This is a genomic window from Brevundimonas diminuta ATCC 11568 (assembly GCF_000204035.1).
In the GTDB taxonomy this organism is placed as follows: domain Bacteria; phylum Pseudomonadota; class Alphaproteobacteria; order Caulobacterales; family Caulobacteraceae; genus Brevundimonas; species Brevundimonas diminuta.
In genome coordinates this window covers 324,803-377,033 of sequence record NZ_GL883086.1, presented here as the reverse complement: position 1 = coordinate 377,033, position 52,231 = coordinate 324,803, and the positions used below count along the sequence as shown (strand labels likewise).

Sequence of the window (52,231 nt, the reverse complement as noted above, 5' to 3'; positions counted from 1 at the left end):
CCATTTGATGCTGACCAGCGCGGGCGGAACATAGCGGTCCAGCAGATCGGCCACCGCCAGGGCGGCGGCGAAGGTCAGTTGCGCCGCCTCGGCCGGAGTGCGGTTCAGCGTCAGCAGCAGGGTCGTGGCCAGATTGCCGTCCCTGCTGTCCCAGGCGCGGCCGCGACGGCCCCGTCCGGCGGTTTGACGCCGGGCCGCGATCCACAGCGGCCCGGCATCGCCCGCCTCGGCGCGACGACGCGCCTCGGCGTTGGTGGAGTCGGTCTCTTCGAGGATCAGGACCGGAGCCGCCAAGGCCCCTTATCCGATCCCGACGCCCGCGGCCGCCGCGCGCGTCAGCGGCTCCAGCCAGGTCAGGGCGATCAGCAGCACAGGGAAGCTGAAGGCCGCAGCCGCCCAGCCGATCCATTGCGCGCCGGCCGGCGCCTTGTCCGTCGTCACGTCGAACTCAGGCGTGTCGAACCAGATCACCTTGATGATGCGCAGATAGTAGAAGGCCGCGACGACCGAGGCCACCAGACCCGCAGCGCCCGCCATCCAGTAACCCGCGTCGGCGGCGGCGCCGAAGACGTAGAACTTGCCCCAGAAGCCCGACATCGGCGGAATGCCGACGGCCGACAGCGACAGGATCGTCAGGGCGACGGCCGTCACCGGACGGTCCTTCTTCAGACCGGCCAGATCGGCGATCTTGCGGATCGGACGGCCGTTGCGGCTCAGCGACAACAGGATGGCGAAGAAGCCGATCTGATCCACGACATACAGGGTCATGAACATCAGGGTCGCCTGGACGCCGACCTGGGTGCCGGCCGCCACGCCCAGCAGGGCGTAGCCGATGTTGATGATGGACGAATAGGCCAGCAGGCGCTGGATATCTTTCTGCATCAGGCCGCCGAAGGCGCCGACCGCGAAGCTGATCAGCGAGATCAGGATCAGCACTTGGGCCCACTGCGCATGGGCCAGACCGAAGCCTTCGACCAGCACGCGGATGATCAGCACCATGGCCGCCACCTTGGGCGCGGTCGAGAACAGGGCCACGACCGGGGTCGGGGCGCCTTCGTAGACGTCGGGCGTCCACATGTGGAACGGCGCGGCCGAAACCTTGAACGCCAGACCACAGATCAGGAAGACCAGGCCGAAGATCAGGCCCGGACCGGGGTTGGCGGTGGCGAAGGCGGCGATGTCCTCGAACCGCATCGAACCGGCGAAACCGTAGATCAGGCTGGCGCCGTACAGCAGCAGACCCGACGACAGGGCGCCCAGGACGAAATACTTCAGGCCCGCTTCCGAGGCCTTCAGGTCGTCCCGGCGATAGGCGGCCAGGACGTAGAGGGCCAGCGAGTGCATCTCGATGCCGATGTAGAGCGAGATCAGATCGCCCGACGACGCCATCATGCCCATGCCGACCGAGGCCAGCACGATCAGGACCGGATATTCGAACTTGGCGATGTTGTTGCGATGCATCCAGCCGTCGCCCAGCACCACGGCCACGGCGGCGGACAGGAAGATCACCGCCTTGCCGAAGACGGCCAGCGGATCAGCCACATAGGCCCCGTTGAAGGCGGACCCCAGCGGACCGACGACGGCCAGAGCCGTCGCCGCCAGCAGAAGCAACACCGACAGGCCCGAGACCAGGCGCGTGGACTTCTCGCCGGCGAAGGCGCCGAGCATGAGCAGCACCAGCCCGCCGACCGCAAGGGTCAGCTCCGGGGCGGCGAGTTGGAGAGCGGAGGACAGATCAGGCATTATGGTCTCACCCGCCGATCGCGGCGCGATAGGCGCTGGTCAGGGCTTCAACAGTTGGCCCGGTGTAGTCGAGAACGGCGTTGGGATAGAGGCCCAGCCAGATGGTGCCGACGATCAGGGGCACGAAGATCAGCAGTTCGCGCTTGTCGATGTCGGTGATGCTTTCCAGCGCCGGATTGGTGATCGGGCCGTACATGACGTTGCGGAACAGCGTCAGCGCATAGACCGCCGAGAAGATCACGCCCGAGGCCGCGATCAGGGCCGCCCAGGTCGAGACCTGATAGGCGCCCGTCATCGTCAGCACTTCGCCGATGAAGCCCGAGGTGCCCGGTAGGCCGACGTTGGCCATGGTGAACATCAGGAAGATGGCCGCATACCAGGGCATCCGCGCCGTCAGGCCGCCGTAGAAGGCGATCTCACGGGTGTGCATCCGGTCATAGACCACGCCGACGCACAGGAAGAGCGCGCCCGAGATCAGGCCGTGGCTCAGCATCTGGAAGACGGCGCCTTGAACGCCGGTGTCGTTGCCCGCGAAAATGCCCATGGTCACGAAGCCCATGTGGGCGACCGACGAATAGGCGATCAGCTTCTTGATGTCCGTCTGACGGAAGGCGACCAGCGAGGTGTAGACCACGGCGATGACCGACAGCGTCAGCACCAGCGGCGTGAACATCTGCGACGCCAGCGGGAACATCGGGATATTGAACAGGATGAAGCCGTAGCCGCCGAGCTTCAGCAGGATGCCGGCCAGGATGACCGAACCCGCCGTCGGCGCCTGAACGTGGGCGTCGGGCAGCCAGGTGTGCACCGGCCACATCGGCATCTTCACCGCGAAGGAGGCGAAGAAGGCCAGCCACAGCAGCGGCTGCACCGCCGGGTCGAAGGCGTACTGCTTCAGTTCCGGAATACTGGTGGTGCCGGTCGTGTGGGCCATCCACAGCATGGCCAGCAGCATCAGGACCGATCCCAGCAGGGTGTACAGGAAGAATTTGTACGCTGCGTAGATGCGGTTGGCGCCGCCCCAGATGCCGATGATCAGATACATCGGGACCAGGGTGCCTTCGAAGAAGATGTAGAAGAGGAACAGGTCCAGCGAGGTGAACACGCCGATGACCATGGTCTCCAGGATCAGGAAGGCGATCATGTATTCGACGACGCGCGTCTCGATCGACTTCCAGCTGGCCACAATGCAGATCGGCAGCAGGAAGGCCGTCAGCAGGACGAACAGGATGGAGATCCCGTCCACGCCCAGGTGATAGCCGGCGCCCGCGAACCAGGCGTAGTTCTCGACGAACTGATAGGCCGGGTTCGACGGATCGAACTGGGCGACCAGCAGGACGGACACGGCCAGCACCACCATGGTGGTGATCAGGGCGATCCAGCGGGCGGCCGGGGCCGCGGCGTCCTGACCGCCCTTGTTCAGCAGGCGCGCGACCAGGATCGCGGCCGCGCCGAGAAGCGGCAGGAAGGTGACGATGCTCAGAATGTGAGGCACGAGGCTCAGGCTCCCCACGTGAAGATGGCGAAGGCAAGGAACGCAGCCACGCCGATCAGCATCACGAATGCATAGAAGTAGACGAAACCGGACTGGAACCGGGACAACCAGCCGCCCGACTTCAGCGAAGCCCAGGCCGCGCCGTTCGGACCGAGGCCGTCGATGATCTTCACGTCGCCGATCTTCCAGAAGAAGTCGCCGATCGCCTTGGTCCCCTTCACGAAGACGGCGTCGTACAGCTCATCGAAGAACCACTTGTTGTAGAGGAAGGTCCACAGCGGGCCCTTGCGGTCGGCCATCTCCTTGGCCGCGCCTTCCTTCACGACATACAGCCAGTAGGCGATGGCCGTGCCCAGCAGCGTCACGATCAGCGGCGCCCACTTCACCCAGGTCGGGACGTTGTGGCTTTCGTGCAGGACGTGGTTCTCAGCCCCAACGAAGATGGCGCCGCGCCAGAACTCAGCCTCATGATGGCCGATGAAGTGCGGGGCGAAGATCATGCCGGCGAACACCGCGCCGATCGACAGCACCAGCAGCGGCACGACCATGACCAGCGGGCTCTCATGCGGCTTCAACGGACCATGATGATGGTCGTCGTGCGCATGATCGTCATGAGCGTGGGCGTCGGCATGGTGCGCGCCCTCCTCTTCCTTCCACACAGGCTTGTTGTGGAAGGTCATGAACACCAGACGCCACGAGTAGTAAGCCGTCAGCAGGGCCGCCGAGATGCCGATGACGAAGGCGAACATGCCCGCGGCCGAGTGGCCGGTCGTCGCCGCCGCATAGGCGCTCTCGAGGATGGAGTCCTTGGAGTAGAAGCCGGCGAAGCCGCCGACGCCGGGCATGCCCAGGCCGGTGATGGCGATGGTGCCGATCATCATGGTCGCATAGGTGACGGGCAGCAGCTTCCACAGGCCGCCCATCTTCCGCATGTCCTGCTCATGATGCATGCCGTGGATCACCGAACCGGCGCCCAGGAACAGCAGGGCCTTGAAGAAGGCGTGCGTGAACAGGTGGAACATGGCGGGCTGATAGGCGCCGACGCCCGCCGCAAAGAACATGTAGCCCAGCTGCGAACAGGTCGAATAGGCGATCATCCGCTTGATGTCGTTCTGCATCATGCCGACGGTCGCGGCGAAGATGGCCGTGACGCCGCCGATGATGGCGATGAACTGCGACGCGACGGGCGCGTGCTCATACAGGGGCGACAGCAGGCAGACCATGTAGACGCCGGCCGTAACCATGGTGGCCGCGTGGATCAGGGCCGACACGGGCGTCGGGCCTTCCATCGCGTCCGGCAGCCAGGTGTGCAGGAAGAACTGCGCCGACTTGCCCATGGCGCCGATGAACAGCAGCAGACCGGCCAGATCCAGCGCCGACCAGGTGTGGCCCAGGAATTCCCAGCCCGTCCCGGCCTTGCCGGCGATCAGCGGGAACAGCTTGGCGAACTCGATCGTGCCGAACATCCAGAACACGGTCATCATGCCGAGCAGGAAGCCGAAGTCGCCGACGCGGTTGACCACGAAGGCCTTGATGGAGGCAGCGGTGGCCGAGGGCTTCTTGTACCAGAAACCGATCAGCAGATAGGACGCCAGGCCCACGCCTTCCCAGCCGAAGAACATCTGCAGGAAGTCGGCCGCCGTCACCAGCGCCAGCATCATGAAGGTGAACAGCGACAGATAGGCGAAGAAGCGAGGACGGCTGTCGTCCTCCTTCATGTAGCCCCAGGAATAGAGGTGAACCAGCGAGGACACCGAGGTCACCACGATCAGCATGACCGCCGACATGGCGTCAACGCGGATCGACCAGTTCGACTGGAACTCGCCGACATGGATGAACGGCGCCAGGTGCACGGTGAAGGCTTCCAGCCCGCCCCAGGTCCACTGGCTGAACACGATCCAGGAGACCGCGCACGAGAAGAACAGCAGGCCCGTGGTGACGGCCTGCGAGGCGACGTCGCCGATCCGGCGACCGAAGAAGCCGGCGATCATGGCCCCCAGCAGGGGGGCGAAGACACCGAGAGTGACGAGAGTCTGGATAGTCACGGTTCCGATCAGCCCTTCATCACGGAGGCGTCGTCGACCGCGATGTCGCCGCGGTTACGGAAGAAGGTCACGAGAATGGCCAGGCCGACGGCGGCCTCGGCCGCGGCGACGGTCAGGACGAACATGGCCATCAGCTGACCCGACACGTCGTTCAGGTGGGTCGAGAAGGCCACGAAGTTGATGTTCACCGCGAGCAGGATCATCTCGACCGACATCAGGATGATGATGACGTTCTTGCGGTTCACGAAGATGCCGAAGACGCCGATGGTGAACAGCATGGCGGCGACCGCCAGATAATGCTGGAGCGAGATATCCATTACAGAAGCTCCTCGGGGGTGACGCCCTGGCCCGTGGTCACGGACTTGATCTCGACGGCCTTGGCGCGTTCGCGGTTGGCCTGGGCGGCCAGATCCTGGCGATGCACGCCCGGACGGTGGCGCAGGGTCAGGACGATGGCGCCGATCATGGCGATCAGCAGGACCACGCCCGCCGCCTGGAAGAAGTAGACGTAGTCCGTGTAGAGCACGCGGCCGATCGTCTCGATGTTGGTGACGTCAGGCCCGGCCGGAACCGGCGAGGTCGCGTCCCTGGCGGCGCCGCCCTGAACGACGGTGATCGACACCATGATCATCTCGGCCAGCAGAACGCCCGCCACGATGCCCGCCAGCGGCAGGTAGCGCGCGTATCCTTCGCGCAGCTTCACGAAGTCGACGTCCAGCATCATGACGACGAACAGGAACAGCACCGCCACGGCGCCGACGTAGACGACGACCAGCAGCATCGCCAGGAACTCGGCGCTCAGCAGAACGAACAGACCGGCTGCCGAGAAGAAGGTCAGGATCAGCCAGAGAACGGAGTGCACGGGATTGCGCGCGGTCACCACCAGAAGGGCGGAAACCACGGCGACCGTCGCCAGAAGATAGAAGGCCAGGCCTTGCAACATGTGCGGGACGACGCCCCTCTTCAAAACCAATGGCCCGAGGGGAAACCCCGGACCCTTCCAAAATCGGCCCCGGCCCGAAGGTCAGGGTCAGCGTGGCGGAATCGCCGCTCCGTTTAGCGATACGGAGCGTCGAGTTCCAGATTCTTCGCGATCAGACGCTCCCAGCGGTCGCCGTTATCCAGCAGGCGCGCCTTGTCATAAAGCAGTTCTTCGCGAGTCTCGGTGGCGAACTCGCTGTTCGGTCCCTCGACGATGGCGTCCACCGGGCAGGCCTCCTGGCACAGGCCGCAGTAGATGCATTTGACCATGTCGATGTCGTAGCGCGTCGTGCGGCGGCTGCCGTCGGCGCGCGGTTCGGCCTCGATGGTGATGGCCTGGGCGGGGCAGATGGCCTCGCACAGCTTGCAGGCGATGCAGCGCTCTTCGCCGTTCGGATAGCGGCGCAGCGCATGTTCGCCACGGAAGCGCGGCGACTGCGGGTTGCGCTCGAACGGATAGTTCACCGTCGCCTTCGGCTTCATCATGTACTTCATCGACAGGCCGACGGCGCCGAACACGTCGGTCAGCATCGCGCCCTTGGCCGCCTGAACGATACGGGTCAGCATTACGATTTCACTCCGGCGCACTCGCGTTCATAGCGGGCGCTTTCCTTGTCGAGGGTCTGGCAAAGGCGCTGGCGTTCCGCCTCACGCCGTTCGATTTCCTGCACCTTGCGCTCCCACTGATAGACCGACACCGGGTCGGCCTCATAGGGCGCGCAGGCCGACGCCAGCATGGGCGCGGCCAGGGCGAACATCAGGGCTGCGGCTTTCGTCTTCATCCGCCGATCCGGCGTTCGCAGCCGTCCCTGCTGAAGCGCGGATCGTCCCGCGACAGACGTTGGCAATAGGCGCGCTTGTCCGCCTCCTCTCCCCGCTCGCGGTCCAGCCGCTCGAGACGCGCGGACGCGGTCTCGGGCGCAGCCGGATCCATCGGCTTGAAGGTGCAGGCCGACAGGCCGGCGGCGAGCGCCAGCGCGATCAGAACTGTGGCGCGAGCGCCCATCACGCACCCACCGCGAAGACGCGCCACGCCGCCACGAAGACCACGGCCACCAACGAGGCCGGCAGGAAGATCTTCCAGCCAAGACGCATCAGCTGGTCATAGCGGTAGCGGGGCACGAAGGCCTTCACCAGGGCGATCATGAAGAACCAGAAGACCACCTTCACGGCGAAGACCGCCAGGTAGAACAGGTTGGCGACGAAGGCCGGGACGCTGTTCAGGAAGTCGGTCGGGAAGCCCGGATTCCACCCGCCGCAGAACAGCAGGGTGATCATGGCGCACATGAAGACGATGTTGGCGTATTCGCCGATCATGAACAGCAGGTAGGGGGTCGAGGAATATTCGACCTGATAACCGGCCACCAGTTCCGATTCCGCTTCGGGCAGGTCGAACGGCGGGCGGTTGGTCTCGGCCAGGGCCGAGATGAAGAAGACGATGGTCATCGGCAGCATGACGATGATCGTCGGCAGGGTCTCGAGGCCGCCGCCGAAGGCGTTCCAGTTCCAGATCCAACCCTGTTGCTGGGTCACGATCTCGGTCAGGTTCATCGTCCCCGCCAGCAGGATGACGTTGATGATGATGAGGCCCATCGAGACCTCATAGGACACCATCTGCGCCGCCGAACGCAGCGAGCCCAGGAACGGATACTTCGAGTTCGAAGCCCAGCCGCCCATGATGATGCCGTAGACGCCCAGCGAGCTGATCGCGAGGATGTACAGGATGCCGACGTTCAGGTCCGACACCACCCAGCCCGGCGCGAACGGGATCACCGCCCAGGCGATGAAAGCCAGGACGAAGCTGATCAGCGGGGCCAGGATGAAGACCACCTTGTCCGACCCGGCCGGGATGACGATCTCCTTCAGCACGAACTTGAAGAAGTCGGCGAAGGACTGCAGCAGGCCGAAGGGGCCGACCACGTTCGGACCCTTGCGCAGCTGAACGCCCGCCCAGATCTTGCGGTCGGCCAGCAGCAGGAAGGCCAGGGAGATCAGAATGCCGACCACGACCAGCAGGATTCCGCCCAGAGTGGCGAGGGTCCAGCCGACGGGGGTGGCCCAGAAGGAAGTCGCAGCGTCCATGTCTTACTCCGCCGCCAGGGCGACCGGCGCCGTCCGCTCAGCGGACAGTTGGGCCATGGTTTCACTGGCGCGCGCGATCGGGTTGGTCAGGTAGGGATCGGCGATGACGGAGACGAAGGCGACGTCGCCCAGGTCTCCCTTGGCGCCCAGCTTGGCGACGTCGAACGTCGCGGCGGGGGCCAGATAGTCGATGCGGCCGAAGGTCGGATGGTCGCCCATCAGCTTCGTACGCAGTTGCTCCAAGGTGTCGAACGGCAGCTTGCAGCCGACGCGCTCCGACAGGGCGCGGATGATGGCCCAGTCGTCCTTGGCCTCGCCCTTCGGGAAGACCACGCGCTCGGCCATCTGCACCCGGCCCTCGGTGTTGACGTACAGGCCCGACTTCTCGGTGTAGGCCGCGCCCGGCAGGATCACGTCCGCGCCGTGCGCGCCGCGGTCGCCGTGCGAACCCAGATAGACGCGGAAGGCGCCCGACGCATCGGCGTTCACCTCATCGGCGCCCAGCAGGAACAGAACGTCCAGCGCGCCCGGCTTCAGCATGCCGGCGACATCCAGACCGCCCTCGCCCGGCAAGAAGCCCATGTCCAGACCGCCGACGCGCGCGGCGGCGCTGTGCAGGACGTTGAAGCCGTTCCAGCCGTCCTTGACCACGCCGACCTTCTTGGCCAGCGCGCCCAAGGCGTTCAGCACGGCCGGACCGGTTTCGCCCGTCAGGGCGCCCGCGCCGACGATGATCGCCGGACGTTCAGCCTTGGTCAGGAAGTCGGTCGCAGCCTTGGGCAGCTTGCCCAGGGTCTTCGAACCGGCGCCCAGCCAGGCGTAGTCATAGGTCAGGTCAGCTTGCGGGCCGATGACGCCGACTTCGACGCCGCCCTTCAGCCAGGTCTTGCGGATGCGCGCGTTCAGCAGCGGCGCTTCCCTGCGCGGATTGGCGCCGACGATCAGAATGGCGTCAGCGTTTTCAATGCCTTGCAGGCCGGAGTTGAACAACCAGCCCTCGCGAGCCTCGCCGCCCAGCGCGGCGCCGTCCTGACGGCAGTCCGTGTTGGCGGAGCCCAGTGCGCGGAACAGGTCCAGCGTCGCCTTCATCGACTCGGCGTCCTGAAGGTCGCCTGCGATGGCGCCGATGCGGTCGGCCGGGGCCGCCTTCAGCTTGTCCGCCACGACCGACAGGGCCTCGTCCCAAGACGCCGGACGCAGCTTGCCGTTCTCACGCACCCACGGACGGTCCAGACGACGCGCCTGCAGGCCGTCGACGGCGTAGCGGCTCTTGTCCGACAGCCACTCCTCGTTGATGCCCTCGTTCACGCGCGGCAGGACGCGCATGACCTCGGCGCCGCGCGAGTCGGCGCGGATGTTCGAGCCGAGCGCGTCCATCACGTCGATGGTCTCGGTCTTCTTCAGCTCCCACGGGCGGTAGTGATACTGCCAAGGGCGGTGCGTCAGGGCGCCCACCGGGCACAGGTCGTTGACGTTGCCCGACAGTTCGCTGTCGATGTTCTTTTCCAGATAGGTCGTGATCTCGGCGCTTTCGCCGCGCGAGATCATGCCGATGTCCGGCACGCCCGCCACTTCGGTGATGAAGCGGACGCAACGCGTGCACTGGATGCAGCGCGTCATGAACGTCTTGACCGTCGGGCCCATGTTCTTTTCTTCGACCGCGCGCTTGTTCTCGCCGTAGCGCGAACCGTCGCGGCCGTAGCCGACCGCCTGATCCTGCAGGTCGCATTCGCCGCCCTGGTCGCAGATCGGGCAGTCCAGCGGGTGGTTGATGAGCAGGAACTCCATCACCCCTTCGCGGGCCTTCTTCACCATCGGCGTGTCGGTGAAGATTTCCTGGCCGTCGGCGGCCGGCAGCGCGCACGAAGCCTGCGGCTTCGGCGGTCCAGGCTTCACCTCGACCAGGCACATGCGGCAGTTGCCGGCGATGGACAGGCGCTCGTGGTAGCAGAACCGCGGGATTTCCTGCCCGGCGCGCTCGGCGACCTGCAGCACGGTCATGCCCGGTTCGAACTCGACTTCAACGCCGTTGACCTTGGCGATAGGCATTACGATTACTCCGCCGCGATCGCGTGGCCGGCGAAGTTCGCGCGGCGGCTGCGGTAGGTGTGGATGCGCTCTTCAATCTCGTGACGGAAGTGCCGGATCAGGCCCTGAACGGGCCAGGCGGCGGCGTCGCCGAGGGCGCAGATGGTGTGGCCTTCGACCTGACCGGCCACGTCGAGCAGCAGGTCGATCTCCGACGGGTCGGCGTCGCCGATCGCCATACGCTCCAGCACGCGCCACATCCAGCCGGTGCCTTCACGGCACGGCGTGCACTGGCCGCAGCTCTCGTGCTTGAAGAAGTAGCTGATGCGGGCGATCGCCTTCACGATGTCGGTAGACTGATCCATGACCGTGACGCCGGCGGTGCCCAGCGACGAGCGCATTTCGCGCATGGAGTCGAAGTCCATCAGCGCGACTTCAGCCTGTTCGCGCGTGATGACCGGACAGGACGCGCCGCCCGGAATGATGGCTTTCAGGTTTTCCCAGCCGCCGCGCACGCCGCCGCCGTGATCCTCGATCAACTGGCGCAGCGGGATCGACATGGCCTCTTCGACCACGCAGGGCGTGTTCACGTGGCCCGACAGCGACATCAGCTTGGTGCCGGTGTTGTTCGGGCGACCGAAGCCGGCGAACCAGTCCGCGCCGCGACGCAGGATGGTGCCGACCACGGCGATCGATTCCACGTTGTTCACGGTCGTCGGGCAGCCGTACAGACCTGCGCCCGCCGGGAACGGCGGCTTCAGACGCGGCTGGCCCTTCTTGCCTTCCAGGCTTTCCAGCAGGGCCGTCTCTTCGCCGCAGATATAGGCCCCGGCGCCGTGGTGGATATAGACGTGGAAGTCCCAGCCGTGGACGTTGTCGTCACCGATCAGCTTGGCCTCATAGGCCTGCTTGACGGCGGCTTCCATGCGCTCGCGCTCAAGGATGTATTCGCCGCGCAGGTAGATGTAGCAGGCGTGGGCCTGCATGGCGAAGGAGGCGATCAGGGCGCCTTCGATCAGCAGTTGCGGATCATGACGCATGATCTCGCGGTCTTTACACGTCGCGGGCTCGGACTCGTCGGCGTTGATGACCAGGTAGTGAGGGCGATCCTTCACTTCCTTGGGCATGAAGGACCACTTCAGGCCGGTCGAGAAACCGGCGCCGCCGCGTCCGCGCAGCCCCGAGTTCTTGACGTTGGCGATGATCCAATCGCGGCCAAGGTCCAGCATGTCCTTGGTGGCGTTCCACGCGCCGCGCTTCTTCGCACCCTCAAGGCCCCAGTCGTGGAAGCCATAGAGGTTGGTGAAGATCCGATCCTTGTCTTGGAGGATGCCGACCATGATCCCTTAAAGTCCTTCCGCCATGCGGCGTTTATGATGGCGGGTGCGCTGGAAGACGGCGTAGATCACCAGCACCCATCCGACGGCCAACAGGCCATAGGCCGCCATCACCGCGTTGTCTGTCAGGCCGAAACGGCCTTCACGTGCGAACAAAACCAATGCGGCCGCAACCACGATACAGGCCAGCCCCGCCCACCGCGGGCGCCAGCCGACGCGACGCAGCTCGGCCCGATAGGCCGCCCTGCCCGCTTCTGTCTCGAGATTCGGCCGCCCCATCAGACCGGCGCCTTTTCAGCGACGGGCTCCGAGTTCGGCAGCTTCTTGATCTTCTTGGCGGCCGAACCGTCGTACAATGCCGGGTCGGTCAGCGTCCGCGCGCCGCCCTGCGGCTCGGACGTGTGACGGCCGACATAGCTGCCCGGCTTGGGCGTCTTGCCCGCGGCGAAGTCGTCGATGATCTGAGCCATGTTTTCAGGCGTCAGGTCTTCGTAATAGAGGTCGTTGATCTGGGCCACCGGCGCGTTCGAGCAGGCGCCGATGCACTCGATCTCCTGCCAGGTGAAGCGGCCGTCGGCGGACAGCTCGTCCTTGGGGCCGATCTTCTCGCGACAGACGCGCATCAGATCGTTGGAGCCGCGCAGCATGCACTGCGTGGTGCCGCACACCTGGATCAGCGCGGCCGTGCCGACCGGCGTCAGCTGGAACATGGTGTAGAAGGTCGCGACCTCCAGCACCCGGATATAGGCCATGCCCAGCAGCTCGCCGACAGCGCGCAGCGACGGCTCGGACACCCAGCCTTCCTGCTTCTGGACCAGCCACAGGATCGGGATCACGGCCGACTGGCGACGCGATTCCGGGTATTTCTTGATCCACCACTGAGCCTTGTCCATCGTCTCCTTCGAAAACTCGAAAGAGGCTGGTTGCTCCTTGGCCAGACGACGAACGCTCATCGGTCCACTTCTCCGAACACCATGTCGAGCGAGCCGAGGATGGCGGACACGTCCGCCAGCATGTGGCCGCGGTTCATCCAGTCCATCGCCTGCAGGTGACGGAAGCCGGGGGCCGACAGCTTGACGCGGTAGGGTTTGTTGGTGCCGTCCGACACCAGATAGACGCCGAACTCGCCCTTGGGCGCTTCGACGGCCGCATAGACCTCGCCTTCCGGCGTCTTGAAGCCCTCGGTGTAGAGCTTGAAGTGGTGGATCAGCGCTTCCATCGAACGCTTCATCTCACCGCGACGCGGCGGCGTGACCTTGTGGTCTTCCGACAGGACCGGCTCGCCGGGGCAGTTGCGCAGCTTGTGGATGCACTGCTCCATGATGCGCACCGACTGGCGCATCTCTTCGACGCGGACAAGGTAGCGGTCCCAGCAGTCGCCGTTCTTGCCGACGGCGATGTCGAATTCCATGTCGGCGTAGCAGTCGTACGGCTGGGCCTTGCGCAGATCCCAGGCGATGTCCGAGCCGCGCAGCATGACGCCCGAGAAGCCCCACGCCAGGGCGTTCTCCTTGGACACCACGCCGATGTCGACGTTGCGCTGCTTGAAGATGCGGTTTTCGGTGACCAGGCTTTCGATGTCCGCCAGCTTGGCCGGGAACTCGGCGCACCAGCGGCCGATGTCGTCGATCAGCTCGGGCGTCAGATCCTGGTGGACGCCGCCCGGGCGGAAGTAGTTGGCGTGCAGACGCGCGCCGCAGGCCCGCTCGTAGAAGACCATCAGCTTCTCGCGCTCTTCGTGGCCCCACAGCGGCGGGGTCAGGGCGCCCACGTCCATGGCCTGCATGGTCGCGTTCAGAAGGTGGTTCAGGATGCGGCCCATCTCCGAGTACAGAACCCGGATCAGCTGGCCGCGATACGGCACGTCCAGACCCAGCAACCGCTCGATGGCCAGGCAGAAGGCGTGCTCCTGGTTCATCGGCGAGACGTAGTCCAGCCGGTCCAGGTAGGGGATGTTCTGGAGGTAGGTGCGCGCCTCCATCAGCTTCTCGGTGCCGCGGTGCAGCAGGCCGATGTGCGGATCGACGCGCGTGACCAGCTCGCCGTCCAGCTCCAGCACCAGGCGCAGCACGCCGTGCGCGGCCGGGTGCTGCGGGCCGAAGTTGATGGTGAACTTGCGGTCGTCCATCGCCCGCGCGTGCGGGGTCAGGCCGTCTTCATAGTCCTCGAACGGGTCGATGGCGGCGCCCAGCGGCGCGGGCATGTTCTTGACGTCGGCCATTACTGCGCTCCCGCCTTTTCATCGCCCGGCAGGACGGTCGGATAGTCGGCGCCTTCCCACGGAGACAGGAAGTCGAAGTTGCGGAATTCCTGCGTCAGCTTCACCGGCTCATAGACGATGCGCTTCTGCTCTTCGTCGTAGCGGACCTCGACATAGCCCGTCATCGGGAAGTCCTTGCGCAGCGGGTGCCCCTGGAAGCCGTAGTCGGTCAGGATGCGGCGCATGTCCGGGTGATCCGAGAAGATCATGCCGTACATGTCGAAGGCTTCACGCTCGAACCAGCCCGCCGACGGATAGACCGACGACACGCTGGGGACCGGCTTGACCTCATCGGTCGACACCTTGACGCGAACGCGCGCGGCGCGCGTCAGCGACAGCAGGTGATAGACGACCTCGAACCGCTCGGCGCGGTCGGGGTAGTCGGCGCCGCAGACATCCATGCACTGCTGGAAGCCGAACTGATCGCGCAGGGCCGTCATGACCTCGACGATCTTCTCGCGCTGGGCGATCAGGGTCAGTTCGCCATAGGCCACCACAGCCTCGACGCCGAGCGCCGCGACCATTTCCGTGCCCAGAGGCGTCAGGGCGGATTCGCGCTCCGCGACACGCACCAGTTCGCTCATCGTTCGATGGTCCCCGTGCGGCGGATCTTCTTCTGCAGTTGCAGGATGCCGTACAGCAGGGCCTCGGCGGTCGGCGGGCAGCCCGGAACGTAAACGTCCACCGGCACCACGCGATCGCAGCCGCGCACGACGCTGTAGCTGTAGTGATAGTAGCCGCCGCCGTTGGCGCAGCTGCCCATCGAGATGACGTAGCGCGGGTCCGGCATCTGGTCGTAGACCTTGCGCAGGGCCGGAGCCATCTTGTTGGTCAGCGTCCCGGCGACGATCATCAGGTCCGACTGGCGCGGCGAACCGCGCGGCGCGGTGCCGAAACGCTCCAGGTCGAAGCGCGGCATCGACAGGTGGATCATCTCGACGGCGCAGCAGGCCAGGCCGAACGACATCCACATCAGCGAGCCCGTGCGCGCCCAGGTGATGACATCGTCCAGCGAGGTCGTCAGGAAGCCGCGCTCGCCCAGCTCCGTATTGACGGACTCAAAGAACTTGTCGTGGATCTTGGGATCATAGCCCTCGACGGTCGAACGCGCAGCCGAGCCGGCGGGGACCAGAGGACTGGAGGGGGCGATCACTGCCATTCCAGGGCTCCCTTCTTCCATTCGTAGATGAAGCCGACAGTCAGGACGCCCAGGAAGACCATCATCGACCAGAAGGCGAAGACCATGCCGCCGTGCGACAGGTCGAACATCGACACAGCCCACGGGAACAGGAAGGCGATTTCCAAGTCGAAGATGATGAAGAGGATCGACACCAGATAGAAGCGCACGTCGAACTTCATGCGCGCGTCGTCAAAGGCGTTGAAGCCGCACTCATAAGCCGAGAGCTTCTCGGTATCGGGGTTCTTGGGAGCCAGCACCCAGGCCGCCAGCATGAAGCCGGCGCCGAGCACGATGGCGATGCCCAGGAAAACGACGATCGGAAGATATTCTAGAAGAAATTCGTTCATTCGAGCTGCCTCGCCCGCCGGGAGGTAGGGGGCGGATTCGGGGCTTCTTAGACCCAACCTCGCCAGGGTTCAAACCCATGTCGGCAAAGGTTTTTTGTTGCGAACGGTTCGCAGTTTTTTGGGCGATTTGCCGCAGGCCGCGTGATTGCCTCTTATGCCGTTGATCCGCGAAATGCGTCATCGCCTTCAACACAGCCGAGAGCTTGCGCATGAACCTGGCCGCCCGCCTGCTGAACTCCATCGAACGCATCGGCAATCGGCTGCCAGATCCTGTTTTCCTATTCCTATGGCTGATCCTGGGCTTGGTGGCCTTGAGCCTGATCGGCGCGGGCCTGGGCTGGTCCGCGGTCAATCCGGTGACGGGCGAGGTGCTTCAGGCGCAAAGCCTGCTGTCGCCCGCCAATCTGGAGCGGCTGTTCATCGGCATGCCGCGCACCCTAGCCGACTTTCCGCCGCTGGGGATCGTCATCACCATCATCTACGGCGCCTCGGTGGCCGAACGGACGGGCCTGTTCTCCACGGCGATCCGAGGCGCGCTGCTGAACGCGCCGCGCTTCATCCTGACGCCGATCGTGGTGATCACCGGCATGGTGTCGCACCACGCCTCGGACGCCTCCTATGTCGTGGTGATTCCGCTGGCCGCCGTCATCTTCGCCGCAGCGGGCCGTCACCCGCTGGCCGGTCTGGCCGCCGGCTTCGCCGCCGTCTCGGGCGGCTATGCAGGCAATCTGTTCCCCGGCGCCAGCGACGCCCTGATCCTGGGCATCACCGAGCCAGCCGCCCACCTGATCGATCCGTCCTACGCCGTCAGCATCGCCGGAAACTGGTTCTTCATCGTCGGGGTGGTGATCGTTTTCACCCCCATCGTCTGGTTCCTGACCGACCGGGTGATCGAGCCGCGCCTGGGCCCCTGGCTTCCGCATAGCGCCGCCCCGGTCGCCGCCGAGGAGAAGACGCCCCTCACCGCTGCCGAAAAACGCGGCCTGGCCTGGGCGGGCCTGACCATCCTGGCCATGATCGCCGTCTGGGCGACCGTGACCTTCCTGCCCGGCTCGCCCTTCGTCGACGCCGACGCCGAGCCGGAGCAGCGCTTCAATCCCCTGTACCGCTCTCTGGTCGCCTTCTTCGCCCTGACCTTCTTCATGGCGGGCGCGGCCTTCGGCGCAGGCTCAGGCTCGATCAAGACCCACCACGACCTGGTTCGCATGATGCGCGAGGGGATCAGCCAACTGGCCCCCTATATCGTCCTGGCCTTCTTCGCCGCTCACTTCGTCGCCATGTTCAACTGGTCGGGCCTGGGGCCGATCCTCGCGGTCAACGCGGCGGCCTCCCTGCGCGAACTGGCCCTGCCCACACCGCTGCTGCTGATCGTGGTGGTGCTGGTGTCCTGCATCTTCGACCTGTTCATCGGCTCGGCCTCGGCCAAGTGGTCGGCCCTGGCGCCCATCGTGGTGCCCATGTTCATGCTTTTGGGCATCAGCCCCGAGATGACGACCGCCGCCTATCGCATGGGTGATTCCGTCACCAATATCGCCACGCCGCTGATGAGCTACTTCCCGCTGATCCTGACCTTCGCCCAGCGCTGGGATCCGAAGTTCGGCCTGGGCTCGCTGATGGCGACCATGCTGCCCTACGCCGGCGCCTTCCTGATCGCAGGCCTGATCATGGTGGCGTCCTGGGTGGCGCTGGATCTGCCGCTGGGGCCGGGCGTGGGCGTGCACTATGAACCGCCGCCGCCCGCCACGGCCTCGCAACTGCCCGCAGACGGCGGAATCGCCGGTCCCGTAGCCCCGCCGCAGGCCGCCGCAGCCCCCTCGGCGAGATGATTTGATTTATCCACAGCCGCGTCGCTTGACGTGCGGCGCGGCCCCGCCTAAACGACGCCCCTCGCCGCGGCGCACAGCGCTTCGGATGGGAACGCGGGTGTAGCTCAGTTGGTTAGAGTGCCGGCCTGTCACGCCGGAGGTCGCGGGTTCGAGCCCCGTCACTCGCGCCACTCCTCTCAGGGATCTGAGGGAGTGGCGCACCGCCCTTCCCTCTCCCCTCTCAGAAAATCGAGATTGATCGCAGACGCAGCTTTCACGCGTCTGTTCCGCCATGTCCGGCCTCAAGCCCTCGGGACGAGCCCGAGGGCGACCACAGCAGACGGTTAGTTGATCGGCAGCGCCTCTTGCGGCGTGACGAACTCGGCCTTCCCGGTCAGTTCGCCGTAAAGCATGGTCAGATCCTCGAACACGCGGTTCCAGGCGAACTGCTCGACCGCCTTGACCCGCGCCGCCTGGCCCAGAGCCTCCACGTCGCGCGCGAACAAGGCTTCGATGGCCTCGGCGTAATCGACCGGATCAGCCGAGGCGGCCAGTTGTCCCACGCTCTCGTCCACCGTCTCGGCGACGCCGCCCGCATTGACGCCGACCACGGCCCGGCCGCAGGCCATGGCCTCCAGCACGATCAGGCCGAACGGCTCCTTGTCGTTGGCGTGCACGAAGGCGTCGCAGCTGGCGATGATGCGGGCCACGGCGCGCGGATCCTTCTCATACGGCAGGGAGATGACCCGATCCTCGGGCGGCATCCCCGCCCCCGCGCCGACCAGCACCAGATGATAGGGCGCGCCCAGCCGCTGCACCGCGTCGATCAGGACGCCGACGTTCTTTTCCTTGGCCGGACGCCCGGCGAAGCACAACAGGCGGGCGTCGGCGCCCAGTCCCAGCCGCTTCAACAGCCAGTCGCGATCCCGGCGATCCGGGTGGAAGGTGTCGACCTCGACGCCCAGCGGACGAATCGCAATGCCCCCCACGCCCGCCTCTTCCAGACGCTGAGCGATGAATCGGCTGGGCGAGACGACGCGATCGAATTGCGAGAACAGCTTGGCCCAGCGCTTCTCGACCGGCTTCTTGGCCCATTCGCCGAAATGCAGCGCCGCCAGCGCCGCCGGATCCGAGTGGCAGAAGCCGACGACCGGGCAGCCGACCCTCTGGCCCGCCTCCAGCGCGCCCTGGCCCGGCGTATAAGGGTCGCCCGCCTCGATCAGCGAGGGGTTGAGCGACGACACCCAGGCGCCCCAGCGGCGCACGGAACTGGGCCAACGATAGCCGTCGCCGAACGGCAGCTTGGGCGCATGAAGACGGACGACGCCGTCCGGCTCCGCCTTATACGCCGCGCACGGCACGACAAGATTGTGCGCCACGCCCGGCCGATTGGCCTCCAGCCAGGTCTTCTTCGACAGCAGATAGCGCTTCACCCCGCCCGAGCGGGGCGCAAACAGCATGGTGGTGTCGACCAGGCGCGGGCGGGAATCAGCGGCTGCCGCCTTCATCGCCCGCAAGGTGTCGGCCACCTCTTCGTCCAGGCCGGGAAACAGCCTCAGTTCGCTTTCCTGGACGTCGATATAGCTCGCGCTCATGCGGTGGACCTTCTGCCTGTCGTTCTTCACGCTAACGCTAAAGCTCCGGCTTTGGATGCGACGGGCCCGGTTAATCTGCACCGTGCTTTTCGGCCCCTACCGCTTGCAACCGTCACGCTCAAGAGGCCGCTGCTTTCCAGTCGCCCGCCGCCGCTTTTCATCTGCCGTTCAGGTTGATCTCCCTACGGCCGGTCTTGCATTCGCCTCAAATTCGAGAAACTTGGGGCGTGCGGGCGTGGACCCTGATAGGAGGGTCGCCTTCAATCCTTGCGCGTGCGACCACGAGGGGTTTCTTACGAATGCGTATCTTGCTCGCGAGCGCCGTTGCGATCGCTCCCCTGTTGGTCGCTTCCGGCGTTCAAGCTGAACAGGTCATTTCCAACGGGCGGACCACGCCCATCAGCACCGCGACCGCCAACAACGGCGCTCCCGATGACGTTCGGCTCGCCAACGGCGGTTCGATCACCGTGACCTCGGGCGCCGCCGTGACGCTGAATTCCAGCAATGACGTGAAGCTGGACGCCGGCTCCAAGATCGACATGCTCAAGTCCGCCGACGGCGCCACGGGCGTCCTGGTCAACGGCGGCAACACCGGCGACATCACCATCGGCGGCGCCATCAACATCACCGACTCCATCGAGGAGTATAAGGACGACGACAAGGACGGCGACCTGGACGGCCCGTTCGCCGACGGCACGAACCGTCACGGCGTCCGCGTCACGGGCTCGGCCCCGCTGGTCGGAAACATCCGCATCGAATCGTCCGGCTCAATCAAGGTCGAGGGCAACAATTCGTCGGGCCTGACCGTCGAGGCCCCGCTGACCGGCAACCTCTTCAGCCAGGGCCAGATCAGCGTCGTCGGCAATGACACCTACGGCATCCATACGACCGGCGACATCACGGGCGACGTCACCCTCCTGGGCAGCGTCGCCGCCGTCGGCGAAAACGCGGTCGGCGTCGCCATTGACGGAGCCGTCGACGGCGCGGTCAAGATTCAAGGGGCCGTCACCAGCACCGGCTATCGCTACACCACGGCGCCCCCATCTAAGCCGACCACGGGCCAACCCCGTGAAGGCGCGACCTATCTCGAGAACCTGGACGCCGACGACCTGCTGCAAGGCGGCCCGGCTGTCCGCATCGCGGGCGACGTCGCCAAGGGCGTTCTGTTCGACACTGCGCCGTCCTATGGGGCCGGCGGAATCGAGGGAGACGACGACGGCGACGGCGTCAAGAACGGCGACGAGGACGACGACGGCGACGGCAAGAAGAACCGCGAGGACGACGACCGCGACGGCGACGGCATTCCCGACGCTCAGGAAACGACGGCCTCCATCCGCTCCTTCGGCGGCGCGCCGGCGTTGCTGGTAGGCTCGACCGACAAGGCCATCACACTGGGCGCGGTCGGAACCGGCGACAACGCCTATGCGCTGATCAACCGCGGCGCCATCGAGGCCGCCGGCGTTTACAAGAACATCGACGCCGCCGCCGTCCAGATCGGCGGCACGGGCCAGACGGTCAGCCTGGCCGGCGGCCTGAAGAACCAGGGCACGATCACCGCCACGGCGAACACCGGCGACAGCACCGGCGTGCTGGTCGGCGCGGGCGCGACGGTCCCCAGCATCTTCAACTCCGGCACGATTCAGAGCGTCTCGGCGGGTTCCGAAGCCAATGTGGCCGCGGGCGTGCTGATCACTCAAGGCGCCAACGTCTCTTCGCTCAGCAACTCCGGCACCCTGTCGGCGGGCGTGAACGGCTCCAAGAGCGACGCCGTCGCCGTGCGCGATCAATCCGGCACGCTGACTTCGATCAACAACACCGGCAGGATCCTGGCGGTCGTCAGCCCTGAAAAGGACGTGGCCCAGACCGGGTCAGCCATCGCCGTGGACGTCAGCGCCAACAGCACGGGCGTCACCCTGGTGCAGGACGGCGTGGTCATTCCCGACCACAAGCTGCCGGACGCCGACAAGGACGGCGTGCCCGACGCCAATGAACCCGCCATCCGCGGCGACATCCGCCTGGGTTCGGGCGCTGATGTGCTGGACATCCGCAACGGCACGGTGACCGGCGACATCTCTTTCGGAACCGGCGCCGACCGCCTGTCCATCAGCGGCGGCGCCGTGGTGACCGGCAAGCTGTCCAACGGCGACGGCCAACTGGACATCGACGTCTCCAAGGGCACGCTGGATGCGCGTCATACGGGTCAGCTTCAGGTCAGCGACCTGAACGTCGGCGCCGACGGCAATCTGATCGTCACCCTGGACCCCGCCAACAACGCCAACGGCGGCTTCAAGGTCAGCGGCAGCGCCGACCTGGCCGACGGCGCGGGTCTGGGCGTTCGCTTCAACTCCCTGATCCAGGATCCGACGTCCTTCACCATCATCGAGGCGGGCGACCTGAACGTCGGCGCCATCGACCAGGACGCGCTTCAGTCCAACTCGCCCTACGCCTTCGTGGTCAAGGCCAACGTCGACGACGCCGCCGGCAAGCTGACGGTCGACGCCCGTCGCCGCACGGCGGAAGAAGCCGGCATGATCAAGGCCGAGGCCGCCGCCTATGACGTGCTCTACGCCGGCCTGGCCGACAATGAGCTGATCCGCGCGGCCATGCTGAACCAGACCGACCGCGACGGCTTCTTCAACATCTATCAGCAGCTGCTGCCTGACCACTCGGGCGGTCCGCTGCTGTCGCTGGCCAGCGGCGTCGACGCCGTGACCCGCGCCCTGACCGGCCGCAACGCCGCCGCGACGCCGGGCGAAACCAGCGCCTGGGTGCAGGAGATCAACTTCTACGCCGACAAGGACAAGACCGACACCTACGGCTTCCGTTCTGAAGGCTTCGGCCTGGCGGGCGGCGTCGAGCGCGGCACCAACATGGGCGCCTTCGGCCTGACGGCGGCCTTCACCTCGTCGGATCTGGAAGACCCCGAAGCGGCGGCTGAAGAAGTCCTGTCGGCCAACCTGCTCGAGCTGGGCCTCTACTGGCGCGCTCAGGGCCAGTACTGGACGACCTGGGCGCGCGCGGCCGGCGGCTACGCCTCCTTCAGCGCCACGCGCAAACTGGTCGCCGACGGCATCAATCTGAAGAACGAGTCCGACTGGCACGGCCTGACCCTGGCCGCCGCCGGGGGCGCGTCGTACGAGCGTCACTTCGGCCGCCTGAACATCCGTCCCGAAGCCTATGTCGAATACTTCTCGCTGAGCGAGGACGCTCGTACCGAAAAGGGCGGCGGCGACGGCTTCGATCTGAAGATCGACGAACGCGACGGTCACATCTTCTCGGGCGTGGCCGCGGTGAATATCGGCTACGGCTTCGGCAAGGACGGCTGGATCCGCCCCGAGGTCCGTCTGGGCTGGCGTCAGAACTTCTCGGTCGACGCCGGGACCACCATCGCCCGCCTGGCTTCGGGCGGCGACGCCTTCACCCTGACGCCCGCCAGCATCGAGGGGGGCGGTCCGATCCTGGGCTTCCGTTTGAACGTCGGCAACGATCTGGGCATGCTAGCCATCACCGGCGACGCCGAACTGCTGGAAGACTACGTCCGCTACACCCTGCTGCTGCGGGCCAGCTTCAAGTTCTGACTTTTCTTCGGAACGCGAATGAAAAAGGGCCGCCGGATTCGTTCCGGCGGCCCTTTCCCTATCTTGCCGCCCCCTCGCGCCTTTCTATGATCCCTCCAAACCAGAGGGGGTTTCATATGAACAAGTTCGCCTGGGCGGCCTGCGCCCTGATCCTCAGCGCCCACGCGCCCGCGATGGCGCAAACCGCCGTTCAGCCAGCCGCCGCGCCCAGCCTGCCGACCGCCGACCGCGGCCTGTTCACCGCGCAAGACCTGTTCGGCATGGAGGTCGCCTCCGACGCCCAGATCAGTCCAGACGGCGGGCAGATCGCCTATGTCCGCCAGACGGCCGACATCATGACCGACCGGATGCGCCCGACCATCTGGCTGATCGACGTGAAGACCGGCCGTCATTCGCCCCTGGTCGCCTCGGCCGGTTCACATCGCCAGCCGCGCTGGTCGCCGGATGGTACGCGCCTGTCCTACATCTCCAGCGCCGAGGGCGGCGCGCCCCAGTTGTTCGTGCGCTGGATGGCGTCGGGTGAATCGGTCCGCGTCACCAACCTGCCCAACACCCCGTCCAGCGTCAGTTGGTCGCCCAACGGCGAGCAGTTGGCCTATTCCGTCCTGGTCCCCGGCGAAAAGCCCAAGATCGGCTCGCCCCTGGCCAAGCCTGAGGGCGCCCAGTGGGCGCCGCCCCTGGAGATCATCGACAGCGTCTCCTACCGCTCCGACGGCCAGGGCTATCTGAAGCCGGGATTCCGCCACGTCTTCGTCGTCGGATCTCAGGGCGGCGGAGCGCGCCAGTTGACGCACGGCGACTTCCACCACGGCGGCGGCCTGTCCTGGTCGGCCGATTCCCGCACCCTCTACCTCAGCGCCAACCGTCGCCCCGACTGGCAGCGTGAAGCCGCCGACAGCGAAGTCTTCGCCCTGGATGTTCAGACCGGCGGCCTGACCGCCCTGACCAGCCGCGCGGGGCCGGACAACGCCCCCGTCGCCTCGCCCGACGGCCGCCGCATCGCCTACCTGGGTTATGACGACAAGCGGATGGGCTATCACAACACCCGCCTCTATGTGATGGACGCCGACGGCTCGAACAGCCGCGCCCTGACCGAGAGCCTCGATCGCTCGGTCCAGTCCCCGGTGTGGAGCCGCGACGGCCGCTCGGTCTATGTCGCCTACGACGACCAGGGCCGCACCAAGGTCGCCCGCGTGTCCATGGACGGCGCCGTCACCACCCTGATCGAGGATCTGACCGGCGACGACATCGGCCGCCCCTACACCGGCGGCGGCTTCACCGTGGCCGACGACGGCGCCATCGCCTATACGCGCGGAACGCCGACGCGTCCGGCCGACGTCCACGTCCTGAAGGGCGGCCGCAGCACCCAGCTGACCCGCCTGAACGCCGACTTCCTCGGCGCCCGTCGCCTGGGCGAGGTGCGCCGCGTCCAGGTCGCCTCCTCCCACGACCAGCGCGCGGTCGAAAGCTGGCTGACGCTGCCGGCCGACTATGTCGAGGGCCAGCGCTATCCGCTGGTGCTGGAGATCCACGGCGGCCCGTTCGCCGCCTACGGCCCGCACTTCGCCACCGACAACCAGCTGTTCGCCGCTGCGGGCTATGCGGTGCTGTCGGTCAATCCGCGCGGCTCGACCTCCTATGGGGACGAGTTCGCCAACCTGATCCACCACAACTATCCGTCGAACGACTATGACGACCTGATCAGCAGCGTCGACGCCATTATCGCTCAGGGGATCGCTGACCCGAACAAGCTGTTCGTCACCGGCGGCTCGGGCGGCGGCGTGCTGACCAGCTGGATCGTGGGCAAGACCGACCGCTTCAAGGCGGCCGTCGTCCAGAAGCCGGTCATCGACTGGGCCAGCTTCGTGCTGACGGCCGACAACCCGGCCTTCTTCGCCCGCTACTGGTTCGGCGAATATCCGTGGGAGAATCCGGAAGCCTACTGGCGCCGGTCGCCGCTGTCGCTGGTCGGCAACGTCAAGACCCCGACCATGGTCGTCGTCGGCGACGAGGACTATCGCACACCCGTCAGCGAGTCGGAGCAGTACTACACCGCCCTGCAACTGCGCGGCGTGCCAACGGCCCTGGTGAAGATCCCCGGCGTCGGCCACAGCCTGGCCGTCCGCCCGTCCCAGAACGCCGCCCGCATGAACGCCATGATCGAATGGTTCGCGCGCTACAAGGACGGCGCACCGGCCGCTCCGGCGCAATAAGGCCCTGTCCCCGCGCCCGTCATGCGGCGGGCGCCGGGGTTCAGCGTGGCGTTAGTTGACTTTTAACCAGAACACTTACAGAACATCATCAACGGTTCACGCCTTGTTCTGGATTCTGCGCCATGCTCACGAAGAAACAGCACGAACTCCTGATGTTCATTCATGAGCGCATCCGGGAGACGGGCGTTTCGCCGTCCTTCGACGAGATGAAGGAGGCGCTGGACCTGGCGTCCAAGTCCGGCATCCACCGCCTGATCACGGCGCTGGAGGAACGCGGCTTCATCCGCCGCCTGGCCCACCGCGCCCGCGCGCTGGAGGTGGTGAAGCTGCCGGAGCAGGCCACGACCGCCGCCCCGGCCAAGGGCCGCGCGCCCTTCAAGCCCGACGTGATCCAGGGCGGCGGCCTGAACCCTCGCCCCGCCGTCGCCGAGGCCGCCAATGATGTGCGCGACCTGCCCCTGCTGGGCAAGATCGCCGCCGGCACCCCCATCGCCGCCATCCAGCACGAACGCGAGCGCCTGCCCGTCCCCGAAGCCATGCTGGGCGCGGGCGAGCACTACCTGCTCGAGATCGAAGGCGACTCCATGATCGAGGCCGGCATTCTCGACGGCGACACCGTCATCATCAAGCGGGTGGAGAACGCCTCCTCGGGCGAGATCGTCGTCGCCTTGGTCGAAGGCGAGGAAGCCACGCTGAAGCGCCTACGCAAGAAGGGCCAGTCCATCGCACTCGAGCCCGCCAACAGCGCCTATGAGACCCGCATCTTCGGCCCCGATCAGGTCGAGGTTCAAGGCAAGCTGGTCGGCCTGCTGCGCCGCTATCACTGAGGCCCCCATCCCCGCTCGTCCCGGCGGACGCCGGGATCCAGTGCTTTGGCTTCAAGCAGGTCGTCTGGAAGTTTGCCTGTAATCTAGCCTCCTCTGGCCAACGACAGCGCGTGTATCTCTTACTGGATCCCGGCGTCCGTCGGGATGAGCGGTTAGGAGTGAGCCCCGTTCCACGGGCGCCGTCCCCGCACCTCCGCCGCCCACAGGGCACGCCAGCCGCCCGCCTCATCCCGCCACAGCTCCACCGACCCGCCGCGCGCATGATCCGCGCCGTCCAGCACCAGTCGCCCCTCGCATGACGACGGCAGGACCGCGACCTCGGCCCTTACGCTGACCACCTCGGCGCTGCGGCACATCTGATCCATCTGCTCGGCGCCCGGCGCCGCCTTGCCCCACCACAGCGCGAGCGCGCCTTCCTCGCCCTCCGGCGCGCAGAAGGACCGCTTGCAGGTCCAGCCTTCGCCCAGCCGCCCGACCGCCTCCAGCCCTCGCCGCCGGGACCACAGGTCGCTGGCGAACTGACGCACGGCAGGCCGCATGACAACCGCCTGCTCCCCCTGCCGATACGCCGCATTCGCCCCGCCATCGCCGATCCAGACGTCCGGCGGAGCCGGGCGCGGCCAGATCAGCACCGCCGCCGCTAAGGGCAGGCCCAGCCAGCGCCATCCGCCGCGCCACAGACACATGAACAATATGCCCAGGAAGGCGACCGGAAGAGCCGCCGCCGGGGCGCTGGGGATCGCCTGAACCGCGCCGGGCAGACCCGCCGCCCAATGGCCAACCGCCAGCATGACATCCACCGACTTGCCCGCCAGCCACAGGAAGGGCGCGCCCAGGCCCAGCGGCTCCAGCGCCGCGCCCAGCGCCAGGGCGGGCATCATGATGAAGTCCGCCAGCGGCGCCGTCGCCAGATTGGCGATCAGTCCATAGACGGCCGTGCGGTTGAAATGCTGCATGGCGAACGGCCCCGTCGCCATTCCCGCGACCAGGCTGGCGGCGCAGGCGGCCAGCAGCCAACTGCCTAACCTCTGCACGGCGACGATGGGCCAGGGCGCGGCGAACTCTCGGATGCGGCGCGGCCAGACCTCGACCAGGGCGACCAGAGCCGCCGTCGCTGCGAAGGACATCTGGAACCCCGACGTCACCACGGCCTCGGGCCGCAGCAACAGAACGACGAAGGCCGCCGCCGCCAACGCCCGCATCGTCACCGCCTGCCGGTCCGTCAGTACGGCCAGAAAGGCGATGGAGGCCGTGACCGCCGCCCGCTCGGCCGGGGGCGGCGCGCCTGAGATCACCAGATACGTCCCGACGGCGATCAGGCCCGCGATCGCCGCGACCTTCTTGCCTGAAACACGCAACGCCAGCCACGGCCAGGCCGCGACCAGCAGGCGCGCCGCGAAGAAGACGAAGCCCCCCACGACCGCCATGTGCAGGCCCGAGATCGACAGGATATGCGCCAGTCCCGAATCCCGCATGGCGTCCAGGTCCGGGCTCTGGATCCAGGTCTCGTGCCCCGTGGTCATGGCCGCCGCCACCCCGCCGGTCCGCTCGCCCAGCCGCGCCACGATCCGCTCGGCCAGGGCGTAGCGCACGGCGTTGATCTTCATCGCCATCCGCACCCGCCAGGGCGGCGGCGCCAGATCGGCGGTGCGCGTCGGTCCCAGGGCGAACAGCGTCCCGCCCATGCCCTGAAAATAGGCGTTGCGGCCGAAGTCATAGGCGCCGGGGCTAGCGGGGGGCGGCGGCGGATTCAGGATGCCGAAGACGCGGATCGCCGCGCCGGGCGGCGGCGGCGTCCCCTTCACCGTGACCCGCAATCGCTCGGGCGTCGCCTCGGGCGCCAGACCGCGCACCGTCACCGGCGCCACGACGACGCGGGCGCCGTTCTGGCCCGGCGAGTCCACATCCATGACCCAGCCTTCAAGCTGCGTAGGCTTCATGTCCGCAGGCGCGATCGGCGCCGCCACGGCCACAGCCCTCAGCTTGGCGACCGCCAACCCGCCGCCAAAGCAGGCCAGCATCAACAGAAGCAAAGTCCCCCAACGCGGCAAGCCCCGCGCCCGCCCGACGATCCATATGCAGAGCAGCACGAAGGCCGCCGCCGCCGGCGGCCACGTCGCCGGCTCATCCTTCAGCACGAAATAGGCGGCGCACCCTGCGCCGAAACAGACGGACGACCACAAGGGCCAGCGATCCGCCTGCGCCCGCACGTCATCGCGAAGACTGTCAATTAACCGGGCCGCAAGGGTTCGCTTCCCCACGGGCGGGCGTATAAGACCCTGCCCTATGGACCCTGCCTCTATGACCTCCCCTTCCTCGACCGTCGTCACCCGCTTCGCTCCCTCGCCCACAGGCTACCTGCATATCGGCGGGGCGAGAACTGCGTTATTCAACTGGCTGTACGCCAAGGGGCGCGGCGGCAAATTCCTAATCCGCATCGAGGACACCGACCGCGAACGTTCGACCGACGAGGCGGTGAAGGCCATCTTCGACGGCCTGTCCTGGCTCGAACTGTTCGGCGACGAAGAGCCGGTCTTCCAGTTCGCCCGCGCCGACCGCCACCGCGACGTGGTCAATGAACTGCTGGCGACCGGCCACGCCTATCGCGACTTCCTGACCGCCGACGAGACCACGGCCCTGCGCGACCAGGCCAAGGCTGAAGGCCGTGACTTCGTCTCCCCCTGGCGTGATCGCGAACCGAGCGTCGACGATCTGACCAGGCCGCACACGGTGCGCTTCCGCCGCCCGCTGGATCAGGCCGTCGCGGTCGATGACGCCGTCCAGGGAACCGTGCGATGGGAATCGGCGTCGCTGGACGACCTGGTGATCCTGCGCTCTGACGGGGCGCCGACCTACAATCTGGCCGTGGTGGTGGACGACCACGACATGGGCGTGACCCACGTCATCCGCGGCGACGATCACCTGAACAACGCCGCCCGCCAGAGCCTGATCTACGACGCCCTGGGCTGGACGCGGCCGACCTTCGCCCACATCCCCCTGATCCACGGCCCGGACGGCGCCAAGCTGTCCAAGCGCCACGGCGCCCAGGCGGTGCACGAATACGCAGACATGGGCTATCTGCCCGAGGCCATGCGCAACTATCTGGCCCGCCTGGGCTGGGCGCACGGCGATGACGAACTGTTCAGCGACGAGCAGGCCCTGGCCTGGTTCGACCTGACCGGCGTCAACAAGGCCCCCGCCCGCCTGGACTTCGACAAGCTGGCCCACGTCAACGCCCACTGGCTGCGCCTGGCTGACGACGATCGCCTGGCCAAACTGACCCTGGACGCCCATCTGGGGCGCGGCCGCGCGTTGCAGCCGGACGACGAGGAACGGCTTCTGCGGGCCATGCCTTTCGTCAAGGATCGCGCCAAGACCATCCCCGAACTGGCCGATCAAACGGCATTCGTGTTGCAGGCGCGTCCGCTCGCGTTGAACGAGAAATCGGCCGGTTTGCTGCAGGGCGAAAGCGGTCAGCGAATTTCACGACTGCGTGAACGGCTAGGTCTTTTCCAGAGCTGGGACGTCTTCGCCCTGGAAGCCGAACTTAAGGCCTTTGCCGAAGAAGAAGGCGTAGGCTTCGGAAAAATCGGGCCTTCCATGCGCGCCGCCTTGACGGGCGGCTCGGCGTCGCCAGATATCGCACGCACTCTTTGCGCGCTCGGGCGCGACGAAAGTCTCGGACGCTTGGATGATGCGCTGCAACAGACTAAGTGATCACCCATAACCAACTCAGGCCGTCCGCCTCCCCGCGCGCCGGTCGAAAGAAGAACAAGGGGCCTAGATGACTGAACAAGCGAAACCCGCCGGCTCGGCGACCCTGTCCTACCAGGACAAGTCCATTGAGCTTCCCGTCCTCTCCGGCTCGACCGGCCCGGACGTCATCGACATCCGCAAGCTGTACGGCGGCACCGGCGCCTTCACCTTCGATCCCGGCTTCACCTCCACGGCGGCCTGCGAATCGGGCCTGACCTATATCGACGGCGATGAAGGCGTCCTGCTGCACCGCGGCTACCCCATCGACCAGCTGGCCTCCAAGTCCAACTTCCTGGAAGTCTGCCACCTGCTGCTGCACGGCGAACTGCCGAACGCCGCCGAGTTCGAAGAGTTCGAGCAGAGCGTCACGCGCCACACCATGCTGCACGCCCAGTTCGACCGCTTCTTCGAGGGCTTCCGCCGCGACGCCCACCCGATGGCGATCATGGTCGGCACCGTCGGCGCCCTGTCGGCCTTCTATCACGACAGCCTGGACATTCATGACCCGGTCCAGCGCAACATCTCGGCCATCCGCCTGATCGCCAAGATGCCGACGATCGCGGCCCGTGCATACAAGTACCACATCGGCCAGCCCTTCATCTCGCCGCGCAACGACCTGTCGTACGCCGAGAACTTCCTGCGCATGTGCTTCGCCGTGCCGGCCGAGGACTATCACGTCGACCCGGCCCTGGTGCGCGCCATGGACCGCATCTTCATCCTGCACGCCGACCACGAGCAGAACGCCTCGACCTCGACCGTCCGCCTGGCCGGTTCGTCGGGCGCCAACCCCTTCGCCTGTATCGCCGCGGGCATCGCCTGCCTGTGGGGCCCGTCGCACGGCGGCGCCAACGAAGAGGCGCTGAACATGCTGAAGGAAATCGGCACCCCGGACCGCATCCCCGAATTCATTCAGGGCGTGAAGGACCGTAAGTACAAGCTGATGGGCTTCGGCCACCGCGTGTACAAGAACTACGATCCGCGCGCGAAGGTCATGCAGCAGTCGGCCTATGAAGTGCTGGCCGCCACGGGCCGTGAAAACGACCCGCTGTTCCAGGTCGCCAAGGAACTGGAACGCGTCGCCCTGCAGGACGAGTACTTCACCTCGCGCAAGCTGTTCCCGAACGTCGACTTCTATTCGGGCATCACCCTGTCGGCCATGGGCTTCCCGACCACCATGTTCACCGTGCTGTTCGCCCTGGCGCGCACCGTGGGCTGGATCGCCCAGTGGCAGGAAATGATGGCCGATCCGTCGCAGAAGATCGGTCGCCCGCGTCAGCTGTACACCGGCCCGACCGAGCGCGATTACGTGCCGCTGGCCCAGCGCGGCTAAGACGTCGCCCAGCGCAGAATGCAGAAACGCCGGGGCGAAAGCTCCGGCGTTTTTCTTGGCTCTTGCGCAAGATCAACGCGCGGCAGCCATGAACCCTGGCTAAGGTATCCCCCTGCCCATCATCGACAAGGAAGGCGACATGCAAGGCTATCTGGACGACATCGAACGCGCGACGCTCGACAATGAGGACTATCGCCGGGTGCTCTACACCGGCCGTCACCTGCAACTGGTGTTGATGACGCTCCAGCCCGGCGAGGAGATCGGCGAAGAGGTCCACGAGGGCCACGACCAGTTCTTCCGCATCGAACAGGGCCAGGGCCAGATCGTGATCGACGGCCTGTCACGCCCGGCAGAAGCCGAGTCCGGCATCATCGTGCCGGCCGGCGCCCGTCACAACCTGATCAACACGGGGACCGAGCCGCTGAAGCTCTACACCCTGTACGGCCCGCCCGAGCATCGCCACGACGTGATCCACCCGACCAAGGCCGACGAAGCCGAAGAGCATTTCGACGGCACGACGTCGGAATAGGATTTCAAGATAAAGGGAGTGGTAGGCGGCGACGGGTTCGAACCGCCGACCCTCTCGGTGTAAACGAGATGCTCTGACCAGCTGAGCTAGCCGCCCACATCATCCGACTCATCATCGGGACAGGCTTCATGCCCTGTGACGGTCAGCCGTTCAAGGCGCTTTTCAAGCCTTCGCCGGGACGAAAGCGCGCGGTGCGCGAGGCCGGACGAGCGATCTCTTCGCCGGTCTGAGGATTGCGGGCCACCCCCGCCTTGCGGTCCACGGCGACGAAGCTGCCGAAGCCGACCAGGCGCACGTCGCGTCCCTGAACCAGCGAGCCTGTCACCTGATCGGTGAAGGCTTCCAGCGCCAGCTTGGCCTGGTCGCGGCTGATGCCCGCCGCCTCGGCCATGCGGCCGATCAGTTCCGTCTTGGTCATGTCTGCGGCTCCCCTCGCGAAACGAAGCGCGCACTTAAGCCTCTGTCGGCGGGCGGGTCAAAAAGAAGGCGGTCCGGGTCGCCCCGAACCGCCTTCCTTCATCAGATCAGAGACCCGGCGTCAGTGGCTGACGCTGGCCCCCTCGCCCGCCGTCGGGGCGGGCGGCGTCGGCGTCATCGGCTCGGCCGCCTCGTCCCACTCGACAGGGGTCGGCGTGCCCGTCAGGGCCCACTTCAGCGCCTCATCGGCGGTGGAGATCGGCACGATCTCCAGGGCGGCCTTCACGTTTTCGGGCACGTCCTCCAGGTCTTTCTCGTTCTCCTGGGGGATCAGCACGGTCTTCACGCCCGAGCGCAGGGCCGCCAGCAGCTTCTCCTTCAGGCCGCCGATGGCCGTGACCCGGCCGCGCAGGGTGATCTCGCCGGTCATGGCGATGTCCTTGCGGATCGGGATGCCGGTCAGGACCGACACCATGGCCACCGTCATGGCCACGCCGGCCGAGGGGCCGTCCTTGGGCGTGGCGCCGTCGGGAACGTGGACGTGGATGTCGGTCTTCTCGAACACCGGCGGCTTGACGCCGATGCTGAGCGCGCGGCTGCGGACATAGGACGCCGCCGCCGAGATCGACTCCTTCATGACCTCCTTCAGGTTGCCAGTCACGGTCATGCGGCCGCGGCCCGGCATCTTCAGGGCTTCGATGGTCAGGATGTCGCCGCCGAACTCGGTCCAGGCCAGGCCCGTGACGATGCCGACCTGATCTTCCGCGTCCGTCTCGCCATAGCGGAACTTCTTCACGCCCGCGTATTCGGCCAGCTTGGCCGCATCCACGGTGATCGAGGCCGCCTTGGTCTTGGCCATCTCGCGCACCGCCTTACGTGCCAGACCGCCCAGGGCGCGCTCCAGCGAACGCACGCCCGCTTCACGCGTGTAGTAGCGGATCAGGTCGCGGATCGTCTCATCGGGGACGATCAGCTCATCTTCCTTCAGGCCGTGGTCCTTGAGCTGCTTGGGCAGGACGTGGCGCTTGGCGATCTCGACCTTCTCGTCCTCGGTGTAGCCCGAGACGCGGATGACCTCCATGCGGTCCAGCAGGGGCTGGGGCATGTTCAGGCTGTTGGCCGTGGTGACGAACATTACCGGCGACAGGTCGTAGTCGACCTCCAGATAGTGGTCGCCGAAGGTCGAGTTCTGGGCCGGGTCCAGCACTTCCAGCAGGGCCGAGGACGGGTCGCCGCGCCAGTCGGCGCCCAACTTGTCGATCTCGTCCAGCAGGACGAAGGCGTTGGTCGTCTTCGCCTTCTTCATCGACTGGATAATCTTGCCGGGCATGGAGCCGATATAGGTCCGGCGGTGGCCGCGGATCTCAGCCTCATCGCGCACGCCGCCCAGCGACATGCGGACGTATTCACGCCCCGTAGCCTTGGCGATGGACTGAGCCAGCGAGGTCTTGCCAACGCCGGGAGGGCCAACCAGGCACAGGATCGGGCCTTTCAAGCTGCCGGTCCGCGCCTGAACGGCCAGATACTCGATGATCCGTTCCTTGACCTTCTCCAGGCCGTAGTGATCCTCTTCGAGGATGTCCTCGGCCTTCTGCAGGTCGATGGCCTTGGGCTTGGTCTTCGACCACGGGATCGACAGCAGCCAGTCGAGGTAGTTGCGCACCACGGTTGATTCCGCCGACATCGGCGACATGTTGCGCAGCTTCTTCAGCTCCGCCTCGGCCTTGATGCGGGCCTCCTTGGACAGGCGCGTCTTCTTGATGCGCTTTTCCAGCTCCAGCAGTTCGTCGCGCGCGTCGTCGGTCTCGCCCAGCTCGCGCTGGATCGCCTTCATCTGCTCGTTCAGATAGTACTCGCGCTGGGTCTTCTCCATCTGCCGCTTCACGCGGCTGCGGATCTTCTTCTCGACCTGCAGGACGCTGATCTCGCCTTCCATCAGGCCATAGACCTTCTCCAGCCGGGTCGGGATGACCACGGTTTCGAGCAGGGCCTGCTTGTCGGCGATCTTGACCGACAGATGGGCGGCGACCGAGTCCGCCAGCTTGGACGGATCGGTGATCTGGGGGATGGCGCTGAGGGCCTCGGGCGGAACCTTCTTGTTCAGCTTCACATAGTTTTCGAACTGCTCGATCACGGCGCGCAGCAGGGCTTCGCTCTGCGACGGATCGCCTGCCTCATCGTCGATCTCGACGGCTTCGGCTTCGTAATAGTCCTCACGGTCAGTGAAGCGGGTCAGGCGCGCGCGCGACTTGCCTTCGACCAGCACCTTCACGGTGCCGTCCGGCAGCTTCAGCAGTTGCAGCACCGTCGCCAGCACGCCCGTCGAATAGATGGCGTCCGTCGCCGGATCGTCATCGACAGAGTTCTTCTGGGTGGCGAGCAGGATCTGCTTCTCGCCCTTCATGATCTCGTCGAGGGCGCGCACGGACTTCTCGCGCCCGACGAACAGGGGCACGACCATGTGCGGAAAGACGACGATGTCTCTCAGCGGCAGGACAGGGAGGATTTTGCTCTCGGTCATGATGCGTACTTTCCGGGGCCTTCGTGAATCTCAGACCCGCCGAACCGATCCGACTTGGCGTGACTGCCGCCTCGTCTCGACTCGACCCGCTATTTTTGAGCGGCTTTCGTGTGAGTATGTGGTTCTGTCTGGACGCGGTTCAAGCGTAACGGGGCGGCGGCCCACAGAAGCGTGAAAAAGCGTGTGATTTCAGCCGACGCCTAGGGCGTCCCTGAAACGATGAAGGGGCGGCCCGTGGCGAGCCGCCCCTTTTCGTTTGGATCGGACCTCAGCGTCAGGCGGCGCCGTCGGCCGTCTTCTTCTTGGTTTCCGAATAGATCAGCAGCGGCTGGGCCTTGCCGTCGATCACCTCAGCGTTGACCACGACTTCCTCGACGCCCTCATAGGTGGGCAGTTCGAACATGGTCTCCAGCAGCACGCCTTCCAGAATGGAGCGCAGGCCGCGGGCGCCGGTCTTGCGGGTGATCGCCTTCTTGGCCACCGCCGACAGGGCGTCGTCGGTGAAGGTCAGCGTCACGTTCTCCATCTCGAACAGGCGCTTGTACTGCTTGACCAGGGCGTTCTTCGGCTCGGTCAGGATCTTGATCAGAGCGACCTCGTCCAGATCCTCCAGCGTCGCCAGGACCGGCAGACGACCGATGAACTCGGGGATCAGGCCGAAGCGCATCAGATCGTCAGGCTCGACCTGCTTGAGGATTTCGCCGGTGCGACGCTCGTCGATCTCCTTGACCTTGGCGCCGAAACCGATTGAGGCCCCCTCCCCGCGCGCCGAGATCACCTTCTCCAGGCCGGCGAAGGCGCCGCCGACGATGAACAGGATGTTGGCGGTGTCGACTTGGAGGAACTCCTGCTGCGGATGCTTGCGGCCGCCTTGCGGCGGCACGGAGGCGACGGTGCCTTCCATGATCTTCAGCAGGGCCTGCTGCACGCCTTCGCCCGACACGTCGCGGGTGATCGACGGGTTGTCCGACTTGCGCGAGATCTTGTCGATTTCGTCGATGTAGACAATGCCGCGCTGGGCCCGCTCGACGTTGTAGTCCGACGCCTGAAGCAGCTTCAGGATGATGTTCTCGACATCCTCGCCCACATAACCGGCTTCGGTCAGGGTCGTGGCGTCGGCCATGGTGAACGGCACGTCGATGATGCGCGCCAGCGTCTGGGCCAGCAGCGTCTTGCCCGAGCCGGTCGGCCCGATCAGCATGATGTTCGACTTGGCCAGCTCGACGTCGTTGTTCTTCGTCGCGTGGTTCAGGCGCTTGTAGTGGTTGTGGACGGCGACGCTCAGCACCTTCTTGGCGTGGCTCTGGCCGATCACATAATCGTCGAGGACGTCGCGGATCTCCTTGGGCGTGGGCACGCCGTCCTTGGAGGTCTTGAAGGCGATCTTGTGCTCTTCGCGGATGATGTCCATGCACAGTTCGACGCATTCATCGCAGATGAAGACGGTCGGTCCGGCGATCAGTTTGCGGACTTCGTGCTGGCTCTTGCCGCAGAACGAGCAGTAGAGCGTGCTTTTGGCGTCTGTGCCGGCGGCTTTGGTCATAGACCCTTCTCACTATCCGCAATCCGCCCCGACATTGGGACGAAAAGCGCTTCCTTCACGATCGATCCAGGGAATCTATCATCGAAGGTCTTCAAAAAATGACAATCACCCATCACACGTTCCGCCACAACCCCGTTGCGGCGCCGCAGCGCGCTTCGGAGAACGGACAGGACAGATAATATGGGGATCACGGCTAATGTCTGACATGGGAAGCGAAAAAGCCTTTCACCAGTCCCCTGCCCCCGGCCAGGCCATCGTCGCCTTCGACTTCGACGGCACCCTGACGATTCGCGACAGCTTCACCAGCTTCCTGAAATGGCGCGCCGGGCCCCTGCGCTGGATCCAGGGCCTGACGCGCCTGATCCCCGCCGTCTTCGCCTATCTGGGCGACCGCGACCGGGGCCGCATCAAGGTCGCCTCGGTGCGCGAGTTCCTGATGGACGCAGACCGCAAGGCCCTGGAGGCCGAGGCCGAACGCTTCGCCGCCGAGATCTGGCCGCGCTTCATGCGCCCCGACGCCCTGGCGACATGGGAAGACTGGGGCCGTCGCGGCGCCCACCGCGTCATCGTCACCGCCTCGCCCGAAACCACCGTCGCTCCCTTCGCCCGCAGGCTGGGCGCCGAGAACCTGATCGGCACCCGCCTGGCCTTTGACGAGCAGAATCGCGTGCTGGGAACCTTCGTCGGCGGCAATTGCCGGGGCGAAGAGAAGATGCACCGCCTGCGCGCCGTCTACGGGTCGGACATGGAGCTGGCCGCCGCCTATGGCGACACCTCGGGCGACGCCCAGATGATCGCGGCAGCCGAGGAGAAGGGCTACCGCGTCTTCACCGCCCGCCCCTGACCACAGCTTAACGAAGCTAGCGCGCGCGCAGCGCCCAACCTCGGCCCCAGCCCGACCCTCAGAATGCTCGGCGCGCCGGGGGCCGGGCCAAGCAGCGCCAAAAATATTTGCGTATATTGTATCTGATTTTTAGCCGTGTTTTTCTTCGGTTCAGACCGTCCGGCAAGGACGGCGAGACCTCGGGGGAGGGAAAACATGATCGTAGCCGTTCTGCTGACGGCGCTGGCGCTGCTGGCCGCCTATTACGCCGTTCAACTGGTCCGCACGGCTAGGGCGCGCGGCGAGCTCAGGCCCAAGGCCGAAGGCGTGGCCATCGGCGCCGTCGCCAACTTCTTCGACGCCCTGGGCATCGGCTCTTTCGCGCCGACGACGGCCTGGCTGCGGTTCCGCAAGCTGGTGCCTGACAGCTTCCTGCCCGCCGTGCTGAACGCGGGCCACTGCCTGCCCACGGTGATGCAGGGTCTGGTCTTCATGAAGCTGATCCAGGTCGATCCGGTGCTGCTTATCGCCTGTATCGGCGCCTCGATCCTGGGCGCCGTGATCGGCGCGCCCATCGTGCTGCGTCTGCCGGTGCGCGCGGTGCAGATGGTGGTCGGCGCGGCCCTGCTGATCGCCGCCGTCCTCTACGCGATGACCAATCTGAACCTGATGCCGGCGGGCGGCGAGGCGGTGTCGCTGGAGGGAAACCTGTTCATCGTCGCCATCCTCGCCCACCTGGTCATGGGGGCGCTGATGAGCTTCGGCATCGGCCTCTATGCGCCGTCCCTGATCATGCTCAGCCTGATGGGGATGAACCCGACGGCGGCCTTCCCGATCATGATGGGCGCCTGCGCCTTCCTGATGCCGGTGTCGAGCCTGCGCTTCATCAGAAGCGAGCGCATCGACCTGCGCCTGGTGCTGGGCATGGCGATCGGCGGGATACCGGCCGTGCTGCTGGCCGCCTTCGTCATCACCTCCCTGCCGCTGACGGTGCTGCGCTGGGGCGTGGTGGTGGTGGTCCTCTACGCCGCCGCCAGCCTGCTGACGACCGCCCTGAAATCAGCGCGTCCCGCCGCCGCCCCCGCAGATATCAAGGAGAGCTGAGCCCCCTCGGTCAGGAAGCCTTGCGTTCGACGGCTTCGGCCGCGTCCAGCTCGAACTCCTCGCGCAGGTCACGCAAGGTGTGCGCAAGGTGCGCGTTCGCCAGGCGACGCACGGCGTCGGCGTCCCGATCCAACCACGCCTGCAGAATCTCGCGGTGTTCGACCTCGGCCGTCAGGTGGCGGCCCTTGTGCTCCAGGTGCTTGCGGACGTAGCGGTCCGCCATGACATGCAGTCGGGCGGTGATCTCGGCGGTCAACACTCGCTGGCCCGGCTGCACCAGCGCCATGTGGAAGGCGCGGTTCAACGGCCCGACGCTAGGCAGATGAGCGGCCGCCGCCGCATCCAGTTCGACCAGCACGCGCTGGGCCGTCGCGCGCTGGGCGTCGTCGGCGATGAGGCAGGCCTGGGCCGCCGCTTCCGGCTCCAGTTGTAGGCGCAGTTCATAGATTTCCTCGGCCTCAGCCGCGCTCATGCCGCGCACAAAGAAGCCCCGGTTGGCGTGCGACACCACCAGACCGTCCTGCTCCAGCCGCACCAGGGCTTCGCGCAGGGGAATCTTGGATACGTTCAGTTCAGCCGCCAGCGAATCCTGTCGGATCGGCACCTCCGGCGCGATCGCGCCGGACAGGATCATGTCGCGCACCACCTCCGTCAGGCGGTCGGACAGGGTGCGGACTTCAAGCGGAGCTGCGGCCATGCGGTTCATCAAATGGAAAAGGCTGGGCCGGTCGCCCAGCCCAGCCATAACCCGCAAAGTCCGCAATTACGATGTGGAATACGTCACACCACCTGGAAGCCGGCCCAGAAGGGATCGCGGCGATCCACCCAGATGGTGTTGAAGCCTGTGGCGATCGCCGATCCCTCGATGGAAGGCACGATCGCCTTGTGCTCGCCCACCGTCGTCTCCGCCTCGACCCGGCCGATGAAGCGGCTGCCGATATAGCTTTCATGGACGAAGGCGTCGCCGACCTTCAACCGCCCCTTGGCGTGCAGATGGGCCAGCCGCGCCGAGGTGCCGGTCCCGCACGGGCTGCGGTCGATGGCCTTGTCGCCATAGAAGACGGCGTTGCGGCCGTCGGCGCCCTGCCCTTTCGGCCTGTCGGCCCACAGGACGTGGCTGACGCCGTTGATCGACGGCTCGTCCGGGTGGACCGGATGGAAGGCCGCCCGCACCCGTTCGCGCACCAGGCCGCTCAGTTCGATGATGCGGCTGGCGCCCAGATCATCCAGCCCGGCGTAAGCGCCCTGCGGCTCGACGATGGCGTAGTAGTTGCCGCCGTAGGAGACATCGACGCTCAGCGGACCAAGGCCCGGAACCTCGATCTCGATTCCTTCCGCCGCCAGATAGGCCGGGACATTGCGGATGCGCACCGAGGTCACGCGGTCGCCCTCGGTCTCATAGGCGATGTCCAGAACGCCCGCCGGAACCTCGACCTTCAGCCGCCCCGGCGTGCGCGGCCGGATCAGGCCGTGCTCGATGCCGAAGGTGATCATGCCGATGGTCCCGTGGCCGCACATGGGCAGGCAGCCGCTGGTCTCGATGAAGAGAATGCCCGCGTCCGCATCCGGCAGGGTCGGCGGATACAGGAAGCCGCCGCTCATCATGTCGTGGCCACGCGGCTCGAAGCACAGCGAGGTGCGGATCCAGTCGTAGCGGCTGAGAAAATCCAGCCGCCGCTCAGCCATGCTGGCCCCTGACAACAGGGGCGCGCCGCCGGCGACCAGGCGAACCGGGTTGCCGGCGGTATGACCGTCAATGCAGAAGAAGACGTCGCGCATTCAGTGTCCCGATCAGACGATCTTCACGGCCTTGCCCGAGCCGATCGGGCGCGTTTCCGCCGCCTTCTCGACCATGGCGATGACCTCGGCCCGGCGCGCGCCCGCCAGCGGCATGCGCGGCATGCGGACCCGCTCGGTTCCCCGGCCCATGATCGTCTCGGACAGCTTGATCGACTGAACCAGATCCGAAACCGAATCCAGGTGCAGCAGCGGCATGAACCAGCGATAGATCTCCAGCGCGCGGGCGATGTCGCCATCCTTGACCGCCCTGACCAGAGCCACGGACTCTTCGGGGAAGGCGTTGGTCAGGCCCGACACCCAGCCCTTGGCGCCCAGGATCATGCCTTCCAGCGCCACATCGTCCAGACCGACCATGACCGCGTAACGGTCGCCCACTTCGTTGAAGATGTCGGTGATGCGTCGCGAGTCCGGGGCGCTTTCCTTCAGGGCCACGATGTTCGGCACGTCCGACAGACGACGCAGGTCGTCGTTGTTCAGCGTCTGACGATACATCAGCGGGTTGTTGTAGAGCATGTTGGGCAGGCCGCTGGCCGCCGCCACGGCGCGGAAGTGGGCCTCAAGCTCCGCCTGCGTCGGCACATAGACCATGGCGGGCAGCACCATCAGGGCGTCCACGCCGATGTCCTCGGCGTCCTTGGCGTAGCGTTCGGCCCGCGCCGTGGTCAGTTCGCTGACCCCGGTGATGATCGGCACGCGACCGTCGGCGACCTCGACCGCCGCCTTCAGCACGGCGCGCTTTTCCTCGGGCTCAAGCGAGTTGTTCTCGCCGACCGTGCCCATGACGATGATGGCGTCGACGCCGTCCTTGATCAGGCCGTCCAGCACCGTCTGGGTGGCGTCCAGATCGACCGCCAGCCCCTCATCGAATTGCGTGGTCGCCGCCGGGATCACCCCGGTCCAGTCCAACTTCGCCCCAGCCATAAGATACGCCTCCTCAAACAGATTTAGTTTCGTATACGATATCTGATCTGGAACGAAGTCAAGCGAAGTTCGCCTATCCGGCGCTGTAACTGGTCTTGGTCAGGGTGAAGAAATCGGCCGCCGCAAAGCCCTGCTCGCGCGGGCCGTAGGACGAGGCCTTCGTGCCGCCGAACGGCACGTGATAGTCGACGCCCGCCGTGGCCAGATTGACCATGGTCATGCCTGCCTTGGCGCGGCGCTGGAAATCGCGCGCGTGCTTCAGCGACTGGGTGACGATACCCGCCGACAGGCCGAACTCGACGCCGTTGGCGACGGCCAGCGCCTCTTCATAGTCCTTGACGCGGATGGTCGAGGCGACCGGGCCGAACACCTCTTCATTGTTGATGCGCATGGCAGGGTCGGTGTCGGCGATCAGGGTCGGTTCGACGTACCAGCCGGGCGCCTGGCGGTTCAGGCGACCGCCGCCCGCGACGACGCGCCCGCCCTCCGACGCGGCGATGTCGATATAGCGATAGGAGGTCTCGCGCTGCGCCTCGCTGACCGCCGGACCGACCTGGGTGTCGGGATCAAGGGCGTTACCGACGCGCAGGGCGGCGACCTTCTCAGCCAGCGCCGCCACGAAGCGGTCGTGGATTCCATCCTGCACGATCAGGCGGCTGGAGGCCGTGCAGCGCTGCCCCGTCGCAAAGAAGCTGCCATCCAGAGCAATGTTCACCGCCCGGTCCAGGTCGGCGTCGTCCAGCACGATCAGCGGGTTCTTGCCGCCCATCTCCAGTTGCACCCGCGCCTGACGCGCGGCGGCCCCGGCGGCGACGCCCGCGCCGACCCCTTGCGAGCCGGTGAAGCTGACGCCTGCCACATCCTTGTGGTCGACGATGGCCTGCCCCACCCGGCCGCCGCCGATGACCAGGTTCAGCACGCCCTTGGGCAGACCCGCCTCATGCAGGATGGCGACCAGGGCTTCAGCCGTCGCGGGGGTATGGCTGGCGGGCTTGATCACCACCGTATTGCCGAAGGCCAGCGCGGGCGCCGCCTTCCACGCCGGAATGGCGATAGGGAAGTTCCACGGCGTGATCAGGCCGAACACCCCGACCGGCTGGCGATAGGTCTGCACCTCCACCCCCGGCCGGGTCGAGGACAGGTTCTGACCATGCAGGCGCAGGGCCTCTCCGGCGAAATATTTCAGGATGCGAGCGGCGCGCGCCGTCTCGCCGATGCCCTCGGCCAGGGTCTTGCCCTCTTCACGCGACAGCAGACGGCCAACCGCCTCGCGCCGCTCCATCAGCAGCGTCCCGGCCCGGTCCAGCACGTCCGACCGCACCTCGGGCGAAGCGCCCGCCCAGCCGTCGAACGCCGCCGAGGCCGCCGCCACCGCCTCATCGACCTCGGCCGCCCCGCCTTCGGGCGCCAGGGCCACGACCTCACGCGTGTCGGACGGGTTCAGGCTCTCGACCGTTCCGGCCCCCCGGCGCTCGCCGTTGATCCAGTGGCTCAGTTCGATGGTCGCAGTCATGGCGTGTCTTTCGTCCGTGCGTCGGTGTCGTCAGAAGATAGGAAAGAAGTCAGAAGCCCAGGGCCTGAATCTGATCATAAAGCACCTTGGGCGTGCGCACCCCATGCTTCAGACTGCGCGCCCGCGCTTCATAGCGGCGCTGCGACGGCAGCCGCGCGCCCTGATCCGCGAAGGCGGCGAACAGGGCCTCGGCCCGTGCAGCGTTCGCCTCGGCGTCGCCGCCCCCCATGATGGCCGGATCAAAGGCCAGGATCAGCTCGCCATGCATGGGCGCCGCCTTGGCGCCGTCGTCAAAGGCCATCGACTCGCGGCTGGTCAGATCGCCGATCAACGGCCCCGCCATCAGCTCGATCATCGTCGACAGGGCCGAGCCCTTATGTCCGCCGAAGGTCAGCATGGCCCCGTCCAGCGCCGCGCGCGCATTCGTCGTCGGCCGCCCTTCGGCGTCCACGCCCCAGCCCTCGGGGATCGGCTTTCCGGCGATGTCGTGCAGCGCCATGTCTCCGCGCGCGATGGCGCTTGTGGCGAAGTCGAAGACGTAGGGATACGGCCCCGGCCGCGGCCAGCCGAAGGCGATCGGATTGGTGCCCAGCAGCCCTTTCCTGCCGCCCGCCGGCGCCACCCACGAATGGCTGGGCGTCATGGCCAGCGCCGCCACGCCCATTTCCGTCAGTTGCTCGATCTCGGGCCACAGGGCGGAAAAATGGAAGCAGTTGTTGATGACCAGCGCCGCCACCCCGATCGCCTTGGCCTTCTGCGCCAACAATGGTGCCGCCCGCTCGAACGCCAGCAGGGAATAGCCATGACGCGCATCGACCCGCACCAGAGCTGGCGACGCATCCTCGATCACCGGCTCCGCATCCAGCGACAGCTTGCCCGAGCGGATCGTCATGACGCACCCCGGCAGCCGGTAAAGCCCGTGCGAGGCGCACTCGTCCCGCTCGCCCGCCGTGATGGCGCGGGCCACCGCCTCGGCGTGCGGTTCCGACAGCCCTGCCCCCATCAGCACCCGCCGCGACAGGGCGAACACCTCGTCAATCGACAGGGCGACCGTCTCCTGGGCCTCAAACACGCTCACATCACTCTCCCGACCTTGAATCGTATACGAAACTGCCGGTGCGCATGGAAAACATCAAGCCCAATCGCAATACAACCGGCGCTTGACGTCGGCGCCGTTCAGCTTCACCACTTCATTATCAGATACTGTATCCGATTTTGAGGGGGAGAAACCTATGAAGCGCCTATCCGCCCTGGCCGTGCTGCTGATGACCAGCGCTGCGCCGCTGGCCCTGACGCCCGCCTTCGCTGAAACCGCACCAGCGGGGCCTGCCGCTGCCGCCCGAACTTCAGCGACAGCCATGTCCGCCGAGGTCTACCGCAGAGCCGAGGCGGTCCTGCCGCAGCATGTCGATGAACTCATCTTCGGGCTCAGCGTCCGGCCGCAATGGATCGGCGAAGGCTCGGAGTTCTGGTTCGAGCGGCGAACGCCCGGCGGACGCGACTATGTGCAAGTCGATCCTCTTTCGGGTCAGACCCGCCCCCTGTTCGATCATGATTTTCTGACTGCCCGACTGGCGGCCGCCACAGGCAAGCCGTTGTTGCGTCAAAACCTGGAGCTCAAACGCCTCAAGGTCGATACTGAGACCCGCCGTCTGGAGTTCGCCCATGACGGCCGTAGCTGGCGCTTCGATCCCGCCACCGGGGTCGTCGAGGCGATCGACGAAGCGCTGGACAAAGACAAGGGCGTCGAATCTCCCGACGGCCGGTGGCGCGCCGTGGTGCGCGGCGGCGATCTGATCCTGATTTCAACAGCGGACAACGCCGAGCAACGACTGACCCAGGACGGCGCCGCCTCGCCCTACGCCACCCCGCTGATCAACCTCAACGACATGGTGGCCCAGGGCACGTCAGCCCCCGTGGTGCGCCCAGCGATCCGATGGTCGCCCGACTCACGCTATCTCGCCACCTACCGCATCAACCGCGAAGAAGCGCGACGTCTGTCGTTGGTGCAGTCCACGCCCAAGGACGGCGGACCGCCGCGCGTTCTGGACTACCTCTACCCCTTGACCGGCGACACTGAGACGGCGTCGGCGCAGGGCTTCATCTTCGAAGTCGCCACCGGCCGCAGCATTCCCATGCAGACCCCGGCCCGGCCTATCCTATACTATGGCGGCCCCTATTATGAATGGAGCGCCGACAGCCGCGCTGTCTTCGAGCGCTTCGCCGTGCGGGGCTACGGAGCTCTGCAACTTCATCGCATCGAAGCCGAGACCGGCGAGACGCGTCTGCTGACTGAGGATCGTTCTGACACCTATGTCGACTTCTACGGCCACCACTGGTCCTATGATGACAAGTCGGACACCCACTATTGGACGGCGGATCCAGACGGCTTCGCCCATATCTACGCCGTCGATGCTAGGACGGGCGAACGGCGACAGATCACGTCCGGCGACTGGCGCGCCCGATCCGTGGCGGGCGCCGATCATAAGGCCAAACGCCTGTTGATCATCGGCTCGGGCCGCGAGACCGGGCGCGATCCCTATCTGCGACATCTCTATTCCGTTCCCACGACGGGCGGACAGCCGCGTCTGCTGACGCCCGAGGCGATGGACCACGATGTCTCGGTCTCGCCTGATGGCCGCTTCTTCGTGGACAACATGTCGACGATCGACCAGCCGACCCTTTCGGTGCTGCGCCGATCCAGCGACGGGCGCATAGTCATGGAGTTGGGTCGCGCCGACATCAGCGCCTATGTGGCCGCCGGCTATCGGCTGCCCGAACCGTTCCAGACATTGGCGGCCGACGGCGTGACGCCGATCTACGGCGCCCTGTTCAAACCCGCAGACTTCGACCCGACCAAACGCTATCCGGTCATCGAGGACATCTACACCGGGCCCCACCATGTGATGACGCCCAAGTCCTTCGAGGCCGCAATGACCTCGCGCAACGCCAACTCCATCGCCCAGTTGGGCGTCATCTCCGTGACCATCGACGGCCGCGGCACCTGGGGCCGTTCGCGCGCTTTCCAGCAGGTCGCCTACAAAAATCTGCATGGCGTTGGGCTGGAGGACCACATCGCCGGAATCCGCGATATCGCCTCCCGCAACCCCTGGATGGACGTCGAGCGCGTCGGCATCTACGGCTTTTCGGCCGGGGGCTATGACGTGGTGCGCGCCATGACCCGTCATCCCGAGTTCTACAAGGTCGGCGTCACCGCCTCTGGCAACCACGACAATCGCCTGGACAAGGCGGTTTGGAACGAACAGTGGATGGGGACGGAGCTTGGCTCCCTGTACGATCAGAACTCCAACATCACCTGGGCGCCCAGGTTGGAAGGTCAGTTGCTGATCGCCCACGGCGAACTGGACGAGAACGTGCCGCCCTTGGCTTCGCTGCGGCTGGTCGACGCCCTCATCAAGGCGAACAAGGACTTCGATTTCCTGATGGTGCCAAACGCAGACCACTATCTGGACGCCGTGCCCTACTACCAGCGCCGACGCTGGGACTTCTTCGTGCAGGAGCTGCTGCACCAGACCCCTCCCCCGGCCTACAAGATGCGCGCCTTCGACTGAGGAGGCACACAACCGAATAGAAAAGGCGGGTCCATCAACCCGCCTTTTTCATGTCTGGATGCATCGAAAAACAGAAAAAGGGGCGGTCGGCGCCCGCCCCTTTCCCGGCGTCAAGACTGGGGAACTTGCGCCTACTGTCCGCCGAAGCGCCACTTGGCGCCCAGGAAGAAGAAGCGACCGATCAGGTCGTCCATCCCCAGGTTGCCGCGCGCAGTCGAGGGGTGATCACGCGGCCCTTCGTTGAACAGATTGCGGATGCCGGCCGTGAACCGGACGTCCATCGGCGTGTCCACCGCGACCGACAGGTCGTGATACCAGACCGATGGAATGTTGTAGTAGCCGCCGATGTCTTCGGCCGGGTTCGGCAGCCGGTTGTTCGTCACCGTCTCATCAACGAAACGGCTGGACCAGTTCACCTGGATCGGTCCGCGATAATAGGTGGCGTTCAACATGCCGCGCCACTTAGGATTAGCCGCCTCGCCGGCATAGTCGAAGGCGGTCTCCTCGCCCGTAGCCACATCCCGATCAATGAAGATGTTGTGCTTCAGGTAAGAGGCGACGCCCTGCAGGCTGATGCGCCCCAGGTCGCCGTCGCGCCGCAGAAGATCGGCCAGCTCAGCGTGATAGGTGGCCTCGAAATCGACGCCCTCCACCTCGAACGAGGCGACGTTGATATAGCTGTCGAGCACCTCATACAGATTGCCGTCCGGCCTGCGGGTCAGCATGCCGCAGAACTGGTTATCCAGCGACGGCAGGTCGACGCAGTTGTCGACCGTCTGCTGGGCGCCGATGCGGGAGATGCCGCCGTCCAGCTTGATCTTGTAGTAATCGGTCGAGAAGGCGAATCCCGGCAAGAAGCGCGGACGCACCACCGCTCCAACCGTCATGGTGTCGGCTTCCTCGACATCCAGATCAGGATTGCCGGTGCTGAACACCAAGGTGGTCATGCGACGCGTGTTCGGATCCCAGGTGACGGGATCGAAGCCCAGGGCCAGACAGTTCTTGCGCCGGTTTTCCGTACCGCTGTCCAGCAGATTGGGGTCGCAGGGGTCGCTCAGCCCCGCGGCGCCACGGCTGCCCGGATTGAACATCTCGCCCAGCGAGGGCGCGCGCACGGCGGTCGCCTTGGTCAGGCGGAAACGGATATCCGGAATCGGCGCCCAAGAGCCGGCCAGCTTCCAGGAATCGACGCTGCCCGCACGCTCATAGTCCGACAGACGATAGGCCCCTTCGATCTCCAGCGAGTGGACGAAGGGCTTGTCGCGCACCAGGGGGACCAGAACCTCGGCAAAGGCCTCACGGACGTCGTTGCTTTTCTGAATCGGCGAAAACTGGCTGGCGAAAAAGCCGAGCGCATTCTCCCAGACGTAGGACGGACGGAAATCGATCTCGTCCTTGCGGTATTCAGCGCCCGCCGACACCTTCACCGCCCCGGCGGGCAGTTGGAACAGATCGCCCGCGATCAGCCCCTGGATCAGGGTCTGGCTGGTGTCCGTGGTCGAGGTGTGATCGGCGCGGATGTAATCGATGGCTTCAGCAGAAATCGTGTCTTGGCCGAAGATGTTCACAGGGACGCAGCCCCGCGCCCGCGCCTCGACGCTACGACAGACGATGTCGCCGCTGGATGGGTCGCGAATGGCGTCCAAGGCTTCAAACCAGCGCCCGTCGATACGGTCGTTCAGATTGCGATTGGTCGTCTGCGACTTGCCGTATTCGAAGACCGTAGACCATTTCCAGGTCTCGCCGAACTCACCTTCCAGCCCGGCGGCGATGCTGTAATATTTGCGGTTCATGTCGGTGCCGCGCATGCCGAACTCGTCGTGCGATCGGGCGTACTGCATAGAATCCTCGCCCGCAGCGACCAAGCCGTTCCGCACCGCCGTAGGCATGAAGGGGTTGTCGATGGAAACCGCCCCGCTCCAAGAATCGAACACCGCGCTGATGCGGTCGCGGGCGGTGATGTCGGAGAAGACCGCTTCGGTGAAGACCTTCAGCTTGTCCGTCAGACGATAGTCGGCCTTGGCGTAGACATTCGTCCGCTCCAGCGGCGCGACCAGGGTGTCGGCGTTCTGGTTTCCGCCCTCTTCCGTGGAATAGGAGCCGTCGATCACCCCCCGCTCACCGGCCTTCAGCGGACGGAAGGTCTGGGTGGCGGAATCAAAGATGACATCCGTCCAGGCGCCGTTCTCACCGAACGGCAGATAGCTCGTCGGCGTGCCCAGCGCGAAATAGGCGTAACGCAGGTCGCGCATGGGAATCCGCGCAGGGATGCCGTCGGCAGGCCCCGTATTGGCGGGGTTCGACACGAAGCGATAGGCTGTACCCAAACCCCGGTCGCCGCGCGTCAGTCCCCCGCTCTCGGTGCGGCTGACGTGCAGAACGGCGTTGCCACGCTCATAGTTGACTCCGGCTGTCAGGCCATAGGTCAGGGTGTCGTAGTCGCCGCCCTCGTCCGAACCGTACTGAACGTTGGCTTCGAAGCCGTCGAAATCATCCTTGAGGATCAGGTTGACCACGCCCGCCACGGCGTCTGCGCCGTAAACGGCCGAGGTGCCGCCCGTCTGAACCTCGACCCGCTTCACCAAGGCGGCGGGAATATTGCCCAGGTCAAAGGCCAGGAAGTTGGAGTCGTCCGGCGTGCCGGCCCTGCGGCGGCCGTCCACCATCGTCAGGGTGCGGCGGACGCCCAGGTTGCGCAGATTAACCTGGTTCAGACCGATGTTGCCGAAGCTGTAGCTGGTGTTGGCGTTCGATAGGCCCGTCGCCACCTGAGGCATCTCGTTCAGAATCTCGGCGATGTTGGTGATGCCCTTCGCCTCAATCGTCTCGGCCGTCATGGCCATGGTAGGCGTCGGCGCGTCCAGCCCGCTGCGTTGCAGGCGCGACCCCGTGACCACGATCTCATCGACCTGCGCCGGCTCATCGCCGACAGGCGCGGCGCTCTGCGCCAAGGCGGCCATCGGCGCGCCGATGGCGCCCAGGCTCACGCCCGCCGCTAAAACTCGTCTCCTCCAGCGCCCCGTGATGGCGCATGGCGTCTTACTCGCATTCATAATTGTCCCTCCCCTGAGAGCTTCTTAAGAGAGCGAATAAGGTATACGATATACTGATGTTGTCTAGCGCGCCTGACGCCCGCCTCTTCGGCGCTGTTCGCGCACCCGCAAAACGGCATGGCGGCGACAACCGTCGTCCGCCAACGTCCCACAAGAGCTCGCTTTATTTTCGGCCGCGCCGCCGCCCCATGACCCAAAGCGCCAAGGCGCTCAGGCCTGCCCCCGCCAGACCCGCCACGCCAAAAAACAGTACGCCCGGCACAGGCGTCGCTGGCGGTTCAGTTGAAGGTTTGGCCTTCGGGCTCTCGCCCTGCCCCTTTCAAGAGGCAGACACCAGGCCCGCGTCGGTCAACTGCAATCGACGCAGATCAACACCCATCTCGTTACGGAACCGCGCAACAGCCGCATCGCCCAGACGCCGCATCATCGCCTGATCGCCCCGCTGCATCGCATCCACATAAGTCGCTTGCTGCACCAGGAAGTTCAGCATCAGCACCTCGGCCATCTCCTGACGCCCCGCATCGCCCAGTCGCGCCACGGCGGGCGACCCGCCGATAACCCCGCGCACCTGATCGCGAACGGCCAGCGCCTGGGTCCGGTTGTTGTAGCCCTGATTGGCCATGATCCAATTGAGAATCCAATAGGTCGCCATGGCGTCGGCCAGATCACCAGTACGCAGGCCATCCTCACGCACGATGCCCGCCCAACTGGCGATCGGGTCGCCGCTCTGAAAAGCTGAACGCGTCCGCTCAGCGGCTTCGCGCCCTGCCGTGCGCTCGATGAAGTCAGCAAACTGAGACTGAACGCGCGTCGATACAGCCGGCGTCGAGCGATAGGTCGTAGCCGCTGCGACACGGCTGCGCTCAGGCGGTCGCGGCTCAGAAGGCGGCTCCGTCATATTGTCACGCATGGCGGCGTGCATCTGGTTCATTGCGTCCGCGGTCGCAAAGCCCTGAAAGGCGTAGTCCTGGGCGCGAGCCATCGGCGCGCTTGCCACCGCGCAAGCCATGACCGCCATGACCGCCAAATACTTCATAGCAAGCATCCTAACTCTGGCGTCGCCGACGCATTACGGCCCAGACCGCCGCAACCAACAAGGCTCCGGTCGCCAATCCGGCCGCCCCATAGGCAAGAAGGCCCGAAAACGACGGATAATGCGAAACTTCAGACGCGGGATTGGCCTTCGGGCTGTCGCCCTGCCCCTTTCAAGAGGCGGCCGTGAACCCGCTCCCGCCCAAACGCAATTGGCGAAGATCCACGTTCATCTCATTACGGAACCGCGTCCTCGCCGCATTCTGCAAACGACGCTGCATCGTCGCGTCATTGGCCCGCATGGCGTCTTCATAGGCGACGCTCTGGGCGATGAAATTCAGGATCAACGCCTCGGCCATCTCTTGCTTTTGCGCATTGTTCAGAGCGCCAAACTGAGCGTTACTCGTCATGTTCTGCCGCACCTGCGCCTTTACGGCTTGAACCTGCGAGCGATCCACCGAACGAACGTCGTTGGCGATCTGCCAGTTCAACACCCAATAGGCCGTCATGGCGTCCGCCACATCGCCCCGGCGCAGACCATACTGGGACACGTGCCCGCCCCAGCGAGCGAAGAAGTCCTGATCGTTCATCGCAGCAGCGATCCCGGCCCCGTCCCCGCCCGTCGAACGCACGAAATCCGCGAACTGGCGTTTGACGCGCTCCGTAACGGCAGCCGAAGCCTGATAGGTGGTTGCATAGGCGCCCGCCCGAGACGCGCGGGCGCGCATAGCGGGATCACTCGGCGCAGCCCTTTCGCCGCGCTCCCGGTTGATGCCCATCTGCGCTTCCATCAGAGTATTATTCAGGATGGTGTTGGCGATATCGGCCGACAGATTACCGCTGCTGAAAGACGGCATATAGTCCTGCGCTTGCGCCATCGACGCACCCGCCAACACACAGGCTACGACTGCAGCTCTCCACATCTGCTTCATCGCGCTTCTCCTAACTTCGGCGCCGCCGATGCATCAGCGCCCAGACCGCCGCCACGAAGAAAGCTCCTGTCGCCAATCCAGCGGCCCCATAGGCAAGAAGGCCCAAAGACGACGGATAATGCGAAACTTCAGACGCGGGATTGGCCTTCGGGCTGTCGCCCTGCCCCTTTCAAGAGGAAAAGCCCGTCTCGGTCAGTCGGATACGTCGCAAATCGACCCCCGTCTCATTTCTGAATCGCGCGACGGCAGCGCTTTGAAGTCGACCCTTTATCGCCGCGTCATTCGCCTTCATAGCGTCTTCATAGGCAACGCTCTGAATGATGAAATTGAGGATCAGAGCCTCTGCCATTTCCTGCTTTTCAGCATCGTTCAAACGGCTGAATCCAGCGTCCGCCCCCATGCCTGCAAGAACCTGACGCTTGACCGCCAGCACCTGACTGCGGCTCACATCGGTCACATCATTGGCTATCTGCCAGTTGATCATCCAGTAAGCGGTCATGGCGTCGGCGGCATCCCCGCGACGTAAGCCATATGACGATACGTGACGCCCCCAACGTGCAAAAAAGTCCTCACGCTCCATGGCCACCGCCAGTCCGGCCGCGTCCCCGCCATTGCGTCCAACGAATTCAGTAAACTGGCGTTTCACTCGCTGAGTAACTGCGGACTGAGCACGATACGTCGTCTGCACGACAGGCTCAGCGCGGCGCGGCGCGGCAGCAGCGCCAGTTGCGCCCGAACGAGCCCCGGAGGTGTTCAGCGGAAGAGGCGTTATAGCGACCGGATAGGCGACCGCTTCAAAGCTGCCCATCGGCATATAGGATTGAGCGATCACAGGATAAGTCAGCCCCAAACTCATGACACCGATCATCGGAATCAATGACTTACAGAAACGTTCAAAATTCATCCTACACAGCCTCTGCTCTAAATCGCCAACGCAGCCACTCCTGAGAGTGGCTGCGAATTTAGCCGACAATCTGTCCCAATCAGCGCGATCGGTCTTAACCGTTCTTGCTAGCCAGGGTTTTATTTCCTTCACCAATCGCCTTCTGCGTATTGTTCAGGGCGTTGGAAACCAAGCCATACTCTTGACCAATACCTTGCATTTCACCCGTCAACCCAGCCAGCTTGGATTGATTGTTCTGATCAATCTTACCGAGCCCGGCGATTTCGCGCGAGATCGCCATCATCCGATCCATCTTCTGATCAAGCACCGAACCTAGAGCGATGCCGAGGCGGACCAGGAATGACTGGCCGTTGGCGTTGCCTACACCGCCTGCCGAAGCCGCCTTTTCATTCTCATTCTTCATGCCGTCGATGATCATGTTCGACATCTTCTGGACGAAGTCTTCGCTCGCACGATGGAATTCGCCAGCCTGATACGGTGTGGCGCCAAACAGATCAGATACGCCCTGAGTCGCTTCCTGAAGATTTGAAGCAACGCCAGCTGGATTACCCGTAGCGCCCGCGAAAGCAGCCTGAGCAAGATCAATAACCGACTGCGGCAACCCCAGTTGCTGGCCGACCTGCTGCAGGATCTGGCTGCCCACCGTTTGCATAACAGTCGAAAGAGCCGCCTGAAGCGCGACAGAAGTGCCGCCCGTGGCGACCGCCAAGGCCGCCGTGCTGACCAGGCTGCCGATGTTGAAGCCGCCGCCGCCGATGCCGAACATGATCTTTCTCCGAATAAGTGTGCGTTTCCGGTTCGCCGGCCAGGCGCCTCGCCCGGAAACCCGACGACCTCACGAAACCACTCGTCCCCTATCCTCGGTAGTCAGGCCGTTCCCCAGCTAGGGACTTCCCTAGCCAGCGGCGCAAGCGCGGCGGAACGCGGGCGGCGACGGCCGCCGTCTGGGCCCGCGCAGCCTCAGC

Annotated in this window: 42 protein-coding genes, 2 tRNA genes and 1 pseudogene; 11 read left to right on the top strand and 34 right to left on the bottom strand. The window is 65.6% G+C overall.

The window, feature by feature from the left end; genetic code table 11:
- The 18 genes and pseudogenes from BDIM_RS18405 to BDIM_RS05540 all read right to left on the bottom strand — a co-directional run.
- A pseudogene (locus BDIM_RS18405) lies at positions 1-294 on the bottom strand (biotin--[acetyl-CoA-carboxylase] ligase); the annotation flags it as partial.
- Between the two features lie 6 nt (positions 295-300).
- Entirely contained in the window at positions 301-1,743 is a 1,443-nt protein-coding gene (gene nuoN / locus BDIM_RS05620; RefSeq protein ID WP_003164599.1) for an NADH-quinone oxidoreductase subunit NuoN, read from the bottom strand.
- Between the two features lie 7 nt (positions 1,744-1,750).
- Positions 1,751-3,238 carry an NADH-quinone oxidoreductase subunit M gene (locus BDIM_RS05615; protein ID WP_040345168.1) on the bottom strand — a complete coding sequence of 496 codons (1,488 nt, stop codon included), beginning with the start codon at positions 3,236-3,238 and terminating at the stop codon, positions 1,751-1,753.
- Positions 3,239-3,243: 5 nt separating this feature from the next.
- Positions 3,244-5,277, bottom strand: a complete 2,034-nt coding sequence (nuoL, locus tag BDIM_RS05610) for an NADH-quinone oxidoreductase subunit L (protein WP_040346607.1) — start codon at positions 5,275-5,277, stop codon at positions 3,244-3,246.
- A 14-nt stretch (positions 5,278-5,291) separates the two neighbouring features.
- The gene (nuoK, locus tag BDIM_RS05605; protein WP_003164596.1) at positions 5,292-5,600 is read right to left on the bottom strand and encodes an NADH-quinone oxidoreductase subunit NuoK; all 309 of its coding nucleotides are present in this window, start codon (positions 5,598-5,600) and stop codon (positions 5,292-5,294) included.
- Entirely contained in the window at positions 5,600-6,226 is a 627-nt protein-coding gene (locus BDIM_RS05600; RefSeq protein WP_040345165.1) for an NADH-quinone oxidoreductase subunit J, read from the bottom strand. The genes nuoK and BDIM_RS05600 overlap by 1 nt, the downstream gene beginning before the upstream one ends.
- A 113-nt stretch (positions 6,227-6,339) precedes the next feature.
- Positions 6,340-6,831, bottom strand: a complete 492-nt coding sequence (nuoI, locus tag BDIM_RS05595) for an NADH-quinone oxidoreductase subunit NuoI (protein WP_040345161.1) — start codon at positions 6,829-6,831, stop codon at positions 6,340-6,342.
- Complete coding sequence (locus BDIM_RS05590; RefSeq protein WP_040345160.1) at positions 6,831-7,046, bottom strand: hypothetical protein; 216 nt, start codon at positions 7,044-7,046, stop codon at positions 6,831-6,833. The genes nuoI and BDIM_RS05590 overlap by 1 nt, the downstream gene beginning before the upstream one ends.
- Positions 7,043-7,270, bottom strand: coding sequence for a hypothetical protein (locus BDIM_RS05585; RefSeq protein WP_040345156.1), 228 nt, complete (start codon positions 7,268-7,270; stop codon positions 7,043-7,045). The genes BDIM_RS05590 and BDIM_RS05585 overlap by 4 nt, the downstream gene beginning before the upstream one ends.
- Positions 7,270-8,346, bottom strand: a complete 1,077-nt coding sequence (nuoH, locus tag BDIM_RS05580; protein ID WP_003164593.1) for an NADH-quinone oxidoreductase subunit NuoH — start codon at positions 8,344-8,346, stop codon at positions 7,270-7,272. Before nuoH ends, BDIM_RS05585 begins: the two co-directional genes overlap by 1 nt.
- 3 nt (positions 8,347-8,349) lie before the next feature.
- On the bottom strand, positions 8,350-10,395 hold the full coding sequence (gene nuoG / locus BDIM_RS05575) for an NADH-quinone oxidoreductase subunit NuoG (protein ID WP_003164592.1): 2,046 nt from the start codon (positions 10,393-10,395) through the stop codon (positions 8,350-8,352).
- Positions 10,396-10,400: 5 nt separating this feature from the next.
- Positions 10,401-11,714 (bottom strand): NADH-quinone oxidoreductase subunit NuoF, encoded by a 1,314-nt coding sequence (gene nuoF / locus BDIM_RS05570; RefSeq protein WP_003164591.1) that lies wholly within the window; start codon positions 11,712-11,714, stop codon positions 10,401-10,403.
- 6 nt (positions 11,715-11,720) lie between these two features.
- Positions 11,721-11,990, bottom strand: coding sequence for a hypothetical protein (locus BDIM_RS05565; RefSeq protein ID WP_040345153.1), 270 nt, complete (start codon positions 11,988-11,990; stop codon positions 11,721-11,723).
- Positions 11,990-12,664, bottom strand: a complete 675-nt coding sequence (gene nuoE / locus BDIM_RS05560) for an NADH-quinone oxidoreductase subunit NuoE (protein WP_040345150.1) — start codon at positions 12,662-12,664, stop codon at positions 11,990-11,992. The genes BDIM_RS05565 and nuoE overlap by 1 nt, the downstream gene beginning before the upstream one ends.
- Positions 12,661-13,914: an NADH-quinone oxidoreductase subunit D gene (locus BDIM_RS05555; protein WP_040346605.1), complete on the bottom strand. Its 1,254-nt coding sequence runs from the start codon at positions 13,912-13,914 to the stop codon at positions 12,661-12,663. Before BDIM_RS05555 ends, nuoE begins: the two co-directional genes overlap by 4 nt.
- Before the next feature lie 17 nt (positions 13,915-13,931).
- Positions 13,932-14,555 (bottom strand): NADH-quinone oxidoreductase subunit C, encoded by a 624-nt coding sequence (locus BDIM_RS05550; protein ID WP_040345147.1) that lies wholly within the window; start codon positions 14,553-14,555, stop codon positions 13,932-13,934.
- The gene (locus BDIM_RS05545) at positions 14,552-15,151 is read right to left on the bottom strand and encodes a NuoB/complex I 20 kDa subunit family protein (protein WP_087141646.1); all 600 of its coding nucleotides are present in this window, start codon (positions 15,149-15,151) and stop codon (positions 14,552-14,554) included. Before BDIM_RS05545 ends, BDIM_RS05550 begins: the two co-directional genes overlap by 4 nt.
- Positions 15,121-15,498, bottom strand: coding sequence for an NADH-quinone oxidoreductase subunit A (locus BDIM_RS05540; RefSeq protein ID WP_003164585.1), 378 nt, complete (start codon positions 15,496-15,498; stop codon positions 15,121-15,123). The genes BDIM_RS05545 and BDIM_RS05540 overlap by 31 nt, the downstream gene beginning before the upstream one ends.
- Before the next feature lie 209 nt (positions 15,499-15,707).
- On the opposite strand from BDIM_RS05540, the gene BDIM_RS05535 reads away from it, so the two are divergent.
- A complete protein-coding gene (locus tag BDIM_RS05535) occupies positions 15,708-17,324 on the top strand; it encodes an AbgT family transporter (RefSeq protein ID WP_003164584.1) in 1,617 nt (538 codons plus the stop codon).
- A gap of 93 nt (positions 17,325-17,417) precedes the next feature.
- Positions 17,418-17,494: transfer RNA gene (locus BDIM_RS05530), tRNA-Asp, on the top strand.
- 153 nt (positions 17,495-17,647) lie between these two features.
- Here the strand turns inward: BDIM_RS05530 and BDIM_RS05525 are convergent.
- Positions 17,648-18,898, bottom strand: a complete 1,251-nt coding sequence (locus BDIM_RS05525) for a glycosyltransferase (protein WP_040345144.1) — start codon at positions 18,896-18,898, stop codon at positions 17,648-17,650.
- 299 nt (positions 18,899-19,197) lie between these two features.
- Here BDIM_RS05525 and BDIM_RS05520 point away from each other — a divergent pair, with 299 nt between their 5' ends.
- The 3 genes from BDIM_RS05520 (at position 19,198) to lexA (ending at position 25,516) form a co-directional block, all read left to right on the top strand.
- The gene (locus BDIM_RS05520) at positions 19,198-22,476 is read left to right on the top strand and encodes an autotransporter outer membrane beta-barrel domain-containing protein (protein WP_040345139.1); all 3,279 of its coding nucleotides are present in this window, start codon (positions 19,198-19,200) and stop codon (positions 22,474-22,476) included.
- 116 nt (positions 22,477-22,592) lie between these two features.
- A complete protein-coding gene (locus tag BDIM_RS05515; protein ID WP_003164580.1) occupies positions 22,593-24,689 on the top strand; it encodes a S9 family peptidase in 2,097 nt (698 codons plus the stop codon).
- A 122-nt stretch (positions 24,690-24,811) separates the two neighbouring features.
- Positions 24,812-25,516: a transcriptional repressor LexA gene (lexA, locus tag BDIM_RS05510; protein ID WP_003164579.1), complete on the top strand. Its 705-nt coding sequence runs from the start codon at positions 24,812-24,814 to the stop codon at positions 25,514-25,516.
- 152 nt (positions 25,517-25,668) lie between these two features.
- Here the strand turns inward: lexA and BDIM_RS05505 are convergent, their stop codons facing one another.
- Positions 25,669-27,699 (bottom strand): ComEC/Rec2 family competence protein, encoded by a 2,031-nt coding sequence (locus tag BDIM_RS05505; RefSeq protein ID WP_244911862.1) that lies wholly within the window; start codon positions 27,697-27,699, stop codon positions 25,669-25,671.
- Between the two features lie 118 nt (positions 27,700-27,817).
- Between BDIM_RS05505 and gltX the strand changes: the two genes are divergently transcribed.
- From gltX to BDIM_RS05490, 3 genes are all read left to right on the top strand, one after another.
- Positions 27,818-29,233, top strand: a complete 1,416-nt coding sequence (gene gltX, locus BDIM_RS05500; protein ID WP_003164578.1) for a glutamate--tRNA ligase — start codon at positions 27,818-27,820, stop codon at positions 29,231-29,233.
- Between the two features lie 67 nt (positions 29,234-29,300).
- Positions 29,301-30,602, top strand: a complete 1,302-nt coding sequence (gene gltA / locus BDIM_RS05495) for a citrate synthase (protein WP_003164577.1) — start codon at positions 29,301-29,303, stop codon at positions 30,600-30,602.
- 139 nt (positions 30,603-30,741) lie between these two features.
- Positions 30,742-31,131 carry a cupin domain-containing protein gene (locus tag BDIM_RS05490; RefSeq protein ID WP_003164576.1) on the top strand — a complete coding sequence of 130 codons (390 nt, stop codon included), beginning with the start codon at positions 30,742-30,744 and terminating at the stop codon, positions 31,129-31,131.
- 19 nt (positions 31,132-31,150) lie between these two features.
- Here BDIM_RS05490 and BDIM_RS05485 read toward each other — a convergent pair.
- From BDIM_RS05485 to clpX, 4 genes are all read right to left on the bottom strand, one after another.
- Positions 31,151-31,227 (bottom strand) — tRNA-Val (locus BDIM_RS05485).
- 46 nt (positions 31,228-31,273) lie between these two features.
- Positions 31,274-31,549: an HU family DNA-binding protein gene (locus BDIM_RS05480; protein WP_003164575.1), complete on the bottom strand. Its 276-nt coding sequence runs from the start codon at positions 31,547-31,549 to the stop codon at positions 31,274-31,276.
- Between the two features lie 120 nt (positions 31,550-31,669).
- Positions 31,670-34,069, bottom strand: a complete 2,400-nt coding sequence (gene lon / locus BDIM_RS05475; protein ID WP_003164574.1) for an endopeptidase La — start codon at positions 34,067-34,069, stop codon at positions 31,670-31,672.
- A 274-nt stretch (positions 34,070-34,343) separates the two neighbouring features.
- Complete coding sequence (gene clpX, locus BDIM_RS05470) at positions 34,344-35,612, bottom strand: ATP-dependent Clp protease ATP-binding subunit ClpX (RefSeq protein ID WP_003164573.1); 1,269 nt, start codon at positions 35,610-35,612, stop codon at positions 34,344-34,346.
- A gap of 196 nt (positions 35,613-35,808) precedes the next feature.
- Here clpX and BDIM_RS05465 point away from each other — a divergent pair, with 196 nt between their 5' ends.
- Both BDIM_RS05465 and BDIM_RS05460 read left to right on the top strand, forming a co-directional pair.
- Positions 35,809-36,456 carry an HAD-IB family hydrolase gene (locus tag BDIM_RS05465; protein ID WP_040345134.1) on the top strand — a complete coding sequence of 216 codons (648 nt, stop codon included), beginning with the start codon at positions 35,809-35,811 and terminating at the stop codon, positions 36,454-36,456.
- A 195-nt stretch (positions 36,457-36,651) separates the two neighbouring features.
- Positions 36,652-37,539, top strand: coding sequence for a sulfite exporter TauE/SafE family protein (locus tag BDIM_RS05460; RefSeq protein WP_003164572.1), 888 nt, complete (start codon positions 36,652-36,654; stop codon positions 37,537-37,539).
- 10 nt (positions 37,540-37,549) lie between these two features.
- Here BDIM_RS05460 and BDIM_RS05455 read toward each other — a convergent pair whose 3' ends face one another.
- The 5 genes from BDIM_RS05455 to BDIM_RS05435 all read right to left on the bottom strand — a co-directional run bounded on the left by BDIM_RS05455 (position 37,550) and on the right by BDIM_RS05435 (position 42,851).
- Positions 37,550-38,236 carry a GntR family transcriptional regulator gene (locus BDIM_RS05455; protein ID WP_040346598.1) on the bottom strand — a complete coding sequence of 229 codons (687 nt, stop codon included), beginning with the start codon at positions 38,234-38,236 and terminating at the stop codon, positions 37,550-37,552.
- A gap of 83 nt (positions 38,237-38,319) precedes the next feature.
- Positions 38,320-39,318, bottom strand: a complete 999-nt coding sequence (locus BDIM_RS05450; protein WP_003164570.1) for a 4-hydroxyproline epimerase — start codon at positions 39,316-39,318, stop codon at positions 38,320-38,322.
- A gap of 12 nt (positions 39,319-39,330) precedes the next feature.
- Complete coding sequence (locus tag BDIM_RS05445) at positions 39,331-40,260, bottom strand: dihydrodipicolinate synthase family protein (RefSeq protein ID WP_003164569.1); 930 nt, start codon at positions 40,258-40,260, stop codon at positions 39,331-39,333.
- Positions 40,261-40,333: 73 nt separating this feature from the next.
- Positions 40,334-41,773, bottom strand: coding sequence for an aldehyde dehydrogenase family protein (locus BDIM_RS05440; RefSeq protein ID WP_003164568.1), 1,440 nt, complete (start codon positions 41,771-41,773; stop codon positions 40,334-40,336).
- Positions 41,774-41,822: 49 nt separating this feature from the next.
- Complete coding sequence (locus tag BDIM_RS05435; protein ID WP_040345131.1) at positions 41,823-42,851, bottom strand: Ldh family oxidoreductase; 1,029 nt, start codon at positions 42,849-42,851, stop codon at positions 41,823-41,825.
- A 154-nt stretch (positions 42,852-43,005) separates the two neighbouring features.
- On the opposite strand from BDIM_RS05435, the gene BDIM_RS05430 reads away from it, so the two are divergent.
- A complete protein-coding gene (locus tag BDIM_RS05430; RefSeq protein ID WP_040345128.1) occupies positions 43,006-45,345 on the top strand; it encodes a S9 family peptidase in 2,340 nt (779 codons plus the stop codon).
- Between the two features lie 131 nt (positions 45,346-45,476).
- Here BDIM_RS05430 and BDIM_RS05425 read toward each other — a convergent pair whose 3' ends face one another.
- From BDIM_RS05425 to BDIM_RS05405, 5 genes are all read right to left on the bottom strand, one after another.
- Positions 45,477-48,332 (bottom strand): TonB-dependent receptor plug domain-containing protein, encoded by a 2,856-nt coding sequence (locus tag BDIM_RS05425; protein WP_003164566.1) that lies wholly within the window; start codon positions 48,330-48,332, stop codon positions 45,477-45,479.
- A 385-nt stretch (positions 48,333-48,717) separates the two neighbouring features.
- The gene (locus BDIM_RS05420) at positions 48,718-49,434 is read right to left on the bottom strand and encodes a DUF6683 family protein (RefSeq protein WP_003164565.1); all 717 of its coding nucleotides are present in this window, start codon (positions 49,432-49,434) and stop codon (positions 48,718-48,720) included.
- A 169-nt stretch (positions 49,435-49,603) separates the two neighbouring features.
- Complete coding sequence (locus BDIM_RS05415; RefSeq protein ID WP_040345124.1) at positions 49,604-50,362, bottom strand: DUF6683 family protein; 759 nt, start codon at positions 50,360-50,362, stop codon at positions 49,604-49,606.
- A gap of 169 nt (positions 50,363-50,531) precedes the next feature.
- The gene (locus BDIM_RS17415; RefSeq protein ID WP_143276807.1) at positions 50,532-51,266 is read right to left on the bottom strand and encodes a DUF6683 family protein; all 735 of its coding nucleotides are present in this window, start codon (positions 51,264-51,266) and stop codon (positions 50,532-50,534) included.
- Positions 51,267-51,360: 94 nt separating this feature from the next.
- Entirely contained in the window at positions 51,361-52,032 is a 672-nt protein-coding gene (locus BDIM_RS05405) for a hypothetical protein (protein WP_003164562.1), read from the bottom strand.
- Positions 52,033-52,231 lie beyond the last annotated feature (199 nt).

Bases quoted from the DNA above. Each gene is read 5' to 3' on its own strand.
- nuoN (WP_003164599.1), bottom strand. From the start codon at position 1,743: ATGCCTGATCTGTCCTCCGCTCTCCAACTCGCCGCCCCGGAGCTGACC.
- nuoK (WP_003164596.1), bottom strand. From the start codon at position 5,600: ATGGATATCTCGCTCCAGCATTATCTGGCGGTCGCCGCCATGCTGTTC.
- BDIM_RS05600 (WP_040345165.1), bottom strand. From the start codon at position 6,226: ATGTTGCAAGGCCTGGCCTTCTATCTTCTGGCGACGGTCGCCGTGGTT.
- nuoI (WP_040345161.1), bottom strand. From the start codon at position 6,831: ATGCTGACCCGTATCGTTCAGGCGGCCAAGGGCGCGATGCTGACCGAC.
- BDIM_RS05590 (WP_040345160.1), bottom strand. From the start codon at position 7,046: ATGAAGACGAAAGCCGCAGCCCTGATGTTCGCCCTGGCCGCGCCCATG.
- BDIM_RS05585 (WP_040345156.1), bottom strand. From the start codon at position 7,270: ATGGGCGCTCGCGCCACAGTTCTGATCGCGCTGGCGCTCGCCGCCGGC.
- nuoH (WP_003164593.1), bottom strand. From the start codon at position 8,346: ATGGACGCTGCGACTTCCTTCTGGGCCACCCCCGTCGGCTGGACCCTC.
- nuoG (WP_003164592.1), bottom strand. From the start codon at position 10,395: ATGCCTATCGCCAAGGTCAACGGCGTTGAAGTCGAGTTCGAACCGGGC.
- nuoF (WP_003164591.1), bottom strand. From the start codon at position 11,714: ATGGTCGGCATCCTCCAAGACAAGGATCGGATCTTCACCAACCTCTAT.
- BDIM_RS05565 (WP_040345153.1), bottom strand. From the start codon at position 11,990: ATGGGGCGGCCGAATCTCGAGACAGAAGCGGGCAGGGCGGCCTATCGG.
- nuoE (WP_040345150.1), bottom strand. From the start codon at position 12,664: ATGAGCGTTCGTCGTCTGGCCAAGGAGCAACCAGCCTCTTTCGAGTTT.
- BDIM_RS05555 (WP_040346605.1), bottom strand. From the start codon at position 13,914: ATGCCCGCGCCGCTGGGCGCCGCCATCGACCCGTTCGAGGACTATGAA.
- BDIM_RS05550 (WP_040345147.1), bottom strand. From the start codon at position 14,555: ATGAGCGAACTGGTGCGTGTCGCGGAGCGCGAATCCGCCCTGACGCCT.
- BDIM_RS05545 (WP_087141646.1), bottom strand. From the start codon at position 15,151: ATGGAAGAAGGGAGCCCTGGAATGGCAGTGATCGCCCCCTCCAGTCCT.
- BDIM_RS05540 (WP_003164585.1), bottom strand. From the start codon at position 15,498: ATGAACGAATTTCTTCTAGAATATCTTCCGATCGTCGTTTTCCTGGGC.
- BDIM_RS05535 (WP_003164584.1), top strand. From the start codon at position 15,708: ATGAACCTGGCCGCCCGCCTGCTGAACTCCATCGAACGCATCGGCAAT.
- BDIM_RS05525 (WP_040345144.1), bottom strand. From the start codon at position 18,898: ATGAGCGCGAGCTATATCGACGTCCAGGAAAGCGAACTGAGGCTGTTT.
- BDIM_RS05520 (WP_040345139.1), top strand. From the start codon at position 19,198: ATGCGTATCTTGCTCGCGAGCGCCGTTGCGATCGCTCCCCTGTTGGTC.
- BDIM_RS05515 (WP_003164580.1), top strand. From the start codon at position 22,593: ATGAACAAGTTCGCCTGGGCGGCCTGCGCCCTGATCCTCAGCGCCCAC.
- lexA (WP_003164579.1), top strand. From the start codon at position 24,812: ATGCTCACGAAGAAACAGCACGAACTCCTGATGTTCATTCATGAGCGC.
- gltX (WP_003164578.1), top strand. From the start codon at position 27,818: ATGACCTCCCCTTCCTCGACCGTCGTCACCCGCTTCGCTCCCTCGCCC.
- gltA (WP_003164577.1), top strand. From the start codon at position 29,301: ATGACTGAACAAGCGAAACCCGCCGGCTCGGCGACCCTGTCCTACCAG.
- BDIM_RS05490 (WP_003164576.1), top strand. From the start codon at position 30,742: ATGCAAGGCTATCTGGACGACATCGAACGCGCGACGCTCGACAATGAG.
- BDIM_RS05480 (WP_003164575.1), bottom strand. From the start codon at position 31,549: ATGACCAAGACGGAACTGATCGGCCGCATGGCCGAGGCGGCGGGCATC.
- lon (WP_003164574.1), bottom strand. From the start codon at position 34,069: ATGACCGAGAGCAAAATCCTCCCTGTCCTGCCGCTGAGAGACATCGTC.
- clpX (WP_003164573.1), bottom strand. From the start codon at position 35,612: ATGACCAAAGCCGCCGGCACAGACGCCAAAAGCACGCTCTACTGCTCG.
- BDIM_RS05465 (WP_040345134.1), top strand. From the start codon at position 35,809: ATGTCTGACATGGGAAGCGAAAAAGCCTTTCACCAGTCCCCTGCCCCC.
- BDIM_RS05460 (WP_003164572.1), top strand. From the start codon at position 36,652: ATGATCGTAGCCGTTCTGCTGACGGCGCTGGCGCTGCTGGCCGCCTAT.
- BDIM_RS05455 (WP_040346598.1), bottom strand. From the start codon at position 38,236: ATGGCCGCAGCTCCGCTTGAAGTCCGCACCCTGTCCGACCGCCTGACG.
- BDIM_RS05450 (WP_003164570.1), bottom strand. From the start codon at position 39,318: ATGCGCGACGTCTTCTTCTGCATTGACGGTCATACCGCCGGCAACCCG.
- BDIM_RS05445 (WP_003164569.1), bottom strand. From the start codon at position 40,260: ATGGCTGGGGCGAAGTTGGACTGGACCGGGGTGATCCCGGCGGCGACC.
- BDIM_RS05440 (WP_003164568.1), bottom strand. From the start codon at position 41,773: ATGACTGCGACCATCGAACTGAGCCACTGGATCAACGGCGAGCGCCGG.
- BDIM_RS05430 (WP_040345128.1), top strand. From the start codon at position 43,006: ATGAAGCGCCTATCCGCCCTGGCCGTGCTGCTGATGACCAGCGCTGCG.
- BDIM_RS05420 (WP_003164565.1), bottom strand. From the start codon at position 49,434: ATGAAGTATTTGGCGGTCATGGCGGTCATGGCTTGCGCGGTGGCAAGC.
- BDIM_RS05415 (WP_040345124.1), bottom strand. From the start codon at position 50,362: ATGAAGCAGATGTGGAGAGCTGCAGTCGTAGCCTGTGTGTTGGCGGGT.
- BDIM_RS17415 (WP_143276807.1), bottom strand. From the start codon at position 51,266: ATGAATTTTGAACGTTTCTGTAAGTCATTGATTCCGATGATCGGTGTC.
- BDIM_RS05405 (WP_003164562.1), bottom strand. From the start codon at position 52,032: ATGTTCGGCATCGGCGGCGGCGGCTTCAACATCGGCAGCCTGGTCAGC.